The sequence below is a fragment of the Acetobacterium tundrae genome (genome assembly GCF_008086615.1).
Lineage (GTDB): Bacteria > Bacillota > Clostridia > Eubacteriales > Eubacteriaceae > Acetobacterium > Acetobacterium tundrae.
In genome coordinates this window covers 57,672-106,224 of sequence record NZ_RXYB01000013.1, presented here as the reverse complement: position 1 = coordinate 106,224, position 48,553 = coordinate 57,672, and the positions used below count along the sequence as shown (strand labels likewise).

Sequence of the window (48,553 nt, the reverse complement as noted above, 5' to 3'; positions counted from 1 at the left end):
GCTGTACCGGAAACGAATCCGTTTTGTAGTACCTTCACGTTTTTCCTATTTTTTCATTTTCCGGCAGCAATATAAAAACCCGATCACAGCTTTGTTTGCTTGTAATCGGGTTTGTCTTCGCTCTGAGCTGATTTCATTAATGAAATCAGCTTTTTTATTGATGAATTAATTACTTATAAATGGTGTGTCTGTCGAACCAGGGGCAGTACTTCCCTTAGGAACAATTTGAATTCGGATACCTTCCAAGCGATATGACAAACCTGCAGTGCCAGCACTGGCACCATTCTTTGCCCAACCAAGCCAACCAACATTTTGGGCATGAACCTGGTAATAGATATCAAACAAATCTGCATCTGTACCAGTAAGGTCAATCTGAATGGCCTCTAATCGAAGCGATTGACCTGTTGTGCCACTCATTGTCCCATCAGCCACAAAGTTCTGCCAGCCGATATCCTGGACATGAGTTTTGTATTCTACGCCAAGATTATAGTCCTGGGCGCTCGCATTAATTTCAATACCTTCCAAGCGAAGAGATTGGTCCGTTGTGCCACTCAAGGCTCCATCAGAAACAAAATCCTGCCAGCCTATATTTTCAACATGGGTTCGATAAGCTATTGAAGTGGTTTTGACTGCCGAGTCTTTAATTACAAAATTATTAATTGCTTTTCTGGTAATGTTATTATCACCATCTTTTACCTCGACATATAGGGTATAGATTCCTGCTATGGTAGGGGTAAAAGTTGTAGTGTTACTGGTGCTGTAATTCTGGATGGTATTGGTCTCGCCGTTTAGTTCATAGTAAAATCCATAGGAGTAGGAACCTTGGCCGCCGCTGGCAGATGCGCTTAGAACGATGGGGGTTCCCACTGTTTGATCGGGAATTTTATTCGCCGTAAAATTATCAATACTTAAGGGGATACTGGGGGTTACGGCAGCCAGAGCTGCATCCAGTTGGATCATTCCATATCCATAGTAATCATCTTTTCCGGGAGCTCCGAAATCTAAAGCGGTATTTTCTAGAATGGTTTCCACTTTGGTGTTGGTAAGGCTGGGATTAGCAGCCAATAGAACAGCACAGGCTCCAGCGGTGATGGGAGAGGAAAAGGAGGTTCCCGATGCTAGCTGGTAATCTCCATCATGGTTAGTGGTGTAAATTTTATAACCAGGAGCACATAAATCCACCATGCTGTTGTGTTGGGAAAAATAGGCGATTTCATTGGTATCCGTAGTGGCGCCAACTGAAATAACATTATTGTAGGAAGCGGGAATGGCAAATTCGCCTGAGTAATCGGCATTACTTCCTTCATTCCCTGCGGCGGCTACTAAAACCTTTCCGGCATTGGCAGCATTTTCCACCGCGGTTCGAAGCGCCGCGGAGGCATCATAACCGCCAAAACTCATATTAATGACTTTTACATCCGATCTCCCGGCTGCATCATATAAAGCTGCGCAGATATAACCGACATCGAGATTGGCATCATTATCGTAGGTTCCTCCGACACGATAGGGAGCTATTTTAACATTGGCCGTTCCGGCTATTCCGGAAATACCGATATTATTATTGGATACGGCGGCAATGCAACCACTGACCTCGGTTCCATGACCTGATAAATCTTTCATGTCTGAGGTTCCATTCACGTAGTCATAGCCGGTTACTGTCTTTCCGATAAGATCCGGGTGTTTGAGATTTAGACCAGTATCGATAACAGCAACTACCACAGCTTGTGAATTATTTACCTGGTTCCAGGTTTTATCTGCATCGATACGTTCAAACTGCCACTCTAAAGAAAGCAAGGGATCATTGGGGAGGGCGGAAGTTTGGATATAGCTGTTTTTTTCTGCCACTAATACGTTGGGATTTTCTGATAATTTGGTGACGATGGAATCCACATTATTAGAATCAGCTACTTCTAAAATGTCCACCCGATCAGATACCGTTTCTCCACCTTTAATTTCTTGAGTTGTCAGAGCAAGATCACCCACACTAGCATTATTGTTCTGATAAATAACGATAATTTCATCATCGATATTTGAATTTTCATTTATATTAGCCACTTCATCCATACTTTGGATAGCCATTGATCCATTTGCTGTTGAATCTTTGGAGACATTAACTGAAGATTTAACTATTCCAGTTGTTTGTACTGAAATGGACTGGTTTTCCGCTAATACGCCAAGGGGGAAGACTGTGCAAATTAAAACGAATGCTAATAGGGAGCTGATAATATTTATAAATCTCATAATTGTGCCTCTTTCCTCTTTTTATCGATACTTAATAATAACGCATTTGCTTTCTAAAAGCAATTAAGTAAGACAAAATGATAGAGCGTCATTTTAAAGTCTCATGAAGTGAAATAGAAGGTATAAAAATATTGACGAAAAAGAAAAATCGTGCTAATATATAAAACATATATATATAGTATGAAATGTGAAGCCTGGTTCGTGTTTTTAAAGACCACTTTACAAAGCGAGGTAAAAAATATGTCAGTAAAGTTTAAAAGAGAACAGAAAACAATCAGTCAATGTTATCAGGTTAATGTTTTTTTCCAGAGCGATTGTGTATTGGAAAATATCAAAGCATATACCATGATTTTCGGATTGATCGGGTTAGTGGAAGAACTTTATTTTCTGCCCGAGGATATTGTAGACAATTCAGACACATCAGCATATATTAGAAATAATGGCCTGGATATCTTTCTTCGAACAAAAATGGAATATGAGCAACTCAAAGATCAATTAAATAAAACGCCATCTTTAGAAAGACTCGCTTTAAAAGTGGTAGACGAATCAGCTTTTGAAGCATTTGAGCCGGTACCGGAAAATATGAAAATGATAGAAACTCAACCGATTATTAAGCAGATAATAAAAAAACCGATACGATGTTTTTGCCAAACCTATTGATATAAAAAACGTGCAGCGGTATTTAAAAAATTGGATTAAAAGATTTTTGAAAATTTAATATAAATACGGCAAAGGCTGGATGGCGAAATGGAAAACAAGAATAACTTATTACATAAAATCATTCAAATAATTAGTGTCGTTTTAATGTTATTTTTACTAATTAATATCTTTAATATGATTTTTTTGATCCGTGAAACAGGGGATGTAATAAATATCTCTGACAATATCAGAAGTGAAATTCAGCGACTAGTCAAACTAGAACTCTATGGAGATCCACAGAATGATATGATTGATACTATCGATAAATTAATAAATGACTTTGAATATGATAAAACCAGATATGAATGGGAAAAACAACAAGATCCAGCTACTCTTGAAAAGTTAAATCTGTTACCAGAGATATGGAGAAAATTGAGAACTGACCTTATTAATTATAGATTGAATGCCAGCAATAAGGAACCCCTCTTGCAAAGTAGTGAAGCCTATTTTAAAACAATAAATTACGTTGTTGAAGCAACAGAAAATTATTCGGCAGAAAGAATCAAAGAACTTATCACCAATGAGGTTGCCTTAGCCATTTTAATATTTGTATTAATTGTTGCTTCAGTTCCCCAATCGACGAAAGAAATTCAATTGATTCGAAAAAACAGGGAATTAGAAGTTGCCGCCTATATTGACAAAATCACAGGGTTGCCGGGTCGAAGAAGCTGTGAAGAAAAAATATGGATGCCTATGAATCCAAAGAAAGCACCCTACTGTGTTGCCATATTTGACCTTAATAATTTAAAAAAGATGAATGATTTATATGGACATCATGAAGGAGATCGTTTAATAAAAGGTTTTGCTTGTATATTGGGAAATATCAGCAATGATCGTATTTTTGCTGGCCGTTACGGCGGAGACGAATTCATCATAATCGTACATGGTTATAATAAAGAAAAAATAATCAGATTGTTATATAAAATTGAATTGCAGGTGAATGATCACAATAAAGAAAATGATCATCCTCAAATACAGTACGCAGTGGGTTATTCGTTTGAAGGAGAGACACTGAGAGCAATGATTGATATAGCCGATGAAAGAATGTACGTCAATAAAAAAAATATGAAAGAAAAAGCAAAATCACTTGTTTTAAAAATCGATTGTCAGCAAACATCGAACGTGCATTACAACTAAAGGAAGATTAAGTAGGAAGGAATATTAAAATGACAGTAGTTAAAGCATATAAAGACATCTATAATTTTTCGGTGCAATTAAATGAGGTATACCAATCATTTAATAATAAAACTGAAGAAAAAATCTTTTCAGTTAAATTTCAAAGGTACATCAAGTGGATGGTAGTGGGACTCATGGATACCTCATTTGGAGATTTAGAAAAATATAGAAATGCATACTGTGTCAGTAATTGTTTGCCAGGACATTCCATAAGGACTGCACTAATTGCAATTTGTTTAGCTAAAGAATTAGACATTGAAGCATCAGAGGTTTATCATATTGGCTTGGGTGGAATACTCCATGATATTGGTAAGCTGTTAATTCCCAGCAAAATTATTGATAAACCATGTAAACTGAGTGTAACAGAATTCAAAGTGATTAAAGAACATCCAACAATCGGTTTTGAAATGCTAAAAAATCAGAAGTGGTTACCGAAAGATAGCTTGAAGATTGTTCAAAATCATCATGAAAAGATTGATGGAAGTGGGTATCCAAATCAATTGTCAGGAATTCAGATTCCATTTTATGGACGTCTGGTCGGGGTAGCAGATGTTTTCGATGCGGTGACCAGTAAAAGAAACTACCGCGATGCGCTTAGTTATCGTGATGCACTGTGTATTATCCAAAAAGAAACACCAAATCTTTTGGATGAGAATTTAGTGATGGTTTTAGGTGATACAATAGAAAAATATTATCATTCTAACACAAATCATACGAAAAAATTAAATATACAAGAATATGACAAACTTATAATCTAATTTGAACGGTTAAAAATAAATCAGATTGCTATTAAATAGAGTAATTATTTTTACACAAATTAAAAAACTTCAACAAAGCCGAAAAGGTAATGTTGAAGTTTTATTCAAGTTAATTGAGCTTCCTCATATTTGATAGCAGACTATTTAACGTAGCCTGCTTCTGAAAATGATTTCAGCGTTTAAATATTATTTTTGTTAATTTAGAAAGAAGCCAAATCAAATTCAGAAAAATAAGAAATGATTTGGTAGTGTATTGTTGTTAAAGAAGAAAATAGGTTATAATTTAATAAAAAAACATTGATAATTTGAAAGCGGGTATATTATGACAGTAATCATTGTTGTTCTAATTTTGTTGTTTTCAATATGGTTAATTTTCAGCAATATAATCAGTGAAAATAAAGGATTCTCAACTATTGGGGATGATAAGCCGATTATAAAAGTCCTTTGCAAGGATGGCTTTATAAAGGGCTATTATGTGTCTGATGGATTATTCAAAGGAAAGAAATATGTTTCAAATAAAATTACAGCAGAAGGAACATTCTTTAATGGAATGCAGATCGGACAGGGTAAGGAGTATTATGAAAATGGCACATTGAAGTATATCGGTCATTTTTCAAATGATTATGCAGCGGGTCAAGGCAAATTATTTGATCAAATTGGGAAACTAAAATATGAAGGTAACTTTGAAAATGGTTATGCATCAGGTTATGGTAAGCTGTATGATGATAATGGACATTTGAAATGTGAAGGCAATTTTGCCAGGTTATCAACTAATACAGGATGTGAAAAAGACCCCTCTGTACCTTCTGGTAAATGCAAAGAGTATTATGAAAATGGCAAATTAAAATATATTGGCAATTTTTATAATGGACTTTGGCATGGAGAGGGTAAATGTTATGATAGAAACGGTCATTTGCTACATAAGGGTAGATTTGAATACGGCAGCCCTGTAAAAAAATGAGCCATTGAGTTACTGTTATTAGAAATAGAATAGAAATCATAGAAAAAATTAGAAAATATTTTTCAAACAAATGAACGATTATTATATGATATCCGTAATGTTGCATTTTTAAATCAAAAGTGGTATTATTTTATTGTTTTATAAAGGATTTTACAGGAATATCATTAACTCAAATTCAGGTTTGTGTTCTGATATCAAGTTGTTATTCAAGGGAGGAATGCATTATGTTTATTGCCAGGCAACCGATTTTTAATCAGCAACTTGAAGTATTTGGATACGAATTGCTTTTTCGGCTGGAAAGCCAATCAACCCAGTTTGGCGGAATATCATCTCAGGGCGCAACGGCAACGGTGATCACTGGTTTATACGAGTCTGGATTGGAGAATCTGATTGAGGATAAGTATGCCTTTATCAATTTTGATGAAATATTTGTTCATTCTAATGCTTTGGAATTAATTGAACCTGACCGAATGATCGTCGAGATGCTTGAAAATATAAAGATTGATCGTACGTTGATGGATCGTTTGGAGGAAATCAGACATAAAGGTTACAAAATTGCTTTGGATGACTTTAAGGAAAACTATTGCGAGTATCCATTAACGCCTTTTGCCGATATTATAAAATATGATTTAATGGCAACTCCTTTGGAAAGAATCGAAAAAGACGTCATTAAAGCCCTTTCCCAGAATAAAATTCTTTTGGCAGAGAAGGTTGAAACAGAAAAAGAATATCTGGAGGCAAAAGAAATGGGATTCCAATTGTTTCAGGGATACTTTTTCAGCAGACCCAGTATTGCAGCAAAATCATATAACAAAACAACTTCCAAGTCCCAATATGTGCGCGTGATTGCAGAAATAAAAAAAGTGGATCCTGATTTCGATGCATTGGCCGAACTCCTTGAGCAGGATGTCACTTTGGCTTATCGTGTGATGCGTATGGCAAGTTTTCGATCTGGAAATGATTTAGTCAGTTCCGTTAAGTATGCATTAACCTATATGGGTCTAGATGAACTAGAAAGATGGATCAATGTTATAATGCTTCAGGATTTAGGTAAAGATAAACCGGAAGAGCTGAAGAAAATATCTCTAATTCGTACTAAATTTGCAGAATCCATAGCTATTCATGGAGGAATGAAAAAGCTTCAAAATGCAGCATCGATGATGGGGCTATTTAGTGTATTGGATGCAATTCTAGACCAGTCTATGGAAGAGGCTTTAATGGGTGTTGCATTGCCACCTTCAATATTAGATGCATTGATCAATCATAAAGGCGTACTTTATCCGATTTATGAATTGATTTTATCCTATGAAAAAGGAGATTGGAATGTCGTTGATAAGATTTCAAAAGAGCTGAATCTTGAGGAAACTGTTTTGGTTCGAAACTACCGTTGGTCTATTCAGTGGGCGAATGAAATAATGATACTTGTTTCGTAGCGGATGAAGTGCGGAATTCTGCTGATTTATTTTATAGCTGTTGAATTCAAACCGGTTCTTTTTTAATGTCAAAATCTGAAGGATGAAGCAAATGGAACAAACATACGAAAAGTGGAGAAACATGCTTCTGCGAACAAATATTTATGTAGCGATATACGTTGCAAAGGCAAATGGAAAAAATCAAACTAAACAATAAAATTAATTATTGCTTAGTTTTTTTAATAAGATGTTCAGCCAGCCTAAATTTTTTTTTAGCATTAAGATAGAAATATACTTCCTTGAGCAAATATCCAGTCCTAAATATTTCTGCCATTGTAATTTTTGATTTAATAAACAAAAGGACTGAAATCTGAATAACACAGATTTCAGTCAAAAAATATTTAACCGCTATATGTATTGAATTTTAGAACAATATTTAAATATTGCTTTTTTGCGGTTCCAAAACCTTAGAACCGACGGTATCAGTTTTTGCTTTTCTTAAATATGAATAATAATAGGCACCCGGTATAATAATAGCACCACCAATGATATTCCCGATTGTTACAGGAATAAGATTATTAATAAAAATTTGTGCCCAAGTAATGTCTGCGCCAACAAATAATCCCATTGGCAGGAAGAACATATTGGCAACGCTATGTTCAAAACCAGCAAAAACGAAAAGCATAATTGGAAACCAAATTGCAAATATTTTGCCAATCATATCTTTCGAACCAGCCTGTAACCAACATGCTAAAACAACAAGAATATTACAAAATATTGCCCGAATGAGAATTGCGCCCAACGGAATGGCAACCTTTGCCTGGGCAATGGCAACTGCCTTGGTGACCATCGCTTCACCATATAAACCGCTCTTAGACAATAACCAGGCAAATAAGACCGACCCGATCAAGTTTCCAACCCAAACGATACCCCAGTTACGGAGCATTGCACCCAAAGTAATATCTTTTCTAAATAATGATAAAGTCATCAGGTTGTTACCTGTAAATAATTCTGCACCACATAAAACAACAAGCATTAAACCAACGGGAAAGACACCTGCACCAACAAGCTTGGCAACGGTTACTTCAAAACCACTAGTTGCACCGGCTGTAACCAAAGTGAAACCATAAGCACCGAAACCAATAAACATACCGGCCAGCATGCCCAATACCAGCATTTTACCGATTGATAAAACTGCTTTTTTGTTACAGTTGGTGCACCACACTTCACCAATTTCCCCTGGAGTTAAAAAATTATTCACCCTCGATCTCCTTACTAAAATAATAATAGATTTACGATTGCATGAAATTTCGAACATTACAATGCATTATTATTTAAGTTCACCTCCTTAGTTAAACAAATTTATGTTTTCCATGTAATCGATTTTTAAATTATATCAAAATATTTTCAACTTGTATACACTTATAAATAAATTTCTTCTATATTAATATAGAAGAATATTTTCACTGGCATATATAAGCAAAAATAGATTCTTGCTGGGTATCGCTATCTTTTTCAACATCAATACAGCTATTGAAAAATAGCATAATAAAGCCATTGAAAATTTTCCTTGAAGACTATAATAATGAAAAAATAGAAGTGTGAATTATAACCATATATATGCAAGAATCTTCATATATAGATTTTAATTACTGCTATTCAGTATCATTTAATAATTCAATTTCTGTTTTGAAATATCAATCTGAACATGGCGCAAAGGTAAAAGATTTAAACAACAAGTGACAAAATATACTAAGATGTTGTATAAATATTAGGTAAAGTAAAACAGATAAAAAAATCAATATGAATAATGAAAAGCAGACAAATTACGATAAATTTAAGATTCCTGTGTTTTACTGTCAAGTTGTTGAGCTTCTAGTTCCAATTTGACTGGATTCCATCATATAAAACAAGTGAGGTAAATGTATGTGACTATAGAGAAATATTTGGCCAATTGAGTTTCTATGCAAAATTTGTTGACAGAGAATATATCGCATGGTACGATATATCGCAAGACGACATAGAAAGGAGCAAGATCCGTGATAAAGAATGAACCGTTAACCGAAAGCTATTTTTTTATATTGCTTTGTTTGCTGGAAGGGCCCAGTCATGGGTACGGAATCATGCAGAAAACAAAAGAAATTTCAGAAGGTCGGGTCAGTATCGGTTCCGGAACTATGTATGGAGCAACTGGTAATATGATGAAAAAAAAGTGGATTCAGGAAGAAAAAAGAAAGGATTCAGAAGATGAAAGAAAGCGCCTGTATTGCCTGACAGAAAAGGGAGAGGAAATTCTCATGGGGGAATATCAGCGATTATTATTAGATATCAAGAGTGCGGAAAGAATCATAAAGCGACATTAGAAAATTAGCAAAGCCTTAAAGAACATAATTCAGTTAAAATGTATGTAGACGAGAATTATGGCTGGAAGGATTTGTATTGAATATTTGACGAATAGCGATCGTGAAAAGCCTAATTTAAAAGAGTGCATTATCTCAAAATAATGTTCTCCGAGTAATTAAAATATATAGGAGGAAATTTGTATGTCAGAAGGAAATATAGAAAATCTTTTGAAAGTTCCAAAATTGGAAGCTTTTTTCAAAGATTATATCATTAATAATAAAGAGTTGTTTTTGGGTGTTCGTGGAGAATGCATCAATGTGTATTACTGGTGTAAAAGCTTGCTTGAAATATCATATGTTGTTGATAGTAAATGCAATATTAAAATTCATAAAAAATATGTTGATAATACTGCTCTGTGTGGATTGAAATTCACTGAAAAATCTGATTATATGACATTTAGCTTATCAGATGAATTTATCAAAGCGTTTTCAGGCTCATACAAGGTATTGAAAGCCAATGTTGAGAATGAAGCACTAAAAACAAAACCTATCCCAGTGAAAATTGAAAATAAAAAATTTAGAATCAAATCGGGTGAAGTTAAAATTGCGAATAAAAAGCCTGAAACAAAATCAGTTGAAGTAAAAGTGGGAATCTTGGAAAAAAAATACCAGCAAATTATTGCCTGCAATAATAATAGCAATAAAGATTCCGACTGGTATTGTATTGATTTAGAATATCGATCAGAAGGCATACCTTTTGGACGATTAGACATGGTTATAATTTCAAAAAATAGACATAATGGTAAATATCAAATTGCAATTATCAAATTAAAATATTCATGGCAGGCATATAAATCCGGTTATAGAAAAAATTTATACAATGATAAAAAAAATAAAGGTTATTATATTCAGGCTGAGACTTTAAAAACCAAGAAAAATGCCCAGGATGTCCAGCATCAGAGAAGATTCGGCTGTAAATATGATGAAAAAAAGAAACAGATCGTAGATTATGAATTTGGTTCTGGAATTGTTGGCAATTTTCATAACTATTCAAAATTCCTATTTGCAGACAATGGAAAATACTACCATCAATTAAAAGAAGAATGTTATGATATTTTACGGACCAAAAAAAAATTAGGCTGTTTTGAAACAAATGATCACATTAGTGAAGAGTTGCTTGAGATTTTAGAAAGTAGCCAAGAAGAATTTATCGAAAATATCAGTGATGTTCCTCAGTGTGTTTTTTTAACCGTTGGATGTGATGATATCGAACAATGTAAACAGTCAATGACATCATACCTTTGCGCCGGTCCGACCAATACGGCAGATGTTTTGAGCTGTACAAAGGATCTTTGGAATCTATATTACAATGACGGTAAAGGTAAAATAAAGACGATTATGCACGACTTAAACCTTACTGATTGTTTCCCTAAAGCATTTGATGAAAGAATTCGGTATTTGTTTTCCAAAAGAGAAGAACTTGAAAATTTAAATATGATCGATCATCTGGATCCTTCTACTGACGACGAGTTGATACTCAATATATTCTAGTAAAATGATGATATAAATCTAAAGTGAAGTACCCTGTATCAGGATGCTTCACTTTATTAAATGTCTCTATAATATTTGGCTATTCCACCAACCCCAAATAATATAGAACTTAAATTTAAGGATTGACTTTTTTAATCAGCTCGAATATTGTATAAGATATTACGGCTATAAAAAAAAACTATATAAAAAAGTTCGAGTTCTTTATGGAAAGGATTATAGAAATTGAGTATATTAGATAACATTTCATCTCCAAAGGATTTAAAAGAATTATCTTACCGTGATCTTGATATCCTTGCTGATGAACTTAGAAATAAAATCCTTGATACGGTATCAAATAACGGTGGGCATTTAGCCTCTAATTTAGGTATTGTCGAAACGACGATTGCCATTCACCGTATTTTTGACTCACCAGAGGATCAAATTGTTCTGGACGTTGGACATCAAAGTTATGTCCACAAACTTTTAACCGGAAGACAAAAAGAGTTTGACACTCTTCGTCAATGGAAAGGCTTATCAGGCTTTACTAATCGCCAGGAAAGTATTTATGATCCTTTTGGTGCAGGACATTCCGGAACATCCATTTCAGCGGCATTAGGGTTGGCGACAGCCAATCAACTGAACGGTAAACAAAATTATGTTATTGCCGTTGTTGGCGATGGCTCTTTTACTAATGGGATGATTTATGAGGCTTTGAATAATTGCACCAAGAATAATTTAAAACTGATTATTATATTAAATGATAATGAAATGTCAATATCAGAAAATGTAGGTGGTTTATCTAAATATTTATCCAGAATTCGAACGAGTGAAAAATATTTTTCGTTAAAACACAAAATTCAGATGTTCTTTCACAAAATACCTTTGGTTGGTGATCGCTTAGTAAGTACCACGAGAAAGCTAAAAAAGCGCATCAAAAAAAGAGTGATGAACGAGAATTTATTTGAAAATCTTGGTCTTGATTATCTTGGGCCCATTGAAGGGGACCAGATTAAAAAACTAGAAACAGTGCTTAGAGAAGCAAAAGAAAAAAACAAATGTTGCCTTGTCCATGTTCATACGATCAAGGGCAAAGGTTATAAACCTGCTGAAGACAACCCGGAAATATATCATTCAGTGGGCGCTTTTGATTTAAAAAGCGGGGTTAATCCAACAAAAAAGAAGATTGATTTTTCATCTGTTTTTGGAGATATCCTTTGCAGAGAGGCAGAACATAATCAATCGATTTGTGCCATTACTGCAGCAATGACCAGTGGAACAGGTTTGAACGAGTTCAGAGAAAACTATCCCCAACGGTTTTATGATGTGGGCATTGCCGAAGAACATGCCGTTACCTTTGGTGCAGGCCTTTCTGCCAATCAGAAAACTCCGGTATGTGCTATTTATTCTACGTTTACTCAAAGAGTTTATGATCAATTGATCCACGACGTTGCGATACAAAAACTGCCAATGATTATGGCACTCGACCGATGCGGACTTGTACCAGGGGATGGGATTACCCATCAGGGTATTTACGATTGTTCTTATTTGGCCTCTATACCTGGAATTGAGATCTTTAGCCCAGAAACTTATGCCGAAATGGAGCAATCCTTTAATCATGCGTTTCATCATTGTGGATTAGTGGTAATAAGATATCCTAAAGGGGCGGAATTAGAATATGATCGCAGTAAATTTAAAGCCTTAGACGGCCTGAATTATCTGGATTTTTCTACGGCCCCCTATGAGGTTGCCATAATTACCTATGGAAGAATTACCAAGAATGCCTATGATGCCATCAAATTATTGAATAACGCAGGTCACATTCGTTTGATAAAACTTGTGAAAGTTTATCCCCTTGATTTTGAGAAGATATTTTCGCTAATTGAAGGGGTTAGGTTTATTTATATATTGGAAGAAGGTATAAAAAGTGGCGGAATTGCAGAAAAAATAGCATCTGAATTCGCCCAAAAAGATATGATGCATACAAAAAAGATATTGATCCGAGCGATTGAAAATCCCTTGATGGAGCAGGGTGATTTGGCTTCATTATATGCAAGTTGCGGCTTCCAACCAGAACAGATTGCGGCTGAAATCAAGGATCTCATGAAAAGCCATTAAGAAACAAGCCTTTTCATGATAATTTCGACTAAACTGGACAAAAATGTAAAGGTATGATAATCTGTATATTAGTTAAAGTAGAAATTGTCTGCTGGATTATTATAATAATAGTTTGTGAAAAAATTTTGTTAGTTAAGATAGTTTCTAAGCCATGACGCAATGCATGTCGTGGCTTTTTTTTGTTGACAGAGGGTCAAATTAAAACATGACACTCTGTTTTTATTTTTTATTTTAAGGAGAAATTTAAAATGGGATTGTTGGACGTTATTAATATATCACATTCTTTTGGTGATAAATCATTATATAGAGAAGCGTCATTTGAGCTTTTCAAGGGTGAGCACATGGGGATTGTGGGACGAAACGGGACAGGGAAAACAACGCTTTTAAATTCACTCATCGGAGAAGTTATACCCGATGTAGGAGAAATACGTTGGCAAAAAGGAATCAAGGTAGGATATCTAGATCAACATGCTAAAATTGACAAAGAGGTTACGGTATTTGACTATCTTAAAACAGCATTCGTTGAGCTTTATAAGACTGAGTTGGAACTAAACAAAATCTATGAAAACATGATGTGTGACAGCAGCGAAAAGATGCTCAATAAGGCTGCGGACTATCAAAGTCTTTTGGAAAATTCTGGTTTTTATGAAATTGAAAACAGAATTTTAAAAGTTGCTGATGGCCTTGGAATTACAGCATTAGGTATGGACAGTAAACTTGACAAACTCAGCGGGGGACAAAGAGCAAAAGTTATTTTGGCCAAACTCCTTCTTGAAGAACCCAATGTATTATTACTGGATGAACCGACAAATTTTCTTGATAAAGAACATGTGGAATGGCTGACAGATCATCTTAGAGGCTATGATGGAACTTTTATCGTCATTTCTCATGACTTTGAGTTTCTTGATAAAATAACCACTTGTATCTGTGATATCGAGTTTTGTGCAATCAAAAAGTATAATGGAAACATTTCAAAATTTATTGAATTGAAAGGCCTAAGAAGAGAAGGTTATATCAGAGAATTTGAGGCACAAAAAAAGCAAATAAAAAAATATGAAGATTACATATCAAAAAACAAAGCAAGAGCTTCCACTGCGAATATGGCAAAAAGCAGGCAAAAACAACTTGATAAAATTGATCGGATTCCACCACCTGAAACAGCACCAAAGCCGCATTTTCATTTTACGTCTTTAGCGATTTCGGCTCAAAAATCTTTAGTTGTAAAAGATTTAGAGATTGGATATTACTATCCACTTTTACCAAAATTAAATTTCAAGGTGGAATCAGGTCAAAAAATAGTGATAACAGGATTCAACGGGATTGGAAAATCAACTTTGCTTAAAACTTTAATACACCAGATATCTGCAATCTCTGGCAAATTCAAATTTGCCGATAATGTGAAAATGGGATTCTTTGAACAGGATCTGAACTGGAAGAACCCAGCGCAAACACCGATACAAATCATAGTAGATGAATTTCCAAAACAGTCTCAAAGTCAGATAAGAAGGTATTTAGCACAGTGCGGCTTAAAGGCAGCGAGCACAATTCAGTCGGTTTCAACTCTTAGCGGTGGGGAACAGGCTAAGGTAAAGATTTGCAGTTTAATGCTGACTAAGTCTAATTTTCTGATTCTGGATGAGCCGACAAACCACCTTGATGGGGACGCAAAAGAGGTATTTAAAAATGAACTCATTAACTGGGAAGGAAACATGATTCTCGTATCCCATGAATCCTCATTTTATGAAGATTGGGCTGATAAAATTGTCAACATAGAAGATTTATAGCAAAATAAACTTAGTGTTATAAAAAGAATTAATTTTTATACATATTAATACAGATTTGAATATTTAAATCCTAATGTATGATAATATTATTACTTGACGTAACGCGGCTTTTACAATTAGAATAAGCATATACAAATTAAATTATTTTATCCTAAGGTGGTTAATTATGAAAAATCTGAGAGTTATGATAGTGGATGATTCGACTTTTTCAATAGCAGTTTTAAAAAAAATGCTGGAAAAAGATGGACTTGAGGTAGTGGCTACAGCGCTGAATATGAAAGATGCAATAGAAAAAGCAAAAGCAATTAAACCTGATTTAATCACGATGGATATGACTTTGCCGGATGGTAATGGAATAGAGTGTTCAAGAGAGCTATTAAAACACGTAAAAGAAACAAAAATCATCGCAATAAGTTCAATGATGGACGAAGAAATTATTGAAAAAGCAAAAAATGCAGGAATAAAAGCATACCTTCAAAAGCCTGTTGATGCAGATGGATTGAAGGCAGCAATTGAAAAGCTGTTTGCTGGAGAAGAGCTGTACCAGATCTTGCAAGATAATTATGAAGAAGCCTTTAAAGAATCAGTGTTCACTTTTCTAAAAAGTGAACTTGGCGGAGAAGTAGAACTTGAGAACTATCAGCTTAAATACAAGGGTGTCAGAAAATCATCAGGTATTTCGGTAGCTGTTGGAATGATCGGAAGACATAAGGGCAGACTTATTATCGATATGTCCAGTAATACTGCACTTAATATGGTAAAAAAAATAGTGCAGGATGAAAATCAAACGCTTGAGGAGGCAATTCAGTTCCTTAGTGAGTTTACAAATGTCATTGCTGGAAATGCCTGTTCCCTTCTAAATGGATTAAATCGATCATTTGGACTTCGTGTATCACCTCCAACTGTCATTGTTGGTGAAGACATTACCATATCAATCGGGGATATGGATAGCAAATCCTTTATGATAAAAACAGATTTAGGAGAGGCATTCATGAATATTGGAGTTCAAAAGGGGGATGAGTCATGGATTTAAAAAACATTAATCCTTTTATTGATGCTGTTACTGAGATTTTACCGCAGTTTGGTTTTCAAAGCTTAATCCAGAAGGGATTTAGTGAAAAGTCGAAAAAGATTATAGCTAGCGGAGTTGTTATAACGCTGGGAATAGTTGGCGATAAAAAAGGAAATGTCGTTTATTGTATCAATCAAGAAGGGGCAAAACAAATAGCCTCGATCATGATGATGGGAATGCCTGTGGAAGAACTGGATGATATGGCGCAGAGTGCGCTCTCAGAATTGTCTAATATGCTTACAGCCAATGCTTGTATAAATTTTTCAAAGGAAGCAGTTAATGTTGACATATCTGTTCCCACTCTTTTATTTGGTGAAAACATTGAGTTGAACTTGAACAAAGAAGAGATTATTTGTGTTGAATTTGATGTTGATGGAATAAAGATGGAAATCTGTGTAGCTTTAGTTTAGTGACTGAGAAAAAATAATTTATAAAATGATGAAGTGCTGTTATATAACTCACTTCAAAATAGATACAAACCTAAATCATAAGGCCAACCTTTATCAGGTTGGCCTTAAATAGTTTGACTTTTTAAATTTTGGTAAAAACATTCAATTTATTTTCATCAGAAAAAGTTGCGTTTAAAATCGATAAGTACAATAGCGATTAAATAGGAAGGAAGAATATAATTAAAATATATTGAGAAACTGAGAATATAAGTTTCAACTAAAATGAAAGAATATTAATCAATCTTTCAAAAATAATATTTAAACTATGAAATACAACTGATTACGGATAAAATAAGTGGTTTTCAAAAAAATACTTTCAAAAAAAACATTAAATAATAATATTTTAGCTTTATCTATGTAAGATTATAGGGTATAATTAGAATAAATTAAGTATAGAAGAGGAGATTGATGATGAATCGTATTTTTTCGGAAATTACCCCTGAGATTATTAAATACAGTGAGTTATGTACAAAAAATAGTTATATTCAGCCAGAATTATATACAAAATTTCGGGTCAATAGAGGCCTTCGGGATTTAGAAGGAAATGGTGTATTAACAGGTTTAACTGATATTTCTGAAATTATAGCCTATTTTTTTGATGAGAATGGTAAAAAAATCGGTCAAAAGGGCGAGCTGTTTTATCGCGGCATCAATATTGAAGAACTTGTTGATGGTTTTGTAAAAGAAAAGAGATTTGGATTTGAAGAGGTAACCTACCTTTTATTATTTGGGGATCTGCCTAAAAAAATTGAACTTCAAAACTTTTCAAAGCTTCTTGGAAATTATCGTAATTTACCAACTAACTTTGTACGTGATATTATCATGAAAGCACCAAGTCAGGATATGATGAATACTTTAGCCAGGAGTGTATTAACTCTGTTTGCTTATGATGATAATGCCAACGATGTGACCATTCCCAATGTCTTAAGACAATGTCTGGAACTGATTGCACTATTTCCTTTGTTGGCTGTTTATGGTTATCAAACCTACAGTCATTATCATGATGGGCAAAGTTTCTTTATTCACCAACCCCAGCCTGAGCTTTCAACTGCGGAAAACATTTTATATATTTTGAGACCCGATTGTAAATATACTGAGCTAGAAGCTCGGATTCTTGATATTGCTTTAGTACTTCATGCCGAGCATGGCGGAGGTAATAACTCTACCTTTACAACTCATGTTGTGTCATCATCTGGAACAGATACCTATTCGGTTATTGCAGCTTCATTAGGTTCGTTAAAGGGGCCAAAGCATGGGGGCGCAAACATTAAAGTTGTTGAAATGTTTAACGATATGAAGGAAAATATTGACGATTGGACCGATGAAAACAAAGTTCGGAGTTATCTTGCAGATCTACTTCATAAAAAAGTTTTTGATAAAGCCGGACTTATTTATGGAATGGGGCATGCAATCTACTCCGTTTCTGATCCGCGAGCCGCTGTACTCAGAGGTTTTGTTAAAAGTCTCTCTGAAGAAAAAGGAATGCATGATGAATTTGATCTTTATTCGTTGGTAGAGCGTTTAGCTCCAGAGGTCATCAGAGATGAAAGAAAAATGTATAAAGGCGTTAGTGCCAATGTTGATTTTTATAGTGGTTTTGTTTATAGTATGTTAGGATTACCGCTGGAACTCTTCACACCGATATTTGCGATTGCCCGAATTTCCGGTTGGAGTGCTCACCGATTGGAAGAACTGATTAATGCCGGCAAAATTATTCGACCTGCATACATGAATGTTTGTGATCGACGAGACTACGAACCTTTAGCAGAGAGAAAATAAACTCATGTGAATTGTTAATAAAATTGTATTAAAGTCATGGTCTTCTCAATCTATTCTGTGCTAGAATAGACTGTGAAGACCATTTTTTTTATATGATAGGATCATTATTTTTGAAAAGTAATTTAACAACTCAAAAAATTGTTTCTTTATTAAACGATTGAATTAGTGTATAATGATTCATACGAAAATGTGAGGGCAATAAAATGATCGATAACTTTAGCGATATTACTAATTCTGTAAAACTTGGTTCAAAACCTACATTAGTTGTTGCACTAGCTGCTGAAGCTGAGCTACTTAAAGCACTTTCAACAGCAAAGGGAAGGTATTTAATCAAGATAATCTTAATTGGTAGTCAGGAAGAAATTCTAAAGATTAGTGCCGATAAAAAAATTGATCTAAGTGATATGCAAATCATTGATATTGTTGATTTAGTTACTGCCTGTGATAAAGCAGTGTCATTAGTACGTCAAGGTGAAGCGGATTTTATTATGAAAGGTCTGGTCGACACCTCTATTTTTTTGAAAGCAGTAATCAATAAAACAAATGGTTTAACGATAGGACGACTTTTAAGTAGTATCATGATCATGAAACTAAAAACATATCACAAATTCTTGATGATATCTGATGGTGGCATAATTATTGACCCAGATTTAGAAAAAAAGAAGGGGATTATCGAAAATGTCGTAGTTTTAGCCAAATTGTTGGGAATTCAACCGGTGAAAATCGGATGTTTGGCTGCTAAGGAAAAAGTCAATCCTAAAATGCCAGCTACTGTAGATGCGGCTGCACTTAAAGAATTATCTGAGAAACATTATTTTGGTGAAAATGTTATTGTTGAGGGTCCTATAGCCATGGATTTGATGGTATCAAAAAAAGCAGCTCAAATAAAAGGGTATGTTTCAGAAGTTGCCGGAGATGTTGATGTGATTTTAGCCCCAAACATTGAAACAGGAAATGCAGTACTGAAGGTCATGACCCATCTGGGTAATGCTGAATCAGCCGGAGTAGTAATGGGGGCTTGTGTGCCAATCATTTTAACTTCTCGGTCTGATTCTTATGAAAACAAATTAAATTCTATCACTCTGGGTATATATTTAACTCAACATATGGGTGATTGTCATGAAACACGAGAGGAGCAGAAAAAAAGAAATGAAAAAATTATTAACAGGAAATGAAGCCATCGCAAGAGGGGCCTGGGAAGCTGGAGTGAAATATGCCACAGCTTACCCAGGAACGCCTAGTACAGAAATATTGGAAAATGTGACTACTTATGATGAAATAGTCTCAGAGTGGGCACCTAATGAAAAGGTAGCCCTTGAAACTGCTGCGGGCGCTTGCATCGGTGGAGTGAGAAGCCTTTGCGCCATGAAGCATGTTGGGCTTAATGTAGCTGCTGATCCTCTTTTTACATTTGCCTGTCTAGGTGTTAACGCAGGCGCGGTAGTGGTTACAGCTGATGAACCAGGGATGTTTTCATCTCAAAATGAACAGGACAATCGTAATTATGCACGTCATGCTAAAGTCTGCATGTTCGAACCTTCTGACAGCCAGGAAGCAAAAGATATGATAAAAGAAGCTTATGCTGTCAGTGAAGAATATGATATGCCGGTTCTTTTCAGAATGACCACGCGAGTTTGTCACTCTAAATCTATCGTTGAATGTCAGGATAGAAAAGAAGTTGCGGATAAACCCTATGAAAAAGATATTAAAAAGTACTGTCCTTTACCGGCCTTTGCAAAAGGAATGCAGGTAAAACTTGCAAATAATTTCAAACAACTAGAAACTTATTCAAATACGACACCATTTAATTATATCGAAGATAATAAATCTGAAATCGGTATTATTGGTTCAGGAGTAGCATACCGTTACGCAAAAGAAGTTTATAGTGATAAAGCTTCTTATCTGAAAATTGGTTTTACTTACCCTCTTCCGATGGGAAAAATTGCAGAGTTTGCTAAAGATAAGAAAACTATTTATGTGTTTGAAGAAAATGATCCAATTATGGAAAAAGAAATTAAAGCAGCTGGTATCGCTTGTATTGGAAAAGAAAAGCTACCTACTATGGGTGAGTTAACTCCGGATCGAATACGTAAAGCATTATTAAATGAAGAAGTTTCAACCATTCAACCGAATCCGGAAATGATTTTACCCAGACCACCAGCGTTCTGTGCAGGATGTCCTCATCGTGGGGCCTTCTATGAATTGGGACGTCGAAAAGATCTGATGATCTTTAGCGATATTGGTTGTTATTCCCTTGGGCTAATGCCACCATATAATGCAACAGATGCCATGATTTGCATGGGCGCAAGTATTAGTGGTGGGCATGGCGTTCAAAAGGCTTTTGACATAAAAGGAGATCATTCGAAAAAAGTTGTTTCTATTTTAGGTGATTCAACATTCTTCCACTCCGGTATTACCAGTCTGATGAATGTAGTCTATAATAAAAGCAATACCCTGACCATTATTTTAGACAATCGTATTACCGGAATGACAGGACATCAGCAAAACCCTGGTACTGGTTTTGACTTAAAGGGTGAAGAAGCTCCAATTATTGATATTGAGGCTATGGTTAAAGCTTGTGGGGTAAAAGAGCTAATCTCCATCGACCCTAATAATCTTGAGATGATGAACGATGCCATTGAATGGGGCCTCAATGTTGAAGGACCAGCAGTTATCATCACACGTTGGCCATGTGTCCTAAAAAAACTTTCTAATTTAGATAAAGATGAATTTCCAAGTGCATTTAAAAATTTCTGTACAGTAAATGTTGAAAAATGCATCGGATGCAAAAAATGCTTAAAATCTGGCTGCCCGGCTTTGGCCTTTGATACCGTTAATAAGAAATCTGGAATTCTAAAAGAGACTTGTGTTGGTTGCGGGGTTTGTGCTCAAATCTGTCCTAAACAAGCTATTGAAGTGGAGGTAAGATAGATGGAAACAAAAAATATTGTACTAGTTGGGGTTGGTGGTCAGGGAACTATTACCGCTGCCAAGCTGTTGACTACTGGCTTGATGGAAGCTGGTTTTGATGTTAAGATGAGTGAAATTCATGGTATGAGCCAACGTGGAGGTTCAGTTTCTTCATTGGTACGCTATGGCGATAATGTTCAGTCTCCTGTTATCGAAATTGGTAGTGCTGATATTGTTGTTGCCTTTGAAAAATTAGAAGGACTCCGATCAATGGAATATCTGAAACCAAAGGGAAAAATGGTTGTTAATGATACTGAGATTTCGCCACTTTCTGTTGTTATTGGAACAAATGCTTATCCTGAAGGTATTTTGGAAGAAATAGAGAGTAAGATTGATTGTAGAGTGATGTCAGCATCTAAAATGGCTGAAGCTCTAGGAAATAATAAAGTGACAAACGTCATTCTTTTAGGTTCTGTTATCAAATTAATGGGTTTGACAGAAATAGATTGGGAATCAATCATTTCCAAAAATGTTAAAGAAAAATTCATTGATATTAATGTAAAAGCTCTTCATGCGGGAATGGATGCTGCTTAAAATGGATACAACCAAGAAAAACTTCAAGTTTTTTCAACATACTTCGTGTGAATATTTCCCATGTCATAAAGCCGATGATATCAGTAAATTTAATTGCTTGTTTTGTTATTGTCCTTTATATGCGCTGGGAAAGGATTGCAGAGGCACCTTTATTTTTACAGATAAAGGTATAAAAAACTGTAGCAATTGTAATTATCCCCATCAAAAAGAAAACTACGACGGTGTTCTGGAAAAACTATCAACACTTATTGAACGAGTCAAAATAGATTAAATTTAATGTGTTAAAGGGGTAGGGAAATGTCAATTATTATTGGTCTTGTTTTTATTATCGCAGCCTATTTGTTAGGAAACCTGAATTTTGCTTATATTCTGGTGAAATTTTTCAAAAATGAAGATGTGCGTGATTATGGGAGTGGCAATGCGGGCACAACAAATGTGCTTCGTGTAATGGGAAAAAAATTTGCAATACCGGTTTTTCTTCTTGATGCATTCAAGGGCTGTTTGGTAATTATTGTTGGACGATACCTCTTGGGTCTTGGTGATGTTTATAATGGCATTTTCCTTGTTATCGGAGGAATTGCGGTTGTAGCTGGACATAACTGGCCAGCATTTCTTCAATTTCGTGGTGGCAAAGGAACGGCGACTTCATTAGGTGTATTTCTGACTTTAGATTGGGAAGTAGCCATTATTGCCATCATGATTGGTCTCATTGTATTAGCAATATGGAAAATGGTTTCTTTGGCTTCTATGGTAGGGATGACCATGCTGCCTATCTTTGCTCTTCTTTCGGGCCGAACTGTCACTGAAGTTGTTTTTGCTTTTGTATTATGTCTGTTTAGTTTATTCCAGCATCGAAAAAATATCGGACGAATTATCCAGGGAAGAGAAAGCAAACTTGGGCAAAAAGTAAAGATTAAGAAAAAAGAACAATAGTAAGTTGTTGTTAACTGAATATCGTGTTTGATCTTACTGAAATTATTACGCCCTTAAATTTGGACATCTATCGAATATTCATATCAACAAGTATTTCCGGGTTATGTCCAGCGCAGACATTTGTTTAAAACGTGTTAATGAAAAATGAAAATAACGGATACTCAAGAGGCTCTGTAAAGGGCCTTTTCTTTGCGAGCTCAAAAATACATAATAAATACATTGATAAACACCATATGTACAGTTATAATGGTAAAGCTATACCACATCATGTATTTTATTTTAGGAGGAATGATAGATTGATAGAACTTAATCAGCTTTTCAAGCGTGTATTTACAAAAGAATTAGAAAACTCAGACCAGACTGTTTATGATCTGTTTCAATGGCAGACGGTGGATGTTATACTAAAGAATTACAAAAACGGCGAAACAATTTATGAAATGAAAGATCTGGAGTTTCCAGAAAATTACTCTCAAAATGCTTGTAATATTATTGCCACTAAGTATTTTAGAAGAAAAGGTATTCCTAATCACTTAGGTTATGAACATAGTATGCGGGAAGTTGCTGACCGAATGGTAGGCTTTTGGACCGATGCACTACGTGAAGAAGGAATTATTGATACCGATGAGGAGTGGCAAATTTGCTATGACGAGCTTGTTTATGGTCTTTTAATGCAAATGTGGGCTCCAAACTCGCCGCAGTGGTTTAATACCGGTCTTATGAGAAACTATCAAATTAGCGGATCGAAAGATGATCTTTATTACTATGATGAGAAAACCGAACAGGTAGTGGAATCTGCAGATCGTTATACACGAACTCAATCAAGCGCCTGTTTTATTCTGTCAATACAAGACCGATTGCTTGGAGAACACTCGATTTCTGATCACTATGTGAGTGAAACAAAATTGTTTAAAGGTGGTTCTGGTGTAGGAACAAACTTTTCCAATCTGCGCGCTGCTAATGAGGGACTTACAAGCGGTGGACAATCATCAGGAATGATGAGTTTTCTTCAGGGATTAGACCGCAATGCAGGGGCAATCAAATCAGGTGGAACAACAAGGCGAGCGGCTAAAATGGTCATTGTTGACATTGATCATCCTGAAATCGACAATTTTATTAACTGGAAAGTTAAAGAAGAACACAAGGCTAGAGCACTGGGTAAAATGGGCTATGATCTATCAATGGATGGCGAAGCCTATCAAACAGTCAGTGGTCAAAACAGCAACAACTCAGTTCGATTAAACGAAGAATTTATGAAGGCAGTTTTAAATTTAAAAAATGAACCTGATCATAAAATCAAACTGAAAGGTCGGGTCGATAATAGTGTCGATCGCGAAGTGCCGGTACAAGAGTTATGGAATATGCTGAATCAAGCAACTTGGGAATGTGCTGATCCCGGAATTCAATTCGATGATCGGTTTAATGATTGGCATACCTGCCCAGGTGGTGAAGATGGTAAAGTAGGTGAAAAAGCTAACCGTATTAATGCAACTAACCCTTGTTCGGAATATGCATTTTTAGATGATACTGCCTGTAATTTGGCTTCCATTAATATTTTCCGTTTTTATAATCAGGAAGATAGCAGTTTTGCAACTGAGAGCTACATTCATTTAGTCGGATTAATTCAATGTGCTCTTGAAGCCTCTATCTTTAAGGGGCAATTTCCTACAAAGGATGTTGCAAGAAGAAGTTATTTATTTCGAACAACTGGTTTAGGTATTGCCAATGCAGCATCTTTGCTTCTTGCTTTGGGTTATCCTTATGATTCTCCAGAAGGCCGCACTTTAATTGCAAGTATCACCGGATTAATGACTGGTGTTTCATATTATGTTTCCGGGTTGATGGCCGGAAAGATCGGTGCTTTCCCGAAATATAAAATCAATGAAAAATATATGAACCGGGTTATCCGAAACCATAGCCGAGTTGCAGGGGCCAGAATAGATGACTATGAAGAACTTCATTACGAGCCAATAAAAATCAATCATCAAATTTTACAAAAGATGGGTTTTAAAGATATTGGTACTCAGTTGAAAAATGCATGGAAACTGGCCGATGAAGTGGGGGAAGCCTACGGATATCGTAATGCACAGGTATCGGCTATTGCTCCAACCGGAACGATTTCTTTTGCTATGGATTGTGGGGCAACCTCAGTGGAGCCTTTTTACAATCATGTTGTTTTTAAAAAACTCATTGGCGGGGGATCCATGGAAATAGTGAACCCGGTAATGGAAATAGCGCTTTATAATTTAGGATACAATGACCAGGAAATCAGGAATATCTTGACTTATTTGTTGGAAAAAGACGACCGGGGTTATTTTCTCCATGAAGGGGTAAGTGGTGCGCCTCATATGAAACCTGAACACTTGCCTGTTTTTGATACAGCCAATACTATTGCCCCTATGGGACATGTTCTGATGGTATCTGCGATAACACCACTGATCAGTGGATCAGTCTCAAAAACGGTTAATCTTCCTCATGATGCAACGGTAAAAGATGTAGAAGACATCCATTTGCTAGCATACCGTACGGGCACAAAGGCAATAGCTGTTTATCGTGACGCGTGTAAAGCTTCACAGCCACTAAGTTCTGGTATGGATGACTATCAGGAAAAGGCCCTTGAAGATTATAACTATGATGAATTATTAGCGCTTGTAAAAGAGGGGTCAACAAAAGCATTAAATCGTGTTCGCCCAGATGGCATGCGTTTAAGTCGAACACATGCCGCAAAAATAGGTGATATTGAGCTGTATATTACTATCGGGTTTTACGAAGATGGCGGTATCGCAGAAATCTTTGTATCCACAGATAAAGAAGGTACAGTTGTAAAAGGATTGTTGGCATCCCTTTCTAAATCCATATCAAATATGCTTCAATACCATATTCCACCCGATCAGATATCAAAAATGCTTCGGGGCCAAAAATATGAACCATCAGGTTTTGTATCTCGGCATCCTTATATCAAATTTGCTTCATCAATTTCTGACCTCATCAGTAAAGTTATTGATATAGAACATGGCGATTTTTCAAATTGTCAGGTTAAACCGAAAAATTTCACAGTTATGAGCAAAACAAATCTTGTTCATAGTGTTCCAGGTGAAGAAAATCCAGATATGGAGTATAATAAAGGTTCAAATGGAGAGGTTTTATATGGAGAAACCTGTAGCAGCTGTGGAAGCGATCGTATGATGCGTAATGGAACTTGTAAAATCTGTTTGGATTGCGGAACCACCACAGGGTGTAGTTGAAAACAAAAAAGATTTGATGTTTGATGTTTGTTTGGTATAATAATTAACTAGGATGTATTACTTAGGAGATTTTAATGCGAGAAAAAATTAAAGAAGCGACAACAATCGTTGTAAAAATGGGGACAACTTCAATAACCCATTCAAATGGAACCCTAGATTTAAAGAAACTGGACAGCTTGGCGCGGGTATTGACCGATCTTGAAAACAGTGGAAAGAAAATAGTTCTGGTATCATCAGGTGCTATTGGGGCTGGAATGAATCGAATGGGTATGAAGGAACGTCCTAAGACACTTAAAGATAAACAAGCAGCTGCATCCGTTGGACAAGGATTACTCATGAAGATTTATCATAAGTTTTTTGATGAATACCATCAAAATGTGGGGCAGATTTTATTAACAAAGGATGTATTCAAACACTCAATTAAACGGAATAATGCCATAAATACTTTCAATGCTCTTATCGAACGCGGAATTATTCCAATAGTTAATGAAAATGATTGTATTGCTACTGATGAGATTCAAGAGGAATGTTTTGGTGATAATGACATTTTATCAGCTATGACTGCAGATATAGTGGGATCTGATCTTTTAGTCATTTTATCCGATGTCGATGGTTTATATGACGATAATCCATCGGTGAATAAAGAAGCCAGCCTTATTAATACGGTTTTGAAGATTGACAATAATATTATGAAAAGTGCTGGAAATTCCGGATCTGATTTGGGGACTGGAGGAATGATCACAAAACTTGGTGCAGCAAAATATGCTACAAACTGTGGAATTGATGTGGTCATTGCTTCGGGAGATATTTGCAGCATATTATACGATATTCTTGATGGAAAAGAAGTGGGAACCTTTTTTTTAAGTGATGTAAAAGATAATTTAGTAAACTAAGATTTAGAATGGAGGGCTACTATGGTTAAGAAAATATTTGTTGGAATTTCTGTTATTATGGCAGGTATGTTAATGGTTTTTGGTGGGTTTTATTTTGGTGAAAGAAGAAGAGAAAAAGCCATTGGCGGTAGATTGAAACGGGTTAACTACAAATTCACGAAAGAATTTGAAGACTAGGTTGAATATGGCAAAGGTGTTTATTTTCACAGCATCAACGGGCGCCGGTCACAATTTGGCAGCTCAGTCTTTAAAAGAATCCCTCGATGAGGTCGGTTATCAGACAGAAGTATATGATGCTTTTAAGGAAATAAACGTAGCTCTTGATCGACTCATAACCAAAGGCTATCAGCAGATGGTGGTGAACATACCAAAGCTCTATGAGCAAATGTACAATCAGTTTAACAATATGAATCGCTTTCAGAAGGGGATATTCCAAGTGCTCACAAAGATCATGAACCCAGATATTGTTCCTTTAATTAAATCCGGCAAGCCGGATCTGATCATAACAACCCATCCGTTTGTAACCAATGTTTTGGGAACCCTCAAAGAACATGGTGCATTTAATGTACCAGTGCTGTCGATTGTTACCGATTATAAGATTCATACCATTTATTTAAAGAAAATGATTGATGCCTATGTGGTGGGAAGTGATTATACAAAGCAAACTATGGTGGAAAAAGGAGTAGATGAAAAAATAATTTTTCCTTATGGAATTCCCGTTCGACAAACATTTTTGGAAAATAATCATCTTAATAAAAAAGAAACAACAGATGTTGTTGGGACCATTTTATTGATGGCTGGCAGCTTGGGCAGTAAACAAATGGAAAAAGCATTTTCTGCTTTGCTAAAGGTCAAAGAGAAAATCCGCATTATTGTTGTTTGTGGAAATAATGTAAAAATGGAAAAAGAAATTCGAAATCTCATTAGCCGAGAAACCTGTCAAAATAAAATTGTAGAAGTTCATGGTTTCGTTAATAACGTTTCAGAACTTATGGATCAATCTGATGCCATCATTTCAAAACCTGGTGGACTTACGACAACAGAGGCCATTGTAAAAAATATTCCCATGATTATTCCTTTTTACTATCCAGGACAAGAAGAAGAAAATGCAGATTACCTGGTTGATGGTGGTATGGCAATCAAGGTCGATAAGATTAAGGATTTAACCTCAATGGTTGATTTCTTGTTTGAAAATAAATACATTATTAAACGCATGTCGGAGAATATGTCGGAAGAAGCACAAAAACGCTCCATGAGTAAAACCATTGAGTTATGTCAAAGTTTAATTGCACAATAAAGACCATTAAAGATCAGCAGGTGAAAAAATGAAGAAAGAAATGTCAAAAACATATAATCCCAAAGAAGTTGAAGATAAAACTTATGCATACTGGCAGGAAAAAGGATATTTTAAGCCAGAGGTGAATCCGGACGGAGAACCATTTACAATTGTTATGCCGCCTCCCAATATTACCGGACAGCTCCATATGGGTCATGCATTTGATGGAACCCTTCAGGATGTTCTAGTCCGATATAAACGTATGGATGGTTATTCCGCATTGTGGTTGCCGGGAACAGATCATGCTAGCATTGCTACAGAAGTTAAAGTAGTGGATAAACTTCGTGAAGAAGAAGGCAAAACTAAACAGGATATTGGCAGAGAAGCCTATTTGGAACGTGCCTGGGATTGGGCAATGACTTACAAGACCCGGATCACGGATCAGTTGAAAAAACTGGGGGCCTCCTGTGATTGGAGCCGTGAGCGTTTTACAATGGATGAAGGATGCAGTCATGCAGTCAATGAAGCCTTTGTCAATCTTTATGAAAAAGGTTTGATTTATAAAGGCAGCCGGATTATCAACTGGTGTCCAACCTGTAAAACAGCCTTATCTGAAGCAGAAGTCGAGTACGCTGAGCAACAAGGTCATCTCTGGCACATACGGTACCCATTGGCCGATGGAGAAGGTTATTTGGTCGTTGCCACTACCCGTCCTGAAACAATGTTGGGAGATAGTGGCGTCGCTGTTAATCCTGAGGATGAACGTTATAGTCACCTTGTTGGAAAAAACGTTATGTTACCGCTGTTAAATAAAGAAATTCCCATTGTGGCAGATGATTATGTGGATATGAAATTCGGAACTGGTGCGGTTAAAATGACCCCTGCCCACGATCCAAACGACTATGAAGTAGGCCTTCGGCATAATTTAGAACAAATTCGTGTAATCAATGATGATGGAACTATGAATGAACTTGCCGGAAAATATCAAGGTATGGATCGTTACGACTGCCGCGTAGCAGTCGTAAAAGATCTAGAAGACCTTGGGCTTCTAGAAAAGATTGAAGATCATCAGCACAATGTCGGAGAATGCTATCGCTGTGGTACCACGGTAGAAACTCTGACTTCAGAGCAGTGGTTTGTGAAAATGGAACCTCTTGCACAGCCAGCACTGGATGCTGTCAGAAACAGGGAAACTGAGTTTATTCCTGATCGTTTCAGTAAAATATATTACAATTGGTTGGAAAATATCCGAGACTGGTGCATTTCGCGTCAATTGTGGTGGGGACATCGCATTCCAGCCTATTATTGCGGTGATTGTGGTGAGATGATTGTTGCTAAGGAAGCGCCCATAATCTGCCCAAAATGCGGAATGTCCCATATTACTCAGGATGAAGATGTTTTGGATACATGGTTTAGTTCCGGGCTTTGGCCATTCTCGACTTTAGGCTGGCCAGAAAACACAGCTGACTTAAAAAAATTCTATCCAACTTCAGTGCTTGTTACCGGCTATGATATTATTTTCTTCTGGGTTGCGCGTATGATTTTTATGGGTATTCTTGAAATGGGGGAAGTACCTTTTAAAGATGTCTATATTCATGGGTTGGTGAGAGATTCTCAGGGGAGAAAAATGAGCAAATCTCTTGGAAATGGGATTGATCCTCTCGAACTCATTGAAACCTACAGTGCTGATGCGCTTCGCTTTACCATCATTACTGGAAACTCTTCAGGAAATGATATCAGATGGCAAGATGAAAAGGTTGAAGCAAGTCGTAATTTCCTGAATAAAATTTGGAATGCGGCGCGATTTGTTCTAATGAATCTGGATGAAGACATTATGGATAAGAAAGAAGTAGCCCTAGCACATCTTGAAAATACGGATAAATGGATTCTGAGCCGAATGAATACCATTGTTCAAGAAGTAAACCATAATATGGATAAATATGAATTGGGAATTGCTGCTTCAAAAATATATGATTTTGCATGGAATGAATATTGTGATTGGTACATTGAATTAGTGAAACCAAGACTATATGGTGATGAAGACAAGACAAATATTTCAGCACAGTACACATTACGCGTGGTTTTGGATACGATCCTTCGATTGTTACATCCATTCACACCTTTTATCACTGAAGAAATAAACAGTTATTTACCAGGAACGACTGGTGATGTAATGGTTGCAAAATGGCCTCATTTTAATGAAGACTATGTTTTCGCAAAAGATGAAAAAGAAGTGGTGTTCTTAATGGAAGTCATCCGAAGCATCCGAAATATTCGGGCTGAAATGGATGTGCCAAATTCTAAAAAGACCCAGTTGTTCATGATTTCAGAAAATAAAGAACGATTGGCGTTAATGAATTTATCCCTTCATTATTTCCAGAAACTGGCATCGGTATCATCGGTTCTTGCAATCACTCAAGAAGATGTTCAAGACAATTACGTGTCTGCTGCGGTGGAAGATTTAGAACTCTATATTAATTTGGATGAGCTAGTGGACAGGGAAAAAGAAATTACACGTCTTGAGACTGAGAAAAAGAAGCTTGAACAAGAAATCGAAAGAGTTAATAAAAAATTATCCAACAAAGGGTTTACCGATAAAGCCCCTGAAAAAATAATCGCAGGGGAACGCGAAAAACAGCGTAAATACCAGGAGACCATCCAGAAAGTTTTAGATCGATTGGATTATTTTAACAAATAACAACTTTTACTGATTAAGTAAATATGCTAAAATGCTAGGATATGAATGAATTTCCTAAAGGGAAATAACTCACCGAAAGGATTTATCCAGCCCTCAATCCGGGATTTTCCCAGTTGGATAACAGGCTAGCTTGGAGTAAGACCTTTATTTCAAATGATTTTGTAGACTTACAAATATTTTGAAATAAAGGTCTTTTTATATAATATGAATATAAAGGAGGAGTTTGATTGAAAATAAAAGCAAGCTTTTTATATAAACAATCAGAACTTGAAAAAATTTTCGACGTTGATCCTCTGGTAGGGTTAAGTACTGAAGAAGTTTCAGAACGTGTTGGAGTTTATGGAAAAAACAAAATAATTAAAACAAAGAAGACTTCGTTCGCGGTGATGTTCCTTTTACAAATTAAAAATATTTTAATTCTTGTTCTTTTAGCTGCAGCCATTATTTCAGGCGTGATGGGTGAAATCAGTAATGCAATACTGATTATTATTATTGTGATTATGAACGCTTTTATCGGTGCGAACCAAGAAAAAAAGGCACAAACTTCAATGGAAGCTTTGAAAAAATTGACCATTCCTGAAGCCAAGGTGTTAAGAAATGGCAAGCGAGAAATCATTAAATCTGAAGAATTAGTGCCTGGAGATGTGGTGTATTTGGATGTTGGCGATTTTGTTCCTGCTGACGGACGCTTACTTGAAGTAACTTCATTAAAAATTGAAGAATCCTCTTTAACCGGAGAATCGGTACCCGTTGATAAAGCGATGATTGACCTTATTGATCCTGAAACTCCTCTGGGAGATCGCAGAAATTCAGTATTCATGAGCAGTCTTGTTAGCTATGGGCGAGGCAAATATATGGTAACATCCACTGGGATGAATTCGGAAATAGGAAAAATAGCTGGAATGATTCAGGGAACAGAAACTATTCAGACTCCGCTTCAAAAACGTTTAGAGGAACTTGGAAAGATACTTGCAATTGGTACGATTGTCGCCTGTGCAGCCGTATTTGTGATTGGATTAATCCGTGGCGGAGATCCTTTGCTGTTATTTATGACTGTCGTCAGTCTTGCCGTTGCAGCCATACCTGAAGGTTTGCCAGCAATTGTTACGGTTGTTTTAGCTATTGGAGTTCAAAAGTTGGTATCAAGAAATGTGATCATTAGAAAATTGGATGCGGTGGAAACCTTAGGGTGCGCCTCTGTTATCTGTTCAGATAAGACGGGAACTTTGACCCAGAATAAAATGACGATTGAAAAATTAGTTGCTAATGGTGAAATCAGTAATGTATCTGATTTAAAAGAAAAGATCATGAACGGTCCTGAGAAAATGATTGTCGAAATCGGAATGCTCTGCAATGATGCTTCTATTATTACTGGTAAAGACGGCGTTCAGGAAATTGGTGATCCTACCGAAGTTGCAATGATCGCATTAGCTGCAAATCTTGATTTTGACAAATCTGCAAAAATAGAAAAGTTCCCTAGAGTTGGGGAACTGCCTTTTGACTCTGAACGGAAGATGATGACGACCGTTCATCGAGTCGGAGATACTTGGTACAGTTTTACAAAAGGTGCACCAGAACATATGTTGAATTGTGCGAAATATTACTTTTCAAAGAATCAAATTGTTTTAATGAGTGAAGAAAATATAAATGATATCAATGAAAAAAACAATATCCTTTCTGACGATGCTTATCGTATCATTGCCTATGGGTATAAGCACTTTGATGCCATGCCAGAAGTATCCGTTGAAATTTTAGAACAGGATCTTATTTTCTGCGGCGTGACTGGAATGATTGATCCACCGAGAGATGAAGTAAAAGAATCGATTAAAATCTGTAAAAAAGCTGGTATAAAAACAGTAATGATCACCGGCGATCATAAGAATACGGCGGTTGCCATTGCAAAACAGCTCGACATTTTCGAAAAAAAGAGTTTAGCTTATACTGGTGCAGAACTCTCAAAAATGAGTGATAAAGAATTGCATGATCAAATTAATAATATTGCAGTCTTTGCTCGGGTTGCGCCGGAACACAAGGTGCGTATAGTGGATGCATGGCAAAAAAAAGGACGTGTCGTTGCAATGACCGGAGATGGAGTCAATGATGCTCCTGCCCTGAAAAAGGCAAACATTGGCTGTGCCATGGGGATCATAGGAACTGACGTTTCAAAAGAGGCGGCAGATATAATTTTGACGGATGACAATTTTTCGACAATTGTATCAGCCGTCGAAGAAGGCCGTGGCATCTACTCCAACATAAAAAAGGTGGTTCATTTCCTGCTATCCTGCAATATTGCCGAGATTTTAATTCTGCTTATTGCCACGATAATTGGATGGTTACAGCCTTTACTCCCCCTTCATATTTTATGGATTAACCTCATAACGGATAGTTTACCGGCTCTCGCTCTGGGAGTGGAAAAAAGCAGCGCTGAGCTAATGAAAGAAAGACCGCGAAGTCCCAAGGAAAGCATTTTTGCCCATGGCCTGGGCGGACGCATTATTTTTCAGGGAATTGTACTTGCCGCAATCACTTTGACAGTATATCAGATTGGGATCGTGAATTTTGGTGTTGAAGTGGCAAGAACCATGTGTTTTGGAGTGTTAGGATTTTCTCAATTAGCACATGCTCTTAATGTTCGAGCTCAAAAAAAATCTTTGTTTTCAGCAAGATTATTCACGAATCATTATTTATGGGGTGCCTTGGGAATATCCTGTGCCTTGCAATTAACCATATTGATAATTCCAACTTTTCAACTTATTTTTGACATTGTTAGTATGAGTGCAACACAGTGGTTCATTGTTTTTATCGGTACACTTTCACCAATTATTGTGGTGGAATTCACAAAATTAATTGGACGGAGTATTCGAAAGAAATTTTTCTAAAACAGACAAATAAAGAACCCTTTCTGGTTATCAAATGATAACAAAAAAGGGTTCTTTCGTTACGGGTAGTAAATAATGATCAGGTTAGAACTTTAAGTACGGACGTGTAAAGTTCCTGGGTGTTTTCTTTCCAACGATTACAGATATCTAAAGCCAACTTCAGAGTAGGCGCATTAAGAGAGATTTCCATTAAAACAATATTATTTTCGTGAAGTTTTAGTTCAACGATAAAATCAGAATCTCCCTTTTTTTGATAATTTGCGGTGACCTTTACTTCTTTAAAAATCTTTTCTCTGTTTTCTTTAAGGTAAAGATCGATCATATCCGTGATGTATATTGGAATTTTATCATGAAAAACATTAAGGGTTTCTTTTCCCATGGGGGTAAGACTAAGCACAGACTTTCCATCGTATTCTAAGGTTGAAAGAAATTCATCTTTTATCAAATCATCAATATATAATTGAATATCAAAATAGCTAATTTGCAAGTTCTCAATTACGATGAGAGCAACTTGTTCACGGGTCAAGGATGTTTTTATTTTTTTTAGTGCATACAGTATTATAAGTTTATCCTCAGCCTGTTGTTCAGAATTAAAGAGCATCCACACCACCACCTTTGCTTTTGATATTATCATTGTAACATATTAAGGGGGATATTTGGCTATTACTATTTAAAAAAGAGCGGAAAACGAGAAATAATATATTTTATTTTCACGGAGGTGACTATGAAAGAATTAATAAAGGACGATAAAAACTTTAACGATTCGATTACAACGCTTGGTAAATCTTTAGGGAGTACCCAGCTTAGCTTTTCAGATATTACAATTCTGCCAGAGAATAAACGGATGGGATTTATTCATGCTATTACGATTATTGTAAGACTCTCAGAGGGCATTTTGAACCAAATTGAGGATGAGCCCACACAGACTTATTTTAGTCACTATCGAAGTGTTAATCGACTCATTGATCAGATTAGTTTGCGGATTTCGTTGTTTTTAGAAGAAATGGGATATCCCAGTGTGGCTATTCCGGCTTCTCAATCAGTGAGTGATCTGGACGACGCATTTACGGGTGCTTTCCAGCATAAAACCGGGGCGGTCTTATCAGGACTCGGGTGGATTGGCCGAAGTGCCTTATTTATTCATGAAAACTATGGCCCTCGTGTGCGGATGGGCACGGTGCTAACCAATGCGCCTCTTCAAGTTGGCATTCCGATAACTCAGAGCTCCTGCGGTTCCTGCCGCTCCTGTGTGACTGCCTGTCCTGCTATGGCCATTGAAGGACGGCTTTGGAAAATGGGAACTCCCAGAAATGAACTTTATGATGCGTTTAGCTGCAGTCAGTATATGAAAGAAGTCTTTCAACACATCGGCAGGGGAGCCGTGTGTGGGCTTTGTATGGTGGCGTGCCCAGTTGGAAAAAAAATAGCAGCACCGAAAGATTGAAGCTGAGAATCTAAAAGACCAGGGTTATATATAATATCTACATTACTTGATAAATTCGGGAAGGCGGCATTTTTTGCTTAATATTATATCGCAATTAGTTTGAAAAAATTGAAAATTATGTATTAATGAGCTGAAATATTCTTAAATAGGTATTTTTTTTTCAGAAAATAATATATAATAGATAAGAAGAACTGCCGACTAGTTTTGCTGGCAGTTTTTAAATTGTAAAGAAATAAGTGAGATGGATTGAAAAAGTTTATAATTGAGGGCGTACAGAATAATAGTATATTGAAAGAAATGGAAGTAGAAGCCGGTGATCTTCTGCTTTCAATAAATGGCATGTCTGTGAAGGATGTGCTGGATTATCGCTATTTAATAGCGGATGAAACTCTGCTTGTGGAAATCGAAAAGCCGGATGGTGAGATCTGGGAGCTGGATATTGAAAAAGATTTTGAAGCGGATTTAGGCATTGAATTTCCCGAGGAAATGCTTGAAACCAAAACATGCAAAAACAACTGTATCTTTTGTTTTATCGATCAATTACCCTCAGGTATGCGTGAAAGTCTTTATGTGAAAGATGATGACGAGCGATTGTCTTTTTTGACAGGAAATTATATCACTATGACAAATCTTACCACGGATGAACTTAATCGCATCATCCGATACCGAATTATGCCAATGAATTTATCCATTCACACCACAAATCCTGAGCTTCGCTGCAAGATGCTCAATAATCGGTTTGCCGGGGATGTTATGTTTTATCTTGAAAAATTTCGGGCCAATCATATCCAAATGAATGGGCAAATTGTTTTGGTTCCTGGTTATAATGATGGTGAGGAACTTAAAAATACTCTGAAGGATTTAAAGGCATTTTATCCTGTCCTACAATCTGTCTCTGTTGTGCCAGTAGGGCTTTCCAGGCATCGACATGGTTTAGCTGAATTATGTGTCTTTAATCAGGATCAGGCGTTAAAAACACTGGATATTATCAATAAAGTCCATCTAGAGATGAAAGAAAGACATGCCGATGGTTTTGTTTATCCCAGTGATGAATTCTTTCTTTTAGCAGATGTCCCCATACCAGAGGTTTCATACTACAATGGGTTCCCCCAAATCGAAAATGGGGTAGGGATGATGGCTGATTTTAAGGAGAGCCTTGAAAGCGCAGCAGAAAATTATGAAAATGACTATAGCAACGATTCCATTATATTAGCACCTTTATCAGATACTGTGCATCATAAAATTGGCATTATTACCGGCCGCCTTGCTAATACTTTTATGACTAATCTGATGAATGACCTAAAAAAAGTGATGCCCAAACTTGATGTGATTGTTTATCCTATAAATAATAATTTTTTTGGCGATGCCATTACCGTTTCTGGGTTAATAACAGGTAAAGATATTGTTGAACAAATCAAACCTAAACTATCTGAAAATGAAAGAGATTTACTGCTAATTCCGGAAAATGCACTTCGACAGGGCACTCAAGTCCTACTGGATGATTGGACCCTAGAAGAACTTACTGAAACTCTTGGTGTTAAAGTTGCAGGAGTGCCTGTTGATGGAGAAAGCCTGATTAGAATATTAAATAGATAATTAAATATAAAAAATGATAATGAAAATAAACTAGTAAAGTGCATGTAAGAATTGTTAACAATTATAATAACTGATACTAGTATAAATTAAGTGAGGAAATATAATTATGTCAAAACCTATCGTAGCAGTGGTTGGACGTCCAAATGTTGGAAAATCGACCCTGTTTAATAAATTAGTTGGAGAAAGAATAGCCATTGTGGAGGATACTCCCGGTGTTACTAGAGATCGTATCATTGCCGATGCTGAATGGCAAAATCATCATTTTACACTCATTGATACTGGTGGTATAGAGCCCCATACCAAGGATGATATTTTTCTGCAAATGAGACTTCAAGCTGAAATTGCCATTGATATGGCAGATCTGATCATTTTAATGGTTGATGGCCGTGAAGGTATGACTGCATCAGATTTAGAAGTTGCAACGATGATCAGAAAACACGAGAAAAATGTATTACTAGCAGTTAATAAAATTGATAGCCTTAATCTCGAAAACAATGCTTTTGAATTCTATAATCTTGGAATTGGAGAGCCCATCGCTATTTCTGCCGAACAGGGACTTGGATTGGGAGATTTCTTAGATGAAATAATCAACCGAATCAGTCGTTATTATAATGATGAAGAAGAAACCGATGATCGGTTAAGGATCGCTGTAGTAGGAAAACCAAATGTAGGGAAGTCGACTCTGATTAATAAGGTTTTAGGGCAGGATCGATTGATCGTCAGTGATATTCCCGGAACGACAAGGGATGCAGTTGACACAAGTGTACGTTATGACGGCCAGGATTATGTTTTGATTGATACCGCGGGTTTGAGACGCAAGAAAAAAATATATGAAGATATCGAGCGATACAGCATTGTTCGCGCTATTGCTGCAGTGGAAAGAAGTCAAGTGGTTCTTATGCTCATTGACGCTTCCCAAGGAGTGACCGAACAGGATGCTAAAATTGCAGGTATTGCTCATAATCGAGGGATTCCATCCGTTGTTATCGTTAATAAATGGGATACCGTAGAAAAAGATAATAAAACTATGAAAAAAATGGAAGGGGATATTCGTGATGCACTTTCATTTATGGATTACGCACCCATTATTTTTATTTCAGCGAAAACAGGTCAGCGATTAGGTAAAATATTTGAAACCATAGAATTTGTAAAAGCACAAAGCGCAAAACGTATTACTACCGGAAAAATTAATGAGGCGATGGCCGAATTCACATTAATGAAACAGCCGCCATCAAAACATGGCCGAAGATTAAAACTATTCTATGCATCACAGGTAGCCATCAATCCTCCAACCTTTATTGTTTTCGTTAATGACCCAACATTAATGCATTTTTCTTATCAACGCTATTTAGAAAATAAATTAAGAGAAACCTTTGATTTCTTTGGTACCCCGATTCGTTTCTATGTACGAGAGAGAACAGAATAAAAGAAATGCAAAGCTCACAAGAATTTTAGCACAATTGTTAAAGTTCTTGTGAGCTTATTTTTTGGTAAAAAGGCTGAAATGTTTTGTCACGAAATGTAAGTTTCGTGACAAAATGAACAAAATGTGATATACTATCCATGCGTTAAGCTTTTGGTATTGGTATCTGGCTTATTTAACCAGACATCATCACTCACGCAGTAAATCATTTTAGGAGGAAATACGATGGCTAATCAAGATTTTCATACGGAAAATAAAGTAACCCCAAGTAGTAAAATTATTGATGAATTTTTAAATTATCTACTAACCATTAAAGGCTATTCCGAAAAATCGGCCCAATCTTATCGCTACGATTTAATTATTTTTTTTCGATTTATTAAGCGTTATTTTGCGATGGTTCCCCAATCTCTAGATTTTGACGCCATACCCATTGACGATGTTTCAATCGATGATTTAAAAGCGATTGATTTAGGGATTCTTTATGCATTCCTTTCTTTTACCAGCAAAGAACGTCATAACTCAGATTACGCCAGAAGTCGAAAAGTTTCGTCTTTGCGTTCGTTTTTTAACTACCTTTGTAATAAACAAAAATATTTTAGTCCAAATCCCGTGACCGATCTTGAAATGCCAAAGCTCCCAGCCCGTAATGCCAGGTATTTAGAATGGGATGAAGCGGTAGATCTTTTAAAGGGAATTAACGGTCGTCATCAAGAACGCGATTTTGCAATCATTACACTGTTTTTGAATTGCGGTATGCGTCTTTCTGAACTAACTCAAATTAAAATTAGCGACATAAAAAATGATACCATCCGGATCATTGGAAAAGGAAATAAAGAACGTACGATTTTTTTAAACCATGCCTGTTTAAAAGCAATTAATCGTTATCTGCTTGTCCGTCAAGAATCAGATTCTCCCTATTTGTTTTTGAGCCAGCAAAACCTTCCGATAAGTAACCGGGCCGTTCAGCATTTGGTAAAAAAACACCTAGCTAATTGCGGCCTAAATACAGATGAGATTAGCGTGCATAAGCTAAGACACACCGCAGCGACGCTGATGTTTCGTTATGGAAATGCTGATTTAAGATCTGTCCAGGAAATTTTAGGTCACGAAAACGTTTCGACTACGCAAATTTACACCCATGTCAATGAAGAGACACTCCGGGATACATTGAATCAGAATCCTTTAGCTCAGTTTGAAAGTGAAGATTAAACAATTTTTATCATTAAAAAGAACTTATGTTTGTTTTCGCCAAAAATATATGCTATAATTAATTAGTTATAAAAAATTGGAGGAATTCTAATGTACGAGGATTTAAATAATAAGCAGTATGAAATACTAAGATTTATTGAAAACCAACTGCGAGAAAAAAGCTATCCCCCTTCGGTACGTGAAATGTGTGCAGGAGTTAATTTGAAATCAACCTCCACAGCTCATGCTTATTTAAAAAAATTGGAAGAATTAGGTTATATCAAACGTGATTCCACAAAAACTCGTGCAATTGAAGTATTACGACATGATCCGAATGAATCATTTTCCAATTGCTTTGAACAGAAAACCATCATATCCCTTCCCATTTTAGGTTGTGTGACAGCCGGTGAACCTATTTTGGCATTAGAAAATGTTAGTGATGTCTTTCCCCTCCCATTAGATTTTATTGGAAATGATGAATCATTTATTCTTGAAGTTAAAGGTACCAGCATGATTGGTGCTGGAATTTTAAATGGGGATAAAATTATTGTTAGAAAGCAGGAAAATGCAAAAAACGGTGATATTGTGGTTGTACTGATTATTGAAAATAATGAAGCAACGGTTAAAAGAATTTTCTACGAAAAAAATCATATTCGTCTTCAACCTGAAAATTCAACCATGGATCCATTTATTTATGACGAACAAGAGATAAAATTAATGGGAAAAGTGACTGGATTAATTCGAAAAATTCAGCAATAAATCAACAATAGATTAATAATATCGTAAAATGCAGATACAATCAAAACTAAAGGCCAACAGTATTGTTGGCCTTTAGTTTTGATTGTATCTATTTCTGTTTAATCAACCTTAATTTTGTCTTCAATGCTCTTAAATATATCTTTTTCAATATGGTTCTTATTAGCTTTCACCAATTCAATTTGGCTTTCAAAAAGTTGGTTTTGTAAGTCTAAAATTGTTTTTCGACTCGTTTCACTTTCTACTTTGCTTTGTCTTAAATGTTCTCGATATTGAGCGAGCAAATCATCTTTTTCGTCCATTTCTTTTTGCAACAGTTCTTTTTCCTCAAGTAAAGCTGCATATTTATTTTTTTCTTCTGTCAAAGTGTTTTTTGTTGTATCTAATTCTTCTCGAACAAGATTAATTTCGCCAATTTCATTTATTTTTGCTTCTTCACTATTTTTGACAGCTTCTTCAGCATTTAATAGCTTTTCTGTAATATTCATACAACCAAGAATGGCAATGCGAATATGATTGGTAAAAGGATTAGCTGTTTTGACCCGTTCGAGTTCACTATTGACATAATCGGATATATGCCTAATATGTTCTTCATTTCCAGTTGCCTTTAAATTGAAATCTGTATCTAATATTCGTAACTCTATTATAGTATGTTCAGGCATTTTTTTCCTCCTGTAATAAATTAAATTAACGTATACGTCATCTATTGTATACTATTATATGTAATATGTTGAAAAATTACAAATGATTTATTAATAATTTGTAATTAAGTTGTGCAGCTTATCTTTTTCATAAATTTCAAATAGTATTTTCTTTTGGTTTAATTTATTAAAAGCATCTTTTGATTCATCAAAAATGGCGGGTATAGAAAAAATCTTTTTATTATATTGCTTTGCAAAATTCAGGGTGTGAATGGTGCCGCTTCCACATGAAAAAGTTGATACAATGACAAACATACTGCTGGCACTTTGAAGTCGATCTCTTTCAATAAATCTGTAGGGCTGGGGATTTTCAAAAGGAGTGTACTCTGATAAAATACAACCGTCATTTACCAGAATTTTCTCAGCAAGGGGTTTGTTTTCGATAGGATAAATATTTATCAATCCAGCTGGTAGAAAAGCAATTGTTTTTCCACCAGTACTCAGACATCCCAGATGTCCATAATAATCACATCCGGTTGCTAACCCACTAATGACAACAAAATTTTCCGTTGCTAAAAACTTGCCGGACTCAAAAGAAAATTCAGCTCCCGCTGGCGTTGGATTTCTACTACCAATGACTGCAGCGCGTCTATTATGATTTAATAATTCTAAATTACCCTGGTAGTACAGCATCACTGGAGAATCTTTGAAATCCAGTGATGCTGGAAAATTTTCATCGAAGGATGACACCAATTTTATTTTATACTTGGCACTGGTTTCAATAACTTTATTTGCATAAGCAATTGAATTATTTTGCGCTTTAAGATCAATATCCGGAGATATTAAGTGAAACATTTGGCCAATCTCGATGAGTTCTTTAAAGGATAAGCATTGTGGCTGGTTGATCATTTGCATCAGCATTTTAATTTTCTGACGCCCAACTCCTTTAAGTTGTAAAAGAGCAATAATATTTCGATTGAAATCAATCTTATTCACAATGCATCATCTCTTATTCCCGAATTTGAGCATCTAATGAACTATTCAACTCTTCAAGAATCTTCTCAATCACAGGGTTAATGTCGTCATCGTTAAGGGTTCTCTCATGGTGTCTGAAATTTAGTGCGTAAGCAAGACTTTTGAAGTTTTCAGGAATTTGTTCACCGGTATAAACATCAAATAATTCAATGCTTTCAAGAATATCACCACTGTTTTTTCGAATAATTGTTTCAACCGATGATGCTGGAATGTCTGCCTTTAACTGAATGGCTAAATCCCGATTTGATGCCGGGAATTTCGGCAGATCAATGAATTTTATATCCGTGACACAAGATTCATACAAAGCCTTGAAAGACAATTCGCAAACATAACACCTTTTGGGAAGATCGTAATTTTTAACAACTGATGGATGAATTTCACCGATTTCTCCCAGTCTTACATCATCAACATAAACTACTGATTTTCGTCCAGGATGTAAGAAATCAGATCCCCCAGCAATGAATGTTGGATGATTGATACCGGAATGAGTTAATAAAAGTTCTACCATGCCTTTTAACTCAAAATAATCATCACTGCCATAGGTACTGATAACCAACATTTTCTCTTCTCTAGGGAGTTCGTCAGGTGCCTCCGACTTATGGTAAGTATTCGCAAGTTCAAAGAAACGGCCAGAAGGATTTTTTCGGTTATAGTTTAATGAAATGACCTCCAATTGATGACCGATTAATGTATGACGCATAATACTATTCTCTTCACCAAGAGGATTGACTAACCGAATAAGCTCTTCTTCTAAATATGAATTTAAAGCGATTAAGCGCTTCTCGCTGGTAAATGAAGTGGTGAGGGTTTCATAATATCCTTGACCCACTAAGATATTTTTGATTGCATCTTCATACTTTTGAATCGGTGTCTTTCCACCAATCATTGTTTCCCCACCCATAATCGTGCTGGGAATATTATCATAACCAAACATTCGGGCAACTTCTTCAGCTAAATCTTGTTTTCCTTCAATATCTTGTCTAAAACTAGGAACTTCAATTTCTAATTTACCGCTCGCGCAACTTTTAACAGTGAAAAATAATCGCTTGAGCATATTGGCAACGGCATCTTCAGATACGGATATACCAATAAAGGCGTTAACCCAATCAATATCCAGAGATAGTTTCTTAGGTGATACCGGTTGAGGATAAACATCGATAATGCCTTCTATGACTTCGCAAGCACCAATTTCTTCTAGCAGATAAGTAGCTCTGAGTGCTGCAATGTTTGCTAACTCAGGATCGACACCTTTTTCAAAACGTGATGAAGCTTCTGTTCGAAGACCCAATTGTTTAGATGTTAAACGGACACTATTTTTATAAAAGCAAGCTGATTCCAAAACAATCACACTAGTATTATCAGTGATTTCAGAGTTTTCGCCGCCCATAACTCCCGCAATAGCAACTGGAATGCTGCCATTGGTAATCATCAACATGGAATCATTAATATTGCGTTCTTTATTATCAAGTGTAATTATTTTTTTATCATTAGTGGTCTTAACCACGATTTCCTTTGACTTTAAACTCTCATAATCAAAAGCGTGTAGAGGCTGTCCCAACTCAAGCATCACATAATTGGTCACATCTACAATATTATTGATGGGACGAACCCCGCTGTTCATGAGTTTAACCTGTATCCACAAGGGAGATGGCTCAACTTTTTTCACTTTAAGTAATTTAGCGACATACCGAGAGCATGCTTCGTTTTCTACTTTTACAGCTAGATAGTTTGAAATATCATTTCTTTTTTCATCTTTAGTATAGATTTTAAAGTCTCGTATCGGCAGATCGAGGGCCGCGGCCGATTCTTTTGCAATACCGACGATGGATTGGCAGTCTGAACGGTTGGCAGTAAGTTCGACATCAATAATAACGTCATCAAGCCAAAGTAGTTTTCTGACATCCATTCCCAAGGGTGTGTTTGCAGGTAAGATATAAATACCTTCCATAATTTCTTTTGAAAATAAATCAGCATTCATACCAAGTTCTTCAATGGAGCAAAACATGCCATAGGATAATACTCCTCGGAAGTCACTGGTCCCGATTTCTGTACCATTGGCAGTAACTGCACCATCTACAGCCACCGGTACAACAGCGCCTTCAAAAACATTTTTTGCAGCGGTGACAATAATTCGTTCATCAGTGCCTATGTCAACGGTACAAACCACCAGTTTGTCTGCATTTGGGTGCTGCTCTATTTTTAAAATCTTCCCTGTCAGAATATTGGAAACATTTTCTGAAACCACTGTTAAGGTTTCAACTTTTGTTCCTGACATGGTAAGCACTTCACCGAAGTCATAGGGAGCGATATTTATATCAACGTATTCTTTTAACCAATTAAGTGAAACTAACATTTAAGGATCCTCCTATTTAAATTGTGATAAAAAACGCAAGTCATTTTCGAATAACAGCCGCAAATCAGTGATCCCATATTTTGTTATGGCGATACGATCAAGGCCCAATCCAAAAGCAAAGCCGCTATATACATCAGGATCAATCCCGCATGCTTTCAGGACATTAGGATGAACCATTCCACATCCCAGTACTTCGATCCAACCGGTATTGCTACAAACCTTACAACCTACGCCACCACATTTAAAACATGTGACATCCATTTCAGCGCTTGGTTCTGTAAAATAGAATTGATGCGGTCTGAATTTTGTTTTTGTCTGTTCGCCAAATAATTTTTTTGCAAACAAATCCAAGGTTCCTTTAAGATCGCCCATGGTGATCCCTTTGTCAATCACAAGGCCTTCCATTTGATGAAAAACAGGTGAATGTGTAGCATCTACTTCGTCAGTACGATAAACTCGGCCGGGAGAAATCATGCGCAGTGGTGGTTTTCTTTCCTGCATAACCCGAACCTGAACCGGGGATGTTTGGGTGCGAAGCACAATATCATCTTTATAGTAGAAAGTATCCTGTAAATCACGTGCTGAATGTTCTTTTGGTACGTTCAGGTAATCGAAATTATATTTTGTCCACTCAATTTCCGGACCTTCCTCAATTGTAAATCCCATACCTAAGAATATTTCTTTTAATTCGTTAATGGTTGTTGTTAAAGGATGAAGGTTTCCTGACAGATGTTTTTTCCCTGGCAGTGAAACATCGATCACTTCTTCCCGTATTTGAGCTTCCATTTCTTTTTGTTCAAGCGCTTGTTTTTGCTGAGTGATATTTTGTTCGATTTCTTCTCTGATTTCATTGGCTAATTTACCGATGATGGGTCGTTCCTCACTGGAAAGTTTTCCCATTCCTTTTAATGCAATCGTTAATGCGCCCTTTTTCCCTAAATATTTAATTCTTACATTATCAAGGGCTTTTAATTCTTCAACTTCATTGAGATCTGCTAAACAATGATCTCTTATTAGCTTAATTTCTAATTCCATTTATATCTCCTTTTTGTTAATATCCAAAATAAAAAAACGCCCTTATGAAAAAGGACGAAATAATTCCGCGGTACCACCTTAAATTAATACTGATTTGTATTCACTCACAATTTTAACGCAATCAACGTTAGAAATTAAACATCATTAAAGGTCTGCTTTAATCGATTTTCACTTCTAAAACTCCAGAGGGAACTTCAATAAATTCAAACATAAAATCTTTCAGCCAAGGATTTATTTCTCTGCAATGTTCGATATTTACTTACTTGCTCTTTCATCATTTTTAATCTTATTGAATTGGATAACTATATTATATCTTCTTTTACCGTCATTGTCTTTAAAAAAGAAGAATTATTCATTTATTGTAAATTTGATTCAATTATTTTGAAATATCGTACATGATAATCCCTGCAGCAGTAGCAACATTGAGAGATTCAGCTTTACCGAGAATTGGGATTTTCAATAGAACATCACAAAGATTCATTAACTCTGAAGACATTCCCCGGGATTCATTCCCCATCACAAGCGCAAAAGGCATATTTATAGGATCTCGATGCCATAATGACGTCCCATTAAGTGAAGTACCGATAAGTTGAACCTTTTCGTTTTTAAGAGCTATTGCATATTCTGTTAATGACTCAACCTGATAAATTGGCAAATGAAAGACCGAACCCATGGATCCACGAAGTACCTTTTCGTTATAGATATCAGCGGTTTTCAGGGAGGTGATGACGCAGTTTATTCCTGCAGCATCGGCTGTTCTGATAATTGTACCGACATTATAAGGATCCTGAATATCCTCAAGAAGAATATAGCTTCCATAATCAGCTTTTGGATAAGACATTTTATTAAGGGTACAGATAATGCCTTCAGGCTGTTTCATGGTTGAAATTGAATTAAAAATAGTTTCTTTAACCATAAAAACAGGAATTTCCTGTGTTGTTAGTAAGTCCAATGCATCTTTTATAAGAGCATCCTGTGTTTCTAGCCATTGTTGAGTTATAAACACTTGACGAAAATTCAAATGACTAGCAAATGCTTCTAAAAAAAGCTTCGTTCCTTCAATAAAGAAAGTATTTTCATGATCTCTAAATGATTTATTTCCAAGTTTACGCAGATATTTAAGCTGTTCATTGTTTTTAGAATTAATCTCAATGTGCATTTTTTACTTATCTTTTCGAGACAGCTTATTAATTTCATTGATTGAATGGTTCTCACTCATGACAATAAGTTTATCGCCAGTATTAATAATATCAGTTGCGAGCGGAGCAGCATTTAGTACATCAAGCGAGCGAATTGCAATGACATTCATACCATACTGTGTTCTTAAATCAAGCTGTTCCAATGTCTTACCTTCCCATGCATGCAAAATATCAATTTCGACAATGGAATGATTGGTGTCAAGTTCTAAGATATCAACAGAATCTCCAGAAAATAAATTATGCGCAACACGTTCACCCATATCACGTTCAGGAGAAAAAACTTTTTTTACTCCGAGTTTCAACAGGACTTTTTCATGCTGAGCGGTATTTGCTTTTCCATATATTTCTTTTATGCCAAGTTCTTGAGCGTTTACAATTCCCATAATACTGCTGTTAATATCTGATGTAATGGAAATAACAATGGCGTCAACATTTTTTATACCGATGGATTTTAACGCATTAATATCAGTAACATCCGCCTGAACTGCATAAGTTACCAAGTTTGCAATATTTTGAATTTTTTCTTCATCTTTATCGACAACAACAACATTACAGCCTAACTCACTAAGAGTGATGGCCAGTGCTTCACCAAAACGTCCCAAACCCAGGACCGCAAACTGTTTTTCTTTCAATATAATACTCCTTCTCTAGCCAATCATAATGTTACCTTCAGGTAATTTAATATTTCCAACATTTTCACGCGAATGTTTTTCACTTCGCGAGATTGCATAGGCGATCGTTAGTGGCCCTAATCGGCCAATAAACATGGTAAGACTAATGGCGATCTTCCCGGCACCCGATAAATTTGGGGTCAATCCCATTGTTAGACCAACGGTACCAAAAGCGGACATCACCTCAAAAACAACTGCATCAAAAGGAGCTCCGGGTTCTGTGCATAATAATACAAAAATCATAAAAAAAACAAGCCCTACTGCGATGACAAGAACAGAAAGCGAACGGCGAATAACTGGGCCAAGGATTGTTCTTTTAAATACGACAACATCTTTCTTCCCTTTAAGAACTGAACCGACCGTCATTAAAAGAACTGCAACTGTAGTTGTTTTGACACCACCTCCGGTAGAACCAGGAGATGCTCCAATAAACATGAGCAATATGGTTAAAAATATCGATGGCTCAGTCAATCCAGCGATATCGATGGTATTAGAGCCAGCGGTTCTTGGCGTAACCGATTGGAAAAAAGAAGCTAGAAATTTTCCATGTAGGGATAAATTCCCCATAGTTTTCGGATTATTGAATTCAAAAATAATAAAGAAAATAAAACCGAAGACCAATAAAAATCCAGTGGAAATGAGAACAACCTTTGAATGCATGCTCATTTTTTTAAATTTACGGACATAGATCAAATCGCTGGTAACGGCAAAACCAAGTCCCCCTAAAACAATTAAAGAGCAAATGACAATATTGAGTAAATAATTATCAGCATAACCAGTAAAGCTTTTGAAATTACCCATTAAATCAAAACCGGCGTTACAGAAAGAAGTAACCGAATGAAAAACACTGTAACCAATCCCTGTTGCAAGACCAAAATCCGGAACAAAAACTAAAGCTAAAAGCAAAGCTCCAACGGTTTGAATAATAATGGATGAGAAGAAAATATATTTGACGAATTTCACAATACCTGAAAGTGAATCCATATTTACTGATGATTGGATTAGAATCCGATCCTTAATTGTGATTCGCTTTCCTGCTAGGACAAAAAACATTGTAGCGAATGACATAAAGCCCAAACCACCGATTTCTACCAAAACACACATCACTGTTTGTCCAAAAACGCTCCAATAGGTGCCAGTATCCACAACGACTAATCCAGTCACACATACTGAAGATGTTGCAGTGAAGAGCGCATTGATAAAAGCGGTTCCTTCACCCGATCGTGAAGAAATTGGAAGCATCAATAAGCATGTTCCACATAAAATTAAAAGGGCAAATCCACAAATTAATATTTCGGTCGGTGAACGATGACCCAAAAAATACTTGAAACTCCGACGTTTCTTTTCTACCATTGTATTATCTCCAACGTATATGGTCACCAATATATATGTTCTAGAATTACAAATTTCATGCGACCATACATAATTCTAACACTATAATTTAAAAAAGCAAGAATAATCTACAATAA

General features: G+C 36.1%; 38 protein-coding genes and 1 other annotated feature. Of the genes, 28 read left to right on the top strand and 10 right to left on the bottom strand.

The window, feature by feature from the left end:
• Nucleotides 1-165 precede the first annotated feature (165 nt).
• Nucleotides 166-2,241 carry a S8 family serine peptidase gene (locus FZC40_RS11330; RefSeq protein WP_148604396.1) on the bottom strand — a complete coding sequence of 692 codons (2,076 nt, stop codon included), beginning with the start codon at nt 2,239-2,241 and terminating at the stop codon, nt 166-168.
• Between the two features lie 240 nt (nt 2,242-2,481).
• Between FZC40_RS11330 and FZC40_RS11325 the strand changes: the two genes are divergently transcribed.
• The 5 genes from FZC40_RS11325 (at nt 2,482) to FZC40_RS11305 (ending at nt 7,268) form a co-directional block, all read left to right on the top strand.
• Nucleotides 2,482-2,901 carry a hypothetical protein gene (locus tag FZC40_RS11325; RefSeq protein WP_186843878.1) on the top strand — a complete coding sequence of 140 codons (420 nt, stop codon included), beginning with the start codon at nt 2,482-2,484 and terminating at the stop codon, nt 2,899-2,901.
• A gap of 87 nt (nt 2,902-2,988) precedes the next feature.
• Complete coding sequence (locus tag FZC40_RS11320) at nt 2,989-4,077, top strand: GGDEF domain-containing protein (RefSeq protein ID WP_148604391.1); 1,089 nt, start codon at nt 2,989-2,991, stop codon at nt 4,075-4,077.
• Between the two features lie 29 nt (nt 4,078-4,106).
• A complete protein-coding gene (locus FZC40_RS11315; protein WP_148604388.1) occupies nt 4,107-4,874 on the top strand; it encodes an HD-GYP domain-containing protein in 768 nt (255 codons plus the stop codon).
• Between the two features lie 322 nt (nt 4,875-5,196).
• Nucleotides 5,197-5,835, top strand: coding sequence for a toxin-antitoxin system YwqK family antitoxin (locus FZC40_RS11310; protein ID WP_148604386.1), 639 nt, complete (start codon nt 5,197-5,199; stop codon nt 5,833-5,835).
• A 224-nt stretch (nt 5,836-6,059) separates the two neighbouring features.
• Complete coding sequence (locus tag FZC40_RS11305; protein ID WP_148604384.1) at nt 6,060-7,268, top strand: EAL and HDOD domain-containing protein; 1,209 nt, start codon at nt 6,060-6,062, stop codon at nt 7,266-7,268.
• A 415-nt stretch (nt 7,269-7,683) separates the two neighbouring features.
• On the opposite strand, the gene FZC40_RS11300 is transcribed toward FZC40_RS11305, so the two are convergent.
• The gene (locus FZC40_RS11300; protein ID WP_148604382.1) at nt 7,684-8,508 is read right to left on the bottom strand and encodes a formate/nitrite transporter family protein; all 825 of its coding nucleotides are present in this window, start codon (nt 8,506-8,508) and stop codon (nt 7,684-7,686) included.
• A gap of 778 nt (nt 8,509-9,286) precedes the next feature.
• On the opposite strand from FZC40_RS11300, the gene FZC40_RS11295 reads away from it, so the two are divergent.
• The 18 genes from FZC40_RS11295 to FZC40_RS11210 all read left to right on the top strand — a co-directional run bounded on the left by FZC40_RS11295 (nt 9,287) and on the right by FZC40_RS11210 (nt 33,743).
• A complete protein-coding gene (locus FZC40_RS11295) occupies nt 9,287-9,610 on the top strand; it encodes a PadR family transcriptional regulator (RefSeq protein WP_148604380.1) in 324 nt (107 codons plus the stop codon).
• A 180-nt stretch (nt 9,611-9,790) separates the two neighbouring features.
• Nucleotides 9,791-11,140 (top strand): hypothetical protein, encoded by a 1,350-nt coding sequence (locus tag FZC40_RS11290; protein WP_148604378.1) that lies wholly within the window; start codon nt 9,791-9,793, stop codon nt 11,138-11,140.
• Between the two features lie 222 nt (nt 11,141-11,362).
• Nucleotides 11,363-13,234, top strand: a complete 1,872-nt coding sequence (gene dxs / locus FZC40_RS11285; protein WP_148604376.1) for a 1-deoxy-D-xylulose-5-phosphate synthase — start codon at nt 11,363-11,365, stop codon at nt 13,232-13,234.
• 248 nt (nt 13,235-13,482) lie between these two features.
• Nucleotides 13,483-15,018: an ABC-F family ATP-binding cassette domain-containing protein gene (locus FZC40_RS11280; RefSeq protein WP_148604374.1), complete on the top strand. Its 1,536-nt coding sequence runs from the start codon at nt 13,483-13,485 to the stop codon at nt 15,016-15,018.
• 166 nt (nt 15,019-15,184) lie between these two features.
• Nucleotides 15,185-16,051 carry a response regulator gene (locus tag FZC40_RS11275; RefSeq protein ID WP_148604372.1) on the top strand — a complete coding sequence of 289 codons (867 nt, stop codon included), beginning with the start codon at nt 15,185-15,187 and terminating at the stop codon, nt 16,049-16,051.
• Nucleotides 16,042-16,500, top strand: coding sequence for a chemotaxis protein CheX (locus tag FZC40_RS11270; RefSeq protein WP_148604370.1), 459 nt, complete (start codon nt 16,042-16,044; stop codon nt 16,498-16,500). Before FZC40_RS11275 ends, FZC40_RS11270 begins: the two co-directional genes overlap by 10 nt.
• 447 nt (nt 16,501-16,947) lie before the next feature.
• A complete protein-coding gene (locus FZC40_RS11265; RefSeq protein WP_148604368.1) occupies nt 16,948-18,318 on the top strand; it encodes a citrate/2-methylcitrate synthase in 1,371 nt (456 codons plus the stop codon).
• Nucleotides 18,319-18,521: 203 nt separating this feature from the next.
• Nucleotides 18,522-19,493 carry a phosphate acyltransferase gene (locus FZC40_RS11260; RefSeq protein WP_148604366.1) on the top strand — a complete coding sequence of 324 codons (972 nt, stop codon included), beginning with the start codon at nt 18,522-18,524 and terminating at the stop codon, nt 19,491-19,493.
• Entirely contained in the window at nt 19,468-21,249 is a 1,782-nt protein-coding gene (gene iorA, locus FZC40_RS11255; RefSeq protein WP_148604364.1) for an indolepyruvate ferredoxin oxidoreductase subunit alpha, read from the top strand. Before FZC40_RS11260 ends, iorA begins: the two co-directional genes overlap by 26 nt.
• Nucleotides 21,250-21,822 (top strand): indolepyruvate oxidoreductase subunit beta, encoded by a 573-nt coding sequence (locus FZC40_RS11250; RefSeq protein WP_148604362.1) that lies wholly within the window; start codon nt 21,250-21,252, stop codon nt 21,820-21,822.
• Entirely contained in the window at nt 21,800-22,093 is a 294-nt protein-coding gene (locus tag FZC40_RS11245; RefSeq protein ID WP_337959677.1) for a cysteine-rich small domain-containing protein, read from the top strand. The genes FZC40_RS11250 and FZC40_RS11245 overlap by 23 nt, the downstream gene beginning before the upstream one ends.
• A gap of 26 nt (nt 22,094-22,119) precedes the next feature.
• Nucleotides 22,120-22,755: a glycerol-3-phosphate 1-O-acyltransferase PlsY gene (gene plsY / locus FZC40_RS11240; RefSeq protein WP_148604357.1), complete on the top strand. Its 636-nt coding sequence runs from the start codon at nt 22,120-22,122 to the stop codon at nt 22,753-22,755.
• A gap of 296 nt (nt 22,756-23,051) precedes the next feature.
• Nucleotides 23,052-25,997, top strand: coding sequence for a vitamin B12-dependent ribonucleotide reductase (locus tag FZC40_RS11235; RefSeq protein WP_243135802.1), 2,946 nt, complete (start codon nt 23,052-23,054; stop codon nt 25,995-25,997).
• Between the two features lie 74 nt (nt 25,998-26,071).
• The gene (proB, locus tag FZC40_RS11230) at nt 26,072-26,890 is read left to right on the top strand and encodes a glutamate 5-kinase (protein ID WP_148604355.1); all 819 of its coding nucleotides are present in this window, start codon (nt 26,072-26,074) and stop codon (nt 26,888-26,890) included.
• A 21-nt stretch (nt 26,891-26,911) separates the two neighbouring features.
• Nucleotides 26,912-27,067 (top strand): stress-responsive transcriptional regulator PspC, encoded by a 156-nt coding sequence (locus FZC40_RS11225; protein WP_148604353.1) that lies wholly within the window; start codon nt 26,912-26,914, stop codon nt 27,065-27,067.
• A 7-nt stretch (nt 27,068-27,074) separates the two neighbouring features.
• Nucleotides 27,075-28,187, top strand: coding sequence for an MGDG synthase family glycosyltransferase (locus tag FZC40_RS11220; protein WP_148604416.1), 1,113 nt, complete (start codon nt 27,075-27,077; stop codon nt 28,185-28,187).
• A gap of 28 nt (nt 28,188-28,215) precedes the next feature.
• Nucleotides 28,216-30,864 (top strand): valine--tRNA ligase, encoded by a 2,649-nt coding sequence (locus FZC40_RS11215; protein ID WP_148604351.1) that lies wholly within the window; start codon nt 28,216-28,218, stop codon nt 30,862-30,864.
• A 227-nt stretch (nt 30,865-31,091) separates the two neighbouring features.
• A complete protein-coding gene (locus tag FZC40_RS11210; RefSeq protein WP_148604350.1) occupies nt 31,092-33,743 on the top strand; it encodes a cation-translocating P-type ATPase in 2,652 nt (883 codons plus the stop codon).
• 79 nt (nt 33,744-33,822) lie between these two features.
• Here FZC40_RS11210 and FZC40_RS11205 read toward each other — a convergent pair whose 3' ends face one another.
• Nucleotides 33,823-34,344: a DUF4364 family protein gene (locus FZC40_RS11205; RefSeq protein WP_148604414.1), complete on the bottom strand. Its 522-nt coding sequence runs from the start codon at nt 34,342-34,344 to the stop codon at nt 33,823-33,825.
• Nucleotides 34,345-34,467: 123 nt separating this feature from the next.
• Here FZC40_RS11205 and FZC40_RS11200 point away from each other — a divergent pair, with 123 nt between their 5' ends.
• The 5 genes from FZC40_RS11200 to lexA all read left to right on the top strand — a co-directional run bounded on the left by FZC40_RS11200 (nt 34,468) and on the right by lexA (nt 40,153).
• On the top strand, nt 34,468-35,187 hold the full coding sequence (locus tag FZC40_RS11200; RefSeq protein WP_148604348.1) for a 4Fe-4S double cluster binding domain-containing protein: 720 nt from the start codon (nt 34,468-34,470) through the stop codon (nt 35,185-35,187).
• A gap of 246 nt (nt 35,188-35,433) precedes the next feature.
• On the top strand, nt 35,434-36,783 hold the full coding sequence (locus tag FZC40_RS11195; protein WP_243135800.1) for a DUF512 domain-containing protein: 1,350 nt from the start codon (nt 35,434-35,436) through the stop codon (nt 36,781-36,783).
• Nucleotides 36,784-36,889: 106 nt separating this feature from the next.
• Nucleotides 36,890-38,209, top strand: a complete 1,320-nt coding sequence (gene der, locus FZC40_RS11190; protein ID WP_148604346.1) for a ribosome biogenesis GTPase Der — start codon at nt 36,890-36,892, stop codon at nt 38,207-38,209.
• Nucleotides 38,210-38,431: 222 nt separating this feature from the next.
• Nucleotides 38,432-39,415 (top strand): tyrosine recombinase XerC, encoded by a 984-nt coding sequence (locus tag FZC40_RS11185; RefSeq protein WP_148604344.1) that lies wholly within the window; start codon nt 38,432-38,434, stop codon nt 39,413-39,415.
• Between the two features lie 90 nt (nt 39,416-39,505).
• Nucleotides 39,506-40,153: a transcriptional repressor LexA gene (gene lexA, locus FZC40_RS11180; RefSeq protein ID WP_148604341.1), complete on the top strand. Its 648-nt coding sequence runs from the start codon at nt 39,506-39,508 to the stop codon at nt 40,151-40,153.
• Between the two features lie 98 nt (nt 40,154-40,251).
• Here lexA and FZC40_RS11175 read toward each other — a convergent pair whose 3' ends face one another.
• The 7 genes from FZC40_RS11175 to FZC40_RS11145 form a co-directional block, all read right to left on the bottom strand.
• On the bottom strand, nt 40,252-40,812 hold the full coding sequence (locus FZC40_RS11175) for a cell division protein ZapA (RefSeq protein WP_207724286.1): 561 nt from the start codon (nt 40,810-40,812) through the stop codon (nt 40,252-40,254).
• A 90-nt stretch (nt 40,813-40,902) separates the two neighbouring features.
• Complete coding sequence (locus FZC40_RS11170) at nt 40,903-41,787, bottom strand: DNA-processing protein DprA (RefSeq protein ID WP_148604339.1); 885 nt, start codon at nt 41,785-41,787, stop codon at nt 40,903-40,905.
• A 13-nt stretch (nt 41,788-41,800) separates the two neighbouring features.
• A complete protein-coding gene (gene pheT / locus FZC40_RS11165) occupies nt 41,801-44,179 on the bottom strand; it encodes a phenylalanine--tRNA ligase subunit beta (protein ID WP_148604336.1) in 2,379 nt (792 codons plus the stop codon).
• Nucleotides 44,180-44,191: 12 nt separating this feature from the next.
• The gene (gene pheS / locus FZC40_RS11160) at nt 44,192-45,214 is read right to left on the bottom strand and encodes a phenylalanine--tRNA ligase subunit alpha (protein WP_148604334.1); all 1,023 of its coding nucleotides are present in this window, start codon (nt 45,212-45,214) and stop codon (nt 44,192-44,194) included.
• 47 nt (nt 45,215-45,261) lie between these two features.
• Nucleotides 45,262-45,498: a binding site (T-box leader), on the bottom strand.
• Nucleotides 45,499-45,590: 92 nt separating this feature from the next.
• Entirely contained in the window at nt 45,591-46,373 is a 783-nt protein-coding gene (locus FZC40_RS11155) for a TrmH family RNA methyltransferase (RefSeq protein WP_148604332.1), read from the bottom strand.
• A gap of 3 nt (nt 46,374-46,376) precedes the next feature.
• Nucleotides 46,377-47,045, bottom strand: coding sequence for a potassium channel family protein (locus FZC40_RS11150; protein WP_148604330.1), 669 nt, complete (start codon nt 47,043-47,045; stop codon nt 46,377-46,379).
• A gap of 15 nt (nt 47,046-47,060) precedes the next feature.
• Nucleotides 47,061-48,467, bottom strand: a complete 1,407-nt coding sequence (locus FZC40_RS11145) for a TrkH family potassium uptake protein (RefSeq protein WP_279288735.1) — start codon at nt 48,465-48,467, stop codon at nt 47,061-47,063.
• Between the last annotated feature and the right edge of the window lie 86 nt (nt 48,468-48,553).

Coding starts and splice junctions, on each gene's coding strand:
- FZC40_RS11330 (WP_148604396.1), bottom strand. CDS start 2,241: ATGAGATTTATAAATATTATCAGCTCCCTATTAGCATTCGTTTTAATT.
- FZC40_RS11325 (WP_186843878.1), top strand. CDS start 2,482: ATGTCAGTAAAGTTTAAAAGAGAACAGAAAACAATCAGTCAATGTTAT.
- FZC40_RS11320 (WP_148604391.1), top strand. CDS start 2,989: ATGGAAAACAAGAATAACTTATTACATAAAATCATTCAAATAATTAGT.
- FZC40_RS11315 (WP_148604388.1), top strand. CDS start 4,107: ATGACAGTAGTTAAAGCATATAAAGACATCTATAATTTTTCGGTGCAA.
- FZC40_RS11310 (WP_148604386.1), top strand. CDS start 5,197: ATGACAGTAATCATTGTTGTTCTAATTTTGTTGTTTTCAATATGGTTA.
- FZC40_RS11305 (WP_148604384.1), top strand. CDS start 6,060: ATGTTTATTGCCAGGCAACCGATTTTTAATCAGCAACTTGAAGTATTT.
- FZC40_RS11290 (WP_148604378.1), top strand. CDS start 9,791: ATGTCAGAAGGAAATATAGAAAATCTTTTGAAAGTTCCAAAATTGGAA.
- FZC40_RS11280 (WP_148604374.1), top strand. CDS start 13,483: ATGGGATTGTTGGACGTTATTAATATATCACATTCTTTTGGTGATAAA.
- FZC40_RS11275 (WP_148604372.1), top strand. CDS start 15,185: ATGAAAAATCTGAGAGTTATGATAGTGGATGATTCGACTTTTTCAATA.
- FZC40_RS11270 (WP_148604370.1), top strand. CDS start 16,042: ATGGATTTAAAAAACATTAATCCTTTTATTGATGCTGTTACTGAGATT.
- FZC40_RS11265 (WP_148604368.1), top strand. CDS start 16,948: ATGATGAATCGTATTTTTTCGGAAATTACCCCTGAGATTATTAAATAC.
- FZC40_RS11260 (WP_148604366.1), top strand. CDS start 18,522: ATGATCGATAACTTTAGCGATATTACTAATTCTGTAAAACTTGGTTCA.
- iorA (WP_148604364.1), top strand. CDS start 19,468: ATGAAAAAATTATTAACAGGAAATGAAGCCATCGCAAGAGGGGCCTGG.
- FZC40_RS11250 (WP_148604362.1), top strand. CDS start 21,250: ATGGAAACAAAAAATATTGTACTAGTTGGGGTTGGTGGTCAGGGAACT.
- FZC40_RS11245 (WP_337959677.1), top strand. CDS start 21,800: ATGCGGGAATGGATGCTGCTTAAAATGGATACAACCAAGAAAAACTTC.
- plsY (WP_148604357.1), top strand. CDS start 22,120: ATGTCAATTATTATTGGTCTTGTTTTTATTATCGCAGCCTATTTGTTA.
- proB (WP_148604355.1), top strand. CDS start 26,072: ATGCGAGAAAAAATTAAAGAAGCGACAACAATCGTTGTAAAAATGGGG.
- FZC40_RS11225 (WP_148604353.1), top strand. CDS start 26,912: ATGGTTAAGAAAATATTTGTTGGAATTTCTGTTATTATGGCAGGTATG.
- FZC40_RS11220 (WP_148604416.1), top strand. CDS start 27,075: ATGGCAAAGGTGTTTATTTTCACAGCATCAACGGGCGCCGGTCACAAT.
- FZC40_RS11215 (WP_148604351.1), top strand. CDS start 28,216: ATGAAGAAAGAAATGTCAAAAACATATAATCCCAAAGAAGTTGAAGAT.
- FZC40_RS11205 (WP_148604414.1), bottom strand. CDS start 34,344: ATGCTCTTTAATTCTGAACAACAGGCTGAGGATAAACTTATAATACTG.
- FZC40_RS11200 (WP_148604348.1), top strand. CDS start 34,468: ATGAAAGAATTAATAAAGGACGATAAAAACTTTAACGATTCGATTACA.
- der (WP_148604346.1), top strand. CDS start 36,890: ATGTCAAAACCTATCGTAGCAGTGGTTGGACGTCCAAATGTTGGAAAA.
- FZC40_RS11185 (WP_148604344.1), top strand. CDS start 38,432: ATGGCTAATCAAGATTTTCATACGGAAAATAAAGTAACCCCAAGTAGT.
- lexA (WP_148604341.1), top strand. CDS start 39,506: ATGTACGAGGATTTAAATAATAAGCAGTATGAAATACTAAGATTTATT.
- FZC40_RS11175 (WP_207724286.1), bottom strand. CDS start 40,812: ATGCCTGAACATACTATAATAGAGTTACGAATATTAGATACAGATTTC.
- pheT (WP_148604336.1), bottom strand. CDS start 44,179: ATGTTAGTTTCACTTAATTGGTTAAAAGAATACGTTGATATAAATATC.
- pheS (WP_148604334.1), bottom strand. CDS start 45,214: ATGGAATTAGAAATTAAGCTAATAAGAGATCATTGTTTAGCAGATCTC.
- FZC40_RS11155 (WP_148604332.1), bottom strand. CDS start 46,373: ATGCACATTGAGATTAATTCTAAAAACAATGAACAGCTTAAATATCTG.